Source organism: Nonomuraea sp. NPDC004354, from assembly GCF_053602555.1.
The window spans coordinates 470038-524385 of record NZ_JBSGDV010000002.1; the positions used below are offsets into that span (position 1 = coordinate 470038).

The following is a 54348-nucleotide window of genomic DNA, read 5'->3' on the forward strand; positions in this document are numbered from 1 at the left end:
CAGCGTGCGCCCGTCGACGTACTCCATCACGATGTACGGCACGGGCGTGCCGTCGGTGGCGTCCTCGCCGGTGTCGTAGACGGCGACGACGGCCGGGTGGTTCAGGGACGCCGCGGACTGGGCCTCACGGCGGAAGCGGGCCTGGAAGGTGTGGTCACGCGCGAGGTCGGCGCGGAGCGTCTTGATCGCGACGATGCGGTCCAGCCGGATGTCTCGTGCGCGATACACCTCGGCCATGCCGCCGCGCCCGACGACGCCGTCGAGCTCGTAGCGACCTCCGAGTAGCCGAGGCTGAGTCATTTCCTGCACTGTCCCTTACCGTTCATCTTGGGTACCGGCCGGCTCGCGGGCCGCCAGTGTCCATCATCGACCCCGCGACGCATCACGTCTCCTCGTTCGGCGGGATGGTTTCGCCCGGATCGGGGGAGCCAGTTGGTGTCACTGTTGGCGTCGGGGTGGGGGTGGGCGTTGGTGTGGGCGTCGGGGTCGGGGTCGGGGTCGGCTTTGGCGTCTTCGTCGTCGTCGGCCGCTGCGTGGGAGTGGCCGACGTGCTTACCGTAGCTGACCGTGAGGGTACCGGCCGAGCGGTCCTCGGCGGAACCGTGGCGGGCCGGCGTGACGGTGTCTTGGTCCTGCTCGGCTTCATGGACGGAGTGCTTTCCACAGTTTGTGTGGGTTCCGTCACGTTGGGGGTTTCGCCGAGGCCGTAATTGGCGATAGCGAACGCCCCGAGCCCGACCGCCGCGGCGCACCCCGCCGTCGCGACCAGCACCGTGGTGCGCCGCCTGCGCCGCCGCACGGGCTCGGAGATCTGCGTGTGCGCGCCCCACCGCCCCGTGTCGTCCCCGTACGGCCCGCCCCCGCCGGGGGGCACCGGCGTCGGCGTGCCGCCGTACGGCTCGGCGGGCTCGATGACCGTCTCGGGCGAGCCGCCGACCGGACCCTGGCCGGTCCGCTGGTTGACGCGGAACCCGGCCGGATCGGTCAGCATGCGCAGCTCGGTGCCGGAGTCGTCGGCGCCCAGCATCGTCTGGCGCAGCGCGAGAGCCCGGTCGGCCAGCTCCCGCGCGCTCGCGGGACGCCTCGACGGCTCCTTCGACAGCAGCTCCATGACCAGGTCGCGCACCGGCGCCGGGATCGAGGCGTCCAGCGGCGGGGGAGCCGCGCTGAGGTGCTGGAGCGCGATCGCCACCTGGCTGTCGGCGTGGAAGGGCGTGCTGCCGGCCAGGCACTCGTAGGCCACCACGCCGAGCGAGTAGAGGTCGGTCGAGGGCGTCAGCGGCAGACCCTGCGCCTGCTCGGGGCTGACGTACTGGGCCGTGCCGAGAACGGTGCCCGTCTGCGTGACGGGTGCGGCCTCCATCGCGCGGGCGATGCCGAAGTCGGTGACCTTGATCGTGCCCTCGCGGGTGACCAGCAGGTTGCCCGGCTTGATGTCGCGGTGGATGATGCCCGCCGCGTGCGCCGCCTGCAGCGCCTTGGCGGTCTGGTGGATCACGTCGAGCGCCACCTCGGGGCCGAGCGCGCCGTTGCGCGCCAGGATGGCCGACAGCGACTCTCCCGGCACCAGTTCCATCACCAGGTAGGCCAGGTCGCTCTGCTCGCCGTAGTCGAAGACCTGGGCGATGCCGGGATCGGACAGGCCCGCGGTGATCCTGGCCTCGTTGCGGAAGCGGGCGAGGAAGGACGGGTCGGCCGCCACGCCGCCCCGCATGAGCTTGACGGCGACCTCGCGGCCGAGCAGTTCGTCCTTGCCGCGCCAGACCTCGCCCATGCCGCCGACGGCGATGCGCGACACCAGGAGGTAGCGCTCGCCGAGCCGGCGACTGGGGGAGGTCACTTGGCGAGCACCGCCTCCATCACGGCCTTCGCGATGGGAGCCGCGGTCTGGCCACCGGAGGCCTCGGTGCCCGCGCTGCCGGACTCGACGATGACCGCCACCGCGACCTGCGGGTCCTGGGCGGGCGCGAAGGAGATGAACCAGGCGTGCGGCGCCTTGCCCGGCGTGGTCTGCGCGGTGCCGGTCTTGCCGCCCACCTCGACGCCCGGGATCTGGGCGCGGTTGGCGGTGCCGTTGTTGACGACGCTGACCATCATCTGCCTGAGCTTGGCCGCGGTCTCGGAGCTGACCGCCTCGGACAGCTCCTCGGGCTCGGCCTCGTCGATGGTGTCGTTCTTGGCGTCGGTGATCTTCTGCACCAGGTACGGCCGCATGACCTTGCCGTCGTTGGCGATGCCGGCGGCCACCATCGCCATCTCCAGCGGCGTCATCTGGTTGCTGCGCTGGCCGATCGAGGCCTGGGCGAGCGCGGCGGCGTCCTCCTTGGGGCCGACGTCGCTCTTGGAGACCTCCATCGGGACGGACAGCGGCTCACCGACGCCGAACTTCGCGGCCTGCTCGGCCATCCGGTCGTAGCCGAGGTCCATGCCGATCTTGCCGAACGGCGTGTTGCACGAGCGCTCCAGCGCGTACACCAGTGGCACCTGGCCGCCACCACAGGCCGCGCCGCCCGAGTTGGGCAGGTCGGCGGTGGTGTTGGGCAGGTCGAGGACCTGTGGGGCGGGCACGATGGTCTGCCCGTCGCGGCTGGAGTCGTCCTCCAGGAACGCCGCCGCCGTCACCACCTTGTAGGTGGAGCCGGGCGGGTAGGTGCGGTTGATCGCCCGGTTGACCAGCGGACCGTTGGTCTTGTCCTTGTCGAGCTTGTTGTAGGCGGCGAAGACCGTCCCCTTGTCGGTGCCCGACAGCACGTTCGGGTCGTAGGTGGGCAGCGACACCATGGCCAGGATCGCGCCGGTCTTCGGGTTGAGCGCGACGACCGCGCCCCGCTTGCCGCTGGCCGCCAGCGCCTCGTGGCCCGCCTTCTGCGCCTTCGGGTTGATCGTCACCTCGACGTTGGCGCCGCGCGTCGGCTCGCCGGTGAACAGGTCGATGCTCCTGCGCAGCAGCAGGTCGGGGTGGCTGGCGTCGAGGTAGCCATTGGTGGCGCGTTCGATCGCCGACTCGCTCTCCGGGGAGAAGTAGCCGGTGACGTGCGCGAAGACCTTCCCGTCCGGGTACTCACGGACGAAGCGGAAGTTGCCCTTCTTCTGCTCGACCGACTGCGCGAGGATCGTGCCGCCCGCGGTGATGCGGCCGCGCTGCACCTCGTAGCGCTCGAAGAAGTTGCGCTTGTTCCTGGCGTCGTCGTTCAGGCTCTCGGCCTTGAGGGCCTGCACGTAGTTGACGTTCAGCATGAGCAGCCCGAACATGACGAGACACGCCACGGCCGCGCGCTTGAGAGGCCCGTTCATCGCTGGAACACCTGCGTCAGTCCTTCGTCCTGGATCGCCTGGGGTGGGGGGCGTCGGGCGGCATCAGACATGCGTACCAGAAGGGCGATAAGGATCCAGTTAGCCAGCAGCGCCGAACCGCCCTGCGACATGAACGGCGTGACGAGACCCGTCAGCGGGATGAGGCCGGTGACGCCACCGACGATGATGAAGATCTGCCAGGCGAGGATGAACGAGAGGCCGCCGGCCAGCAGCTTGGAGAACGGGTCGCGGGCCGCGATCGCGGTGCGCAGGCCGCGCTCCACGATGAGCGCGTAGATGAGCAGCAGCGCCATCAGCCCGGTGAGGCCGAGTTCCTCGCCCACGGCGGTGAAGATGAAGTCGGAGAAGGCGAGCGGGATCTCCTTGGGGTGGCCCTGGCCGAGCCCCGTGCCCAGGATGCCGCCTGCGCCCAAGCCGTACAGCCCCTGCATGAGCTGGTAGCTGCCGCCGAACGGGCGGTCGTAGTACGCGGGGTTGGCGGGGTCCAGCCACACGTCGAACCGGTCGCCCACGTGGCTGAAGAGCTGGCCGGCGATGTAGGCGCCGCCGACGAACAGCAGCACGCCGATCAGCACCCATGAGGTGCGCTGCGTGGCGATGTAGAGCATCACGACGAAGCCGCCGAACAGCAGCAGGGAGGAGCCCAGGTCACGCTGCAGCACCAGGACGCCGATCGCGACGGCCCAGGTGATCAGGATGGGGCCGAGGTCGCGGGCGCGTGGCAGGTCGATGAACAGCAGCCGCCGCCCGGCCAGCGCGAGGACGTCGCGCTTGGCCACCAGGTAACCGGCGAAGAAGATCACCAGCGCCAGCTTGGCGAACTCGGCGGGCTGGATGCTGAAGCCGCCGACGCCGATCCAGATGCGGGCGCCGTTGATGGTCTTGCCGAGCCCCGGGGTGAGCGGGGAGATCAGCAGGACCAGGCCCACGAGGCCCGCGGTGTAGGTGAGACGTTGCAGGGCACGGTGGTCGCGCAGCACGATCAACGTCACGGTGAAGAGCACCACGCCGACGCCGGTCATGACGATCTGGTTGGTGGCGGACGCGCCCTCCTGCCCTGCCACCTCCAGCCGGTAGATCATCACCAGGCCGAGGCCGTTGACGAGGGTGACCAGGGGCAGGATGAGGGGGTCCGCCCACGGGGCGAACTTTGCCAGGACGAGGTAGGCGACCAGCATCAGGCCACCGAGGCTGAGGCCGTACGTCAGCATGCCGGCGGGGATGGCGCCGTCGACGGCCAGGCCGACGTTGGCGTAGGCCCCCATGACGATCGCCACGGCTCCGGCCAGCATGAACAGCTGGACGGCACGCCGCTTGGCGGGCATGGGGACGGGGGTCGCGACCACTTCGCTCACCTACTGGGACCTCGTCTTGGTCGGGGTTGATGACGGGGTGACCGAGGGCTTCGGCTCGGTGGCGTTGAGACTGAACGTCAGGCTGTTGATCTTCTCGAGGCCCTCGCCCTCGTCGGCGACCTTGATGCCGTCCTTCACCAGAGCCTGTTCGGTGGAGGACAGGTCGGAGACCTTGCGACCGGTGGGCTTGACCACCTCGAAGAACTGGATGGGGCCCACCTCCTGCTGCACTCCGCGATAAACGACCACCTCGTCGCCCCTTGCTCCGACGAAGTACTGGTCCTGAACCCATTGCCAGCCGAAGAAGCCGCCGACACCGGCGGCCACCCCGGCCACACCGAGCACGGAGACCAGCACGGGCCACACGCGACGGCGCCTGACGGCTCGCCCCGACGCCTCGGCGTCGTCGTAGTCGTCATCGTCGTCGGTGATCACCGGCTGGGGTGCGGTCGCCGCGCTCACTCGCCCCGCCGGCTCCCCGGGGGAACCCGCGCGAAGCCGGTTGGAGCCGGCCGCGCCGACCACCGCCGCCTCCGTGGGCACCTGTACGCCCTCGGTGAGGTCGACCACGTCGGCGAGCACGCAGGTGATGTTGTCGGGGCCGCCGCCTCTGTTGGCCAGGTCGATGAGCTGGCGCACGACCTCCTCGGGGTCGTCGATGTTGGTGAGCGTCGCGTGCAGAGTCTCGGCGCTCACCACCCCCGACAACCCGTCGGAGCAGAGCAGGTAGCGGTCGCCGAGCTGGGCCTCACGCAGGGTGAGGTCGGGATCGACCTCGCCGCTGCCGTCGAGGGCCCGCAGCAGGATCGACCGCTGCGGGTGCGTCGCCGCCTCCTCGGGGGTGATCCGCCCGTCGTCGACCAGCTGCTGGACGAGCGTGTGGTCGTGGGTGATCTGGTAGAGCTCCCCGCGTCTGAGCAGGTAGGCGCGCGAGTCGCCGACGTGCACCAGCGCGACCTGGGTGCCGTTCCAGAGCATCGCGGTGAGAGTGGTGCCCATGCCCTTGAGGCTGGGATCCCGCCCGACCATCTCGTGGAGCTTGCGGTTCGCGTCGCGTACCGCCGCCTCGATGGCGTTGAGCAGGTCACCCCCCTGTTGGCTCTCTTCCAGAGAGGCCATTGCGGCGATGGCGACGGAGCTCGCCACCTCGCCGTGTGCGTGCCCGCCCATGCCGTCGGCGACGGCGAGCAGGCGGCCGCTAGCGTACGCCGAGTCCTCGTTCCCTTCGCGGAGGAGGCCGACGTCCGAGCGGGCGGCGTAGCGGAGTGCGATGGTCATTTGCGCAATTCAATGACTGTCTTGCCGACCCGGATCGGGACACCGAGCGGCACAGGGGTCGGGCGGGTGACTTTCGAGCGGTCGAGATACGTGCCGTTGGTTGAGCCAAGATCTTCCACGATCCACTGACCGTCCTGGGGGAAGAGTCGGGCATGCCGGCTGGAAGCGTAGTCGTCGGTCACGACCAGCGTGGCGTCGTTGGCCCTGCCGATGGTGATGGGCGTCTCCGTGAGGCTGATGGTGGTGCCCTGCAGGGGGCCGCCCGTGACGACCAGCTGGCGTGGCTCCCCCTTCTTGCTCTTGGGTTTGGCGGCGGGCTTGGGGCTCGCCGCCTTGGGCCGGGGCGCGGCCGGAGCCGTACGTGAACCGAACAGGTCCGTCCGGATCACCCCGACTGCGGCAATGACGAAGAACCACAGCACCGCCAGGAAGGCGAGCCGGATCAGCAGCAGCGTGAGCTCGGACATGGACCGTTTGTCTACCTCTAATCGCGCCGGAACACCAGGGTCGTGCGCCCCAGGGTGACACGAGTGCCGTTCTGGAGCTCGATCCTGCGTACCGGCTGGCCGTTGACGAATGTGCCGTTCGTGGAGCCGAGGTCGACGAGCACGACCTGCGGACCCTCGACGCGTAGTTCCGCGTGGTGCCGGGAGACGCCTGGATCGACAAGACGAAGATCGCAGTCGGTGCCTCTCCCGAGCAAGGTCACCGGGGTGGTCAGCTCGTACGAGCGGTCGCCCTGCGGGTCGTCCTGCGTGGAGACCAGCAGTCGCGGCCGGCCGCCGAACGCCCCCGGCCGCGAGGCCGGAAGATCGCTCTTGGGCTGGCGGATCTCGTCCTGCTCGACCGTCGCTCCCCTGATGACGCCCGAGCGGATGCGGAACAGCCCGACCGCGAGGTCGGGGGCCGTCTCGAACCGGACCCGGACCGGTCCCACGAAGGAGTAGCCCTGTTCCTTGGCGTACTCCCTGGCGAGGTTGGCCAGCTCGTGGCTGATGCTGTCGGCGTAGACCTCGAGTCGCTCGGCGTCGGTCGTCGACAGCTCCACCACGAAGTCGTTGGGCACGAGCGTCCGGCCCTGAGCCACGATGGCGGCCCGCTCGTCCATCTCCCGCTGCACCGCGCTGGCGACCTCGACCGGCTGAAGGTCAGATTTGAACGCCCGCGCAAAGGCCCCCTCAACCAAGCCTTCGAGCCTTCGCTCGAAGCGCTGAAGGACTCCCACCGGGTACCTCCCCTCCTCCGTGCATATCGTCGCGGCCGCTGGGGTGCCGGTGGCTCCTGAGTCGCTCTCTTGCACCCAGCTCTTCTCTCCGCGTCTTGATGCGATCGTATCCGGGTTCGGTACCAGCGTCTGATCCGTGCTACTGTTTCTCCGCACCCACAAGGGCGGGTGGCGGAACGGCAGACGCGCACGGTTCAGGTCCGTGTGTCCGAAAGGACGTGAGGGTTCAAATCCCTCCTCGCCCACTCAGGTCCCCGATGTCATCGGTGGACCAACATTGACGAAACAGAGCCCCGGTTCGCAAGAGCCGGGGCTCGTTTTTTGGGTCACGGCCCGCGCCCGCTTGCGAAACGGTATCCGACCTCGCTTGCGAGCCACTTTCAACTCGCTTACACGACCATTTCGTGTTTTCGAATGTTTCGCTCAGAGCTGATTCGTCGGGGGGATCGGCGCGTCGCGATGCGGCCGGCGGACTTTGCCCTCTTGTGACACAACTGTGGCCTGGCTCCCCCGGCGCCCATGGGGCGCCGGGGGAATCCGGCTCACGCGGCTCTGGTGTCCAGCAGCTCGCCGAGCAGGTCGCTCAGGCTCACCATGCCGATGACCGACTGGTCGGCCGCGACGACCAGCCCCAGGTGCGCGCGCGCGTCCTGAAGGGCCGCCACGGCCTCGGGAACCTGGGTGACGCACGGCAGGCGCGGCAGCGGCCGCGCCAGCTCCCCGGCGGCGGTCTCCGGGCGCAGTACGGCGTCGCGCGCGTGCAGCACGCCCCTGACGTCGGACCGCGTGCCGACCAGCAGCCGCAGGTGGCCGCTCTTGCCCGCGACCCGCCTGACCTCGCCGGAGTCCGCGTCGGCAGGCACCATGACGACCTGGTCGATCGAGACCATGAGCCGCTCGATGCCCTCGGCCTCCAGCCGCAGCGCCCTGGTCAGCAGGTCGTGCTCGTCGCGGTCGAGCAGCCCCATCCGGCCGGACTCGCCGACCAGCATGGCGAGCTGGCGAGGCGTCCTGGTGGTGGCGAGCTCGTCACGGGCGTGCACGCCGAACACGCGCAGGATCAGGTTGGTGAAACCGTTCAGCGCCCACAGCAGCGGGCGCATCAGCCGCGTGAAGGCGCGGAAGGGCGCCGTCAGCAGCAGCGCGGCCCTCTCGGGGTGCGTGAGCGCCCACGACTTGGGCGCCGTCTCGCCGACGACCATGTGCAGGAACGTGACCAGGGCCAGCGCGATGGTCAGCGAGATCGGCACCCGCAGCCCCTCCGGCAGGCCGATCCAGGCGAAGACCGGCTCCAGATAGTGCTCGATCGCGGGCTCGGTCACCATGCCCAGGCCGAGCGTGCACAGCGTGATGCCGAGCTGCGCGCCCGCCAGCATGAGCGACAGCTGCTTGCCGGCCTCGACCGCCGACTTGGCGACGAACCTGGTCAGCTTGCCGCCGCCGGAGGCGATCTCCTCCAGGCGGTGCCTGCGCGCGGAGACGAAGGCGAACTCGGCGGCCACGAACAGCGCGTTGAAGACCAGCAGCGCCGCGCTGAGCAGGAGCAGGACGAGCGGGTTCACCGGCCCACCTCCGCGGGGTGCGGGACGGGGGCCAGCCGTACCCACTCGGGGACCCTGCGCTGCAGGGACAGCACCATGAGCTCGGCCTGCGACTCCTGGGCGTCGTCGCTGAACGGGTCGGCGTCGGCGACGAGCTCCACGGTCACCCTGTCGCCGGGCTCGGCCATCCGGCCCAGCCTGGCCAGCACCAGACCGGCCACGGTGTCGTAGTCGTCGCTCTCGGGCAGCGCGATCCCCGTGGCCCGCTCGACCTCGTCCAGCCGTAGCGTGCCGGGGACGTCCCAGACACCGCCGGGACGCTCGACCACGCCGACGGGCTCAGGGTCGTTCTCGTCGAGGAGCTCGCCGACCAGTTCCTCGGCCAGGTCTTCGACGGTCAGGACGCCGGCCAGGCCGCCGTACTCGTCGATGACGCAGGCGAGGTCGTCCTTGGCGGCGCGCATCTGCTGCAGCACGAGCGGCAGCGGCAGCGAGTCGGGCACGAGCAGCGCGGGCCGGGCGATCGCGCTGACGGGGCCGTCCTGCAGCCCCGAGGCCAGCAGCTCGCGCACGCCCGTCACGCCCACCACGTCGCCGTCGGGGCCGAGCACCGGGTAGCGCGAGTGGCCGCACTCCCTCATCGTCTCGATGAGGTCGGAGATGGTCCGGTCGCCGCGCAGCACGACCACGCGCGGCCTGGGGACCATCGCCTCCTCGGCCGTCCGGTCGCCGAACTCCAGCGCCCGCTCCAGCAGCTCCGACAGCCGCGGGGGCAGCTCACCGGCCTGGGTGGACTCGGCGATGATCCTGGACAGCTCCTCCGGGGTCGCGCCGTGCTCCACCTCCTCCACCGGCTCCACGCCGAGGCGGCGCAGCAGGCCGGTCGCCGCCGAGTCGAACAGCTTGATGAGCGGGCCCGCGACCGCCAGGTATGCCACGGTCGAGCGGGCGAGGAACTTGGCCACCGTCTCCGGCTTGGCGATGCCGAGGTTCTTCGGGACGAGCTCGCCCAGCACCATCTGGATCACGGTCGCCACGAAGACGCCGATGGCCACGGAGAAGGCCGCCGGCAGGTCGCCGAGCAGCGGCCGGACGAGCGTGGCGATGGCGGGTTCGGCGAGGAAACCGACGAGCAGGGCCGTGACGGTGATGCCCAGCTGCGCGCCGGAGAGCATGAACGACAGGCGCGAGGTGACCTGCAGCGCCCGCTCGGCGGCCGCGTCACCGCCGCTCGCCTGCTCGCGGAGCAGGCCCCTGTCGGCGGCGACGAAGGCGAATTCCTGGGCGACGAAGTAACCGGTCGCCGCGGTGAGAAGAAAGAGGGCGAGGATGCCGAGATAGGCGCTCATTTCGAGCTCGCAGAGGGTCCCGTGCGGATGCACGGGCTAGTACTCCATGGGTCCGGAGCGGACACGATCATCCTTTCGTTCGACGTCGTCCACCAACCGTAACGATCCAGGTCGCGTCAGATGTTTCCGGAGGGACTCCGGCTCTTGTCTGAGTACTTTTCCATGGGAAAACCTTGGCGAGCACTCTGCACTGGTGAGAGCCACGAAGTACCGTCGAACCATACCGAGGGGGAGAAAACGACGTGACCGAGGACGACCGCACCAGGGCCATGCGCTCGCCAGGCGACGGCCGCCCCCTGCCCAGGCGGCAGGAAGGTCAACCCCGTTCGGGCGGCGCGCCCGCGCACCGTGTCCCCGGCGCCGAGCCCACCAGGGTGAACGAGCCGCCGTCCCCGCCCCCGCCGCCCTCCTCGTCCCGCGTGTACGGCAAGGCGCGCTCGGGCACCAGCCCCGTCCGCCCCCTGGGCAAGCCGCCGAAGGAACCCAGGGAGCCGCGCGGCCCCCGCGGCCCGCTGCTGGGCGGCCGGATCAAGGGCCGGACGATCCTGATGATCCTCGCCGCCCTGATCGCCATCCTGCTGGTGCTCGGCGTGGTCGGGTTCTTCTGGATCAACGGGCGGATCCAGGGCATCGACGGCGTCCTCGACGACTACGACGGCCGTCCCGCCGACACCCCCGGCACCAACTGGCTGCTCGTCGGCTCCGACAGCCGCGAGGGCCTGTCGGCGGCCCAGCGCAGGAAGCTCGCCACCGGACGCGCGGTCGGCCGGCGCACCGACTCGATGATGCTGCTGCACATCCCCGAGGGCGGCGACCGGCCCACCCTGGTCAGCCTGCCCCGCGACTCCGCGGTCAGCATTCCCGGCCACGGGCGCAACAAGCTCAACGCGGCCTTCGCCATCGGCGGCCCCCAGCTGCTGACCCGTACGGTCGAGAACGTCACCGGCATCAGGATCGACAACTACATGGAGGTCGGCTTCGCCGGTTTCGTCGGCATCGTCGACGCGGTGGGCGGCGTCGAGATCTGCGTCAAGAACGCGATCAACGACCCCAAGGCCGGGCTCAAGCTCAAGAAGGGCTGCCAGGAGATGGACGGCGGCACCGCGCTCGGCTACGTCCGCACCAGGAAGGGCGGGGCGCTGCCCGACTTCGAGCGGACCAAGCGGCAGCGGCAGTTCCTCGGCGCGGTGGTGAAGAAGGCGGCCAGCCCCGCGGTGCTGATCAACCCGTTCACCTCGATCCCGCTGGCCATCGGCGCCACGGACGCGGTGCGGGTCGACGGCTCGACCGGAGCGTTCGACCTGCTGTCGCTCGGGCTCGCGATGGGCGGCGACCCGATCACGACGGTGGTGCCGTTCGGCGGCAACGAGAACGTCGCGGGCGGGGCCGCGGTCAAGTGGGACACCACGCGGGCCACCCAGCTGTTCGAGGCGCTGAAGGCGGACCAGCCGGTTCCCAAGGACGCGCTGGACAAGGGCTGACCCCGGGGCCGGTGCGCCCGCCGTCGTGACCACCCCGGTGGGGAGGGGCGGTACCCCTCCCCGAGCCGGGGCCTTTCCGGGCCGGTCGCGGGCCTTCGTAGGTCGGCCGGGGTCTTCCTGAGCCGGTCGCGGGCTTTCTGGGCCGGTTGGGATGGCGGGTGCCTTGCCCTGAGTCAGCCTGTGGAGCCGCCCGCTGCGGCGCCGATGGCGGCGCTGGTGGCGGCGATCATGATGGCCGCGTTGATGTCGGCGATGGTCTTGGCGACCGCCTCGCCGGCCCACTCGCCGTCGGTGATCTGCTTGATCCGTTCCTTGCTCGCCCCGGGGAAGGCCTTGCGGTCGAGCTTGCACGCGTGCATGACCGCGATCAGCACCGCCGTACGGGGCTCCGGGTCCGCGCCGGCCAGCGCGTTCGCCACCCGCTCGCGAACCTCGGCCTCCACCCCGCCGTCGGCCTCCGGCCAGCGCGTCGTGGGGAAGATGCCGAGCACCTTGCCCCGCTCCTGGGACAGCACGCCGGCGTCGGCGAGCTTGGTCAGCAGGCGGGTCTTCAGCTTGCTGGTGCCGATCTTGGAGACCCACCAGGCGGGCTTGCGCTCCTTGCCGTCCTCCGCGATACGGGTCAGCGCGGCGTCGAGGTCCGGGTCGCCGGTGCCGGTGGCGTCCTTGACGGCGACCGTCTTCTTCGACAGCTCGATCCGGTCCTGGACGGCCAGCTCGGCGAGGACGGCACCGCCCAGCGCGGCGCCCAGTTCCGCGGAGCCGATCAGCTGCCTGCCGTCCTCCTCGCTGTGGGCGAGCAACAGGACCTCTTCGGCGATGGTGACACTCATATCCTCAAATTACGCCGTAAGGGGTCCGTAAGCGTCGTCAGGCGTGGGGCGTGGTCAGGTGGACCCATGAAGAAGCTCCTCCGCCATCCGCTGACCTGGATCGCCGTGGCGGTGGTCCTCGGGGTCGCGATGTACCTGTTCCAGCCGTGGCGGCTCTTCACCACCGTCGAGGTGGACGAGCCGTTCCCGGAGGCGGCCGTCACGTCCTCGGCGCCGCCCTCGCAGGACCGGCCGTCCCCGGACCGGTCCTCCCCGGACCGGTCCTCCCCGGACCGGTCCTCCCCGGACCGGTCCTCCCCGGACCGGTCCTCCCCGGGCAGGCCGAGCCCTGGGGCGGGTGGTGTCCCGGCGGCGACGGCCGCGGCAACCACCATCCTCATGTCCGGAAATTTCGTGACCCATGAGCACAGGACGTCGGGTGTCGCGAAGGTGCTCAGGCTGCCCGACGGCAGCCGCGTACTGCGCATCGAGCGCCTGGCCACCTCCGACGGCCCCGACCTGCGCGTATGGCTGAGCGACCAGCCGGTCACCGACTCCTGGCACAACTTCGACGACGGCAGGTACGTGGAGCTCGGCCATCTCAAGGGGAACAAGGGCAACGCCAACTACGCCATCCCCGCCGACACCGACCTCGGCAGCCTGACCAGCGTGTCGATCTGGTGCAAGCGGTTCAGCGTGTCGTTCGGCGCCGCCGCTCTCACCACGGAAAACCGGTAACTTGCCGCATATGTCGATTTCTGCGGAACTGCACGCCATCGGCCGGCCCCTGCTCGACGCGCAACTCGCGCACCCCACCGTCGTGGGCATCGGCAGAGGAGACCTCGAGGAGAAGGTCTTCAGGTCGTGGCTCGAGCAGGACTGGCTGTTCCTGCACGACTACGTGCGCGTGTTCGCCCGGCTGGCGTGGCAGGCGCCCGCCGCCCACCTGGGCGACCTGGTCGACCTCGCGCACACCACGTACCACGACGAGCTCTCGCTGCACCGGTCGCTGTCGGCGTCGTTCGACGCGGACCTGGACGGCGCGCGGAAGGGCCCGGCCTGCGCCGCCTACACCGCCTTCCTGCTGGAGTCGGCGGCCGACTACGCCGAGGGCCTGGCCGCGCTGTACCCGTGCATGTGGGGATACTCCACCCTCGGCCGGATCCTCGCCGAGAACAAGCCGGAGGAGCCCCGCTACCGCGCCTGGGTCGACACCTACGCCGACCCCGGGTTCGCCGCGCTGACCGAGCGGATCGCCGGGATGATCGACGAGGCCGCGCCCGACCTCGGCAGGGCGAAGGAACTGTTCACCGAGGGCATGCGGCACGAGCTGGCCTTCTGGGACGTCCCCTGACCCCGGGCCCCGCCGTCCGGGATCGTGGGGGTCAGGAACCCGCCGCTTCCGTCGGGGAGCGGGGTCCTGGGGCATGGGATGGCCGCTTCCGGTCGAGGGCGCGGCGCGTGGGGCGGCCGCTTCCGCTCGGGGTCGCGGCGCGCGGGTCGGGCACTTCCGCTCGGGGCGCGGAGTGTGGGGCGGGCGCTTCCGCTCGGGGCACGGAGTGTGGGGCGGGCGCTTCCGCTCGGGGCGCGGCGCGAGTCGGCCGTTTCCGCTCGGGATGGTGGGCGTTGGATGGTCACTTCCGCTCGGGAGCGAGGGCGGCCGCCGAGGGGATGCGGCACGAGCTGACCTTTTCCCTGACGCGGCCCCGGCTCGTCCGAGGGCGCTCGCCGGGGGTGCGCTCTAGTCTGGAGGCATGCCGGAACTTCCCGAAGTGGAGTCGCTGGCCGGCTTCCTGCGCGAGCAGGCGGTCGGCCGCACGATCCTGGCCGTCGACGTGGTCGCCTTCCAGGCGCTCAAGACCTTCGACCCGCCCGTCACCGCGCTCGGCGGGCTGACGGTGACCGGCGTGGCGAGGCACGGCAAGTTCCTCGACCTCGACTGCGACGGCCTCCACCTGGTCACCCACCTGTCGAGGGCGGGGTGGCTGCGCTGGCGCGCCGACCTGTCGGGCGCCAAACCCGTGCGTCCGGGCAAGGGCCCGCTCGCGGTCCGGGTACGGCTGGCGCCCGACGACGACGGCCTGGCGCCCGGCTTCGAGCTCACCGAGGCAGGCACCCAGAAACGTCTGGCCGTCTACGTCGTCAAGGACCCGATGGAGGTGCCCGGCATCGCCTCGCTCGGGCCCGACCCGCTGGTCCCCGAGTTCACCGTCCAGGCGCTGAAGGAGATCGTGGGCGGCAACCGTACCCAGATCAAGGGCCTGCTGAGAGACCAGAAGATCATCGCGGGCATCGGCAACGCCTACTCCGACGAGGTGCTGCACGCGGCCCGGATGTCACCCTTCAAGATCGCGGCCACGCTGACCGACGCGCAGATCGCCGACCTGCACGAGGCGATCGTCACCACGCTGCGGGATGCGGTGGAGCGCGCCCACGGCCTGGCGGCCAAGGACCTGAAGGCGGAGAAGAAGTCGGGGCTGCGCGTCCACAACAGGACGGGGCAGCCGTGCGAGGTGTGCGGCGACACCATCCGCGAGGTGTCGTTCGCCGACTCCTCGCTGCAGTACTGCCCGACCTGTCAGACCGAGGGCAAGATCCTTGCCGACCGGCGGATGTCGAAGCTGCTCAAGTAGACGGCGTCAGGCGACGAACATCACACAGGCGACGTCTAGCGGCGGACGTCACCTGGCGGCGTCAGGCGACGGACGTCACACAGGGGCGTCCAGCGACGGACGTCACACAGGCGGTGTCGAGCGGCGGACGTCACCTGGCGGTGTCGAGCGACGGATGTCGCGTAGGTGACGTCAGGCGACGAACGGCGGCAGGCCGCTCTCGCTGACCAGGGGCTTGCCCGCCAGCTCCCACGACTGCATGCCGCCGCCGACGTTGACCGCGTCGCGGCCGATGTGGTTGAGCCACGCGGCGGCGTGCGCGGACCGACCGCCGACCCTGCACACCACGTAGACGGGGCCGGAGGGGAGTTCGTCGACGCGGGCCTGCAGCTCGCCGAGCGGAATGTGGGTGGCGTCGGGGGCGTGGCCCGCCGTCCACTCCTCGGGCTCGCGGACGTCGAGCAGGAAGGCTCCAGCGGGCACGTCGGTGACGTCGATTTCGGGAACGGTCATGTCCCCATTCTCGCGGACCCGCCCCACCACAACCTCCCGGAACTGCGAAGAAAGCGCGGGCCGATGTTTCTTCGGGGGGCCGGTGCGGGCGTGCGGTCGCGGTTGTAGGGGGCGCGGGTGGGGTCTTCCGGGATGGGCGGGGAGGTACGGGCCGGGGTTTCTCGGGACGTCGGTTCGGTGGTGTGGGCGGTGGTCGGGGTTTCTCCGGGAGGGCCGGTTCGGTGGTGTGGGCTTGCGGGAGGGACGGCGGGAGGGGTGGGGAGGCGGGGAGGGGGTGGTTGCCAAAAAGGAACGAGATGTAATAATTCGCCTCAAACCAGTAACCGCGGGAGCTCGGGCATGGCCGGGCTGAGAGGGCGACCCCCAGGCGTCGCCGACCGCATGAACCTGTCCGGGTAATGCCGGCGTAGGGAGCGTGCGATGACGCATGTCGTCGATCCGAAGCATGCCGAAGTACCGCTGACCCTCGACCAGGCCCCGCCCAGAACCCTCGGCGTCCTCGACCAGGGCGCCTTCTGGGCCAACCTCGGGGTCAGCCTCCTGGGTTTCTCCTTCGCCCTCTTCCTCATCAACCCTCTCCTCGACGACAACCCGCTGACGATGACCGCCGCGGTCACCGCCACCGTCGTGGGAAGTCTCATCGGCACCGCCATGGTGGGCCTCGCGGCCATCCCCGGCGCCCAGACGGGACAGCCGGCGATGGTGCTGCTCAGAGGCCTGTTCGGGGCGAGGCTGTCCTACGTCCCCACGGTGCTCAACATCATCCAGATGCTCGGGTGGGGTGCCTTCGAGCTGTGGGTCATCGCCATGGGCGCCCAGGCGATCGTCGGCGACGCCGTGCCGTACGCGGTCTGGGTGATCGTGGCGGGCGTGATCACCACCGGGCTGACGATCTACCCGCTCGGTGCGATCAGGCTCATCAGGCGGGTCGTCACGATCGGCGTGATCGTCTCGACCGTCTGGTTCGCGGTCGCGCTCCTGCAGCGGGCTCCAGCGCCGGCCGGCGGCTCGTGGGACGCCTTCGCCCCCGCCGTCGACTTCGTGATCGCGCTGTCGGTCTCGTGGGTACCGCTGGCCGCCGACTTCGCCCGGCACTCGCGCAGCAGCTCGGCCGCCTTCACCGGCGTGGTGGGCGGTTACACGATCGCCCAGGTGGCGTGCCTGGCCATCGGCGTCTACGCGGTCGCGATCGCCGGCCACGACGCCGTGCTGAACGACCCGACGGCGGTCTTCGGCCCGTTCGTCGCCGCGCCGCTGGGCGCGCTGTTCTTCGGCATCCTGGTGCTGCGCGAGACCGACCAGTCGTTCGCGAACGTCTACTCCACGGCCATGTCGCTGCAGAACCTCATGCCGCGCGTCGACCGGCGGGTCTTCTCGGTGGCCCTCGGCGTCGTGACGATCGGCGTGGCGCTCCTCGTCGACGTCAACTCCTACAGCGCCTTCCTCAGCATCATCGGCGCCGTCTTCGTGCCGATGCTGGGCGTGCTCGTCGTCGACTACTTCCTGCTCGGCAGCGGCAGGACCTGGAACACCAGCGAGCGCGCCCCCTCCCGCTGGATCATGACGGTCCCGTGGGCGCTCGGGTTCTGCGCGTGGTGGCTGCTGGCCGCCCCGTCCACGATCCCGTGGTGGGCCGCGATCTGGGACGGCGCCCGCGCGGCGCTCGGCTTCACCCGCCAGCCGTGGATGAGCGCGGCGCTGGGCGCCTTCCTGATCGCCGGCCTGGTCACGCTGCTGGTCGGCCGGCTCGGCGGCGCGGTACGGCGGCGCCGCTAGCCTTCGACGCGCAGCAGGCGTTCGAGCGCGGTGGGCCCGCCGGGGTAGCTCTCGCGATCGGCGACCCGGTGGCAGGGCACGATCACGCACACCGGGTTGCCGTTGAGCGCGTTGCTCACCGCGCGCAGCGCCTGCGGCCGTCCGATGCGGGCCGCCAGGTCGCCGGTGGTCGTGGCGGTGCCGTACGGCACCGCCATGGTCATCTGCAGCAGCGTGCGCGCGAACGGCGTGGCCAGCTGCAGGTCGACGGAGACGGTGAAGGCGCGCAGGCGCCTGGAGAAGTAGGCGTCGAGCTCGCGCCGCACCGGGTCGAGGCGGCGCGGGTCGGGCCCGACGAGCCCGCCGACGGCCCGCGAGATCCGCTCGAAGACGGCGTGCTCGTCGTCGAAGCTGCAGGCGACCACGCCCTTGCCGGTCACCGCGAGCACCAGCCTGCCCACGGCGCCGTCGTAGGTGCCGATGGCGACCTCCGGCGGTCGCTCGGGCCGGTAGGTGGGTGAGGTGACCCTCAACAGGGCATCGAGGTCGCCAGCCGACATAGCCCGCAGCGTATCGGACGGATCAGGCCACGGAGCGAGGCCGCCACCGGCACTATGGAAAGGTGGGTGACGAGGAGATCACCGCGGCCGTACTCTCCAGCGCCCCCAACGCGGTCGTCGTGCTCGACAGAGACCAGGCCGTGCTGGCCTGGAACCCTGCGGCGGAGCGGTTGTTCGGGTGGAGTTTCGAGGAGCTGGTCGGGCGGCGCGCGCCGATCGTTCCCGGCGAGCTGACCGCCGAGCACAACGCGGTGCTGGAGCGGGTTCGCACGGGCGGCCAGGTCTCGTTGCGCACCAGGCGCTTCCGCAAGGACGGCACGCTGCTCGACGTGCGGGTCGACACGAGCGCGCTCCTGCAGGGCAACGCGGTGATCGGCTACGTGCACGTCCACCACCCGACCGGCGACGACGTCGCCGCGCACGACCGGTCGGCGCGCAGGGCCATGCTGGTGCGCCGGCTCACCGACGTGGTCGGCGACATCAACGCCGAGCTGGAGCTGCCGGCCGTGCTGGACCGGATCGCGGCCAGCCTCACCGAGCTGACGGGAGCCGACGCGGGCGGGTTCGTGCTGATCGAGAAGGAGCGGCTGCGGCTGGTCAGCGCCTACCAGCTGCCCGAGACGCTCAGGGACGCCACCGCGGACCTGCGCAGCAGCCTGGTGGGCAAGCTGCTGCGCACCGGCAGGACCGTGATGCTGGAGTCGCAGGGGCTCGACGACCTGGTGTGGGCGGAATTACCCGGCCTGCACACGATCGCGCTCGGCCTGGCCGCCGTGGGCGGGCGCCCGTACGGGGCGCTCTACGCGTTGTTCGCCGAGCGAAAACCGGGGCCGCTCGAGCTGGAGCTGCTCGAGTTGCTGGCGGGACACGCGGGCATCGCCGTCGGCAACGCGGAGGCCTACCAGGAGGTGCTGCGGCAGCGGGCGCACGAGCGCGCGGTCTTCGACGCCAGCGCCGACGGCATCGCGGTGCTGGACGGGCAGGGGCGGGTCCTGCGGTGGAACCCCGCGGCCGGCGAGCTCACCGGCGTGGCCGCCGACGAGGCGATCGGCAGGCCGCCGCCGTTCCCGCTGCCCGAGCCGGGCCGGAAGCTGACCTTCCAGCTCGAGTCGGGCCGCTGGCTCGACGTGGTCAGCGCGAAGATCGAGGAGACGGGCGAGATGGTGATCGACTTCCGCGACATCACCGCCGCCAAGGAACTGGAGGAGGCCAAGGACCTGTTCCTGGCCACCACCAGCCACGAGCTGCGCACCCCGATCACGATCGTGCGGGGCTTCGCCAGCACGCTCGACTCCCGGTGGGACAAGCTGACCGACCCCGAACGGCGCTCCGCCGTCCACACCATCGCCGAGCGGGCCAGGTCGCTCGGCCAGCTGATGGACCACCTGCTGCTGGGCGCCCGCGCGGGAGCGGAGGAGCTCAAGGTCCGTATCGAGACCTTCAGCGTCGCCGAGCGCATCCGCGCGGCCACGCTCGGGCTGCCGGTGCTGTCCGACGCGCACAGGGTGGAGGTGGTCGTCCCCGAGGGGCTGCCCGACGTCAGGGGCGACGCCCTGGCCACCGACATCGTGCTCGGCCAGCTCCTGGAGAACGCCTTCAAGTACTCACCCGACGGCGGGCTGATCCGCGTCGCGGCGTGGGCGGAGGACGGGCGGGTGGTCGTGGTCGTCGACGACGAGGGCGTCGGCATCGCCCCCGCCGACCGTGACCGAATCTTTGAGAGGTTCGTGCAGGCCGACAGCGGTGACCGGCGCAGATTCGGCGGCGTGGGGCTCGGCCTGTACATCGTGCGAAGCCTGGCCAGGGCGCAAGGGGGCGAGGTCACGGCCCATCCGCGACCCGTCGGAGGCACCCGGATGAGGCTCGTTCTCACTATCGCGCCCGACACACCGAGGCGGTAACGAGCCGGTCACGGATGCCCTGATCTATCGTCCAATGTGTACAAGCCGTGATCGAGACGCGGTTTCTGGGACCGGGTAACGGGGCATTTCGGTCGTACCGGGGGGGTTTCCCTGGGGGGAACTGGGAGCGGGGAGGTGGGTGTGTCGAGCGTCGTGATGTTGCCGTACGCACTGTCCAGCGTCGCCGTCGCACGCCAGCGCCTCTGCACTGACCTGCAAGAGTGGGGGGTCTACGCCGCCGCGATCGATGACGCGGTCCTGGTGGTGAGCGAGCTGCTGAGCAACGCGCTACGGCACGCGCGACCGCTGACCTCCGGCATGGTCAGGGTGGCGTGGCTGTGGAGTGACGATCATGTCGAGGTGGCGGTGAGTGACGGAGGTGCCGCGACCGAGCCGCGCGCGGGCCGTCCGACGCTGTCGTCGCTCGGCGGGCGCGGGCTCGGAATCGTGGAGTACGTCGCGGAGAGCTGGGGGGTGCGACACGAGGGGGAGACGACCACGGTATGGGCCGTGCTCCCTGCCCCGAACGTCGCCAACGGTCAGGTCGCCGCGTTGAAGGAAGCCGGGTAGAGCAGCCGGCGCTCGGCCGCCGTCCAGGCCGTCGAGACCAGCAGGTAGATCCCGGTGGCCAGGGGCAGGAAGGCCGCGGCGAGCACGGTGCCGAACGGCAGCAGCTTCAGGATCCTGAACTGGCCGGCCTCCATGCGGCGGGAGGTGTACCACGCGATCAGCGCGATCAGTGCGATGATCGCCACGAAGGCCAGCGCGGGCGCGCTGACCAGGCCGTACTGCGCGACCACCGTCGCGAGGTGCTGCCCGAGCAGGTCGGTGCCGACCAGCGGGTGGGTGGCGACCTGGTACATCAGCCACAGGAACGGCAGCTGCGCGAAGGCCGGCCCGATGCCGGCGAACGCCGACGTGCCTTCCTTGGCGTACAGGGCGTTGACCTCCTTGCTGAGCCGCTCGGGGTCGCGGCCGTACCGCTCCTGCAGCTTCTTCAGCTCGGGGGCGAGTCTCTGCCGCACCTTGGCGGCCCTGGCCTGGCGCACGCTGAGCGGCAGCAGCAGCAGCCGTACGGCCAGCGTGAACAGCACGATCACCAGCGCGGTGTTACCGCCGAACCCGGTGATGAACATGACGAAAGAATCGATCACCACAACTCCTCGGAGAAAGAAAAGGTTCTTCGTTCACGAGAAGTGCGGTGACGGAGCTCTCGGCCGCGGTCTGCCCGCCGCGTCAGGGTCGCGCTGGCGAAGGAACGCCGTCCTCCTGGCGTAGGTCAGCGGGAAGCTCGGCGTGCCGCCCCGCTGGGCCAGGAGCACGCCGACGGCCCAGGCCGCCAGCAGGAGGAGGAGCAGGCCGGCGATCAGCATGAGACCGGCCGGGTCCGCCAGCGCGAGGCTGAACACCTAGCGGGCCGTCCTGCCCACCAGGGCGACGGCGACGAAGACCACGAGCGCGATCACGCCGATGATCAGCGCGAGCTTCACCAGGCCCACGAGCATGGGCAGGATGAAGGCGACGAGCACCCACAGCGCCAGCGCGACGCCGATGACGAGCATGACCAATCGACCCATACGCATACCGTACGCCCGGGACCATGCTTTCGCGCGGGAATTAGCCGTACCGTGACGGTGTGAGCACTCGCATCCTCGTGGTCGACGACGACCCGACCGTCGCCGAGGTCGTGGCCCGCTATCTCGAGCGTGACGGCCACCGGGTCGAGTGCGTCGGCGACGGCGCGGAGGCCCTGCGGCGCGCGCTCGCCGAACCGCCCGACCTCATGGTGCTCGACCTGATGCTGCCCAAGGTCGACGGCCTGCACGTGTGCAGGAAGCTGCGGGAGCGCTGGCCGGTTCCGGTGATCATGCTGACCGCGCTCGGCGAGGAGATCGACCGCGTGGTGGGCCTGGAGACCGGCGCCGACGACTACGTGACCAAGCCGTTCAGCCCGCGCGAGCTGGCGCTGCGGGTGCGGTCGGTGCTGCGCAGGGCCCAGGGCGCCGCCGTCACCGGCGGTACGGGGGTGCTGCGCGACGGCGACCTGGTCGTGGACGTGGGCGCGCACGAGGTACGGCTCGGCGGCGAGCCGGTCATGCTGACCTCGCGGGAGTTCGAGCTGCTGGCCTACCTGATGCGCAACCCGCGCCAGGCCTTCAGCAGGGCCGCGCTGCTCGACCAGGTGTGGGGGTGGTCGTTCGGCGACTCGTCGACGGTGACCGTCCATGTGCGGCGGCTGCGGGAGAAGGTCGAGCCCGACCCGACCGCTCCGCGAAGGATCGTCACCGTGTGGGGCGTCGGCTACAGATACGAGCCATTGTCATGACTTTTCTGGAAATAGTGGCTGTGACGGCCGGGCTCGGGATGGTCGTGGCGGGTGCCGGTCTCGCCCTGATGCGGTGCCTGCGCACCCGGTCCATCGGCGTCATGCTGGCCGTCGTCGCGGTGGTCGCGGTCGTGGCCACGCTCGCCGGCGTCACCGCCATCACGCTCAAGATGATCATCGACGGCTCGGCCAGGGACTTGGTGCTGTCCGTGGTGGCCGTCGGCGGCCTCGTCGGACTCGGCGTGGCCTTCGCCCTTGCACGGCAGGTGGTGGGGGCGAGCCGGCGCCTCGCCGCCGCGGTGCGGGAGCCGTCCTTCGTCGTGCCCGCGGGGCTGCCGGCCGAGCTGCGGGACATCGCCCAGGCCCTGGAGGAGTCCTACGCCAGGGAGCGCGCCCTGGAAGGGGCGCGCAGGGAACTGGTGGCGTGGGTCAGCCACGACCTCCGCACGCCGCTGGCGGGCATGCGAGCCATGGCCGAGGCGCTGGAGGACGGCGTCGGCGACCCCCACCGGTACCCGACCCAGATCAGGGTGGAGGTCGAACGGCTCTCCTCGATGGTCGACGACCTGTTCGAGCTGTCGCGCATCCACGCGGGCGCGCTCCGGCTGCACCGGACCAGGATCGGGCTCGGCGACCTGGTGGCGGACACGGTCGCCGGGGTCGAGGCACTCGCCGTGCGCAAGGGCGTGAAGGTGCGGACGGAGTGCGGGATCGTGCCCGTGAGCGCCGACGCGGCGGCGCTGGGAAGGGCGCTGCGCAACCTCGTCGAGAACGCGATCAGGCACACGCCCGCCGGTGGCGAGGTGGTGGTCGGCGCCGCGGTGGAGGAAGGGGCGGCGACGCTCACCGTCGCCGACGCGTGCGGAGGGATCCCCGAGGAGGATCTGGAGCGGGTGTTCGAGGTGGCGTTCATGGGCGAGAAGGCGCGCACCCCGACGCGGGAGGGCGGCGCGGGTCTCGGCCTGGCGATCACCCAGGGCATCGTGGCCGCGCACGACGGCCACGTGACCGTGGCGAACGAGGGGCCGGGCTGCCGCTTCGACATCCGGCTGCCGCTGTAGACCGTGCGCCGGGCTCGGGAACGCCCCCGTGCGGTTCCCGAGGTCAGCTCGCGGCGGCAAGGTCGCGGAGGGTGTGCAGCTGGCGGCGCATCATCGCCAGGTCACCCCAGGCCAGCAGGGGTCGCAGGACGGCGTGGCGCCCCAGTCCCGCGTTCGGCACGGCCAGCTTGACGACCAGCCGCGACTGCCCCGGCCGGTGTTCCCGCACCGTGTAGCTGACGGCGAGCCTGCCGTACACGGCCGCCGCCCGCGCGTCGGTCATCCGCAGGGTCAGGTGCCGGTCGGGCGCGAAGTCGACCAGCTCGAAGATCGACATGACACGCTGGCCCCGTTCCAGACGCTCGACCCCGGGAGTGAGCTTCCGGGGGCTGCGCCGTCCCGCGTTGTCCAGGATGTCGTAGCTGTAGGGCGCCACCTTCAACTGGCACAGCCAGCGGAACACCGTCGCCGCGGCGGCCTGGACGCTGACCGCGCGGAACCAGCCCTCGAACGGCTCCTCGACGAACCTGTCGCACGCGTAGGGCTCGGCCATCTCGCCGGCGCTGGCCCCCCACACCCTCGGAACTCTCATGTTTTAGAGACTAGCCTCTAAAAAGGCCGCCGGTGTGGGTTTCGGGGTGTTCGTCGAGAATGTTGCCTTTCGCCGGAGTTTCGGAAGGGGTGTCATGGCGCGGGTCACGGCTGTCGCGGTCTTCGCCGCCTTCGCCGCGGTCTACGTGGCGGCGACGCCGTACGGCGTGCTGGCCGCGTTACCCGCCTTCCTGCTGCAGCTGCCGCGCCGCCGTACCTGGTGGCTGGTGGGGGCGCAGGCGGTGGCGTGCTTCGCGGGTGTGCTCGCGCTGGGCCTGTCGGTGGGGCTGCTCGGGTTCCTGGGCGGCTCCCTGCTGCTGACCCGGCTACGGCTGCTGGCCCCGCTGGTCGTCGTGATCGCCGCCTGGGTCGGCACGCTGGACGCGACCATCAGCGCGGCGCTCATCTCGCTGGTGATCTTCGGGCTGACCCGCCTGACCGAGCGGGTCGGCGAGATGCAGGCCGCCCGGCTCGCGCTGGCCGCCGCGGCGGTGGCCGAGGAGCGGCTGCGGATCGCCGCCGAGCTGAACACCGGGCTCGGCGCAGGGCTGGCCGCGATCGCCGACGGCTGCCGCCGGGCGCTGGCGGCCCCGCAGAACGCGGGCGAACTGCTCGGCGAGGTGGTCACGACCGCCCGCACGGCCCTGGCGGACGCGCGCTCGGCGGCGGCCGGCTACCGCGCCACCTCGCTGACGCCCGAGCTCACCACGGCCAAGGCGATGCTCTCGACCGCCGGCATCCGGTTCGAGGTGCGCGCCGCCCACCCGGAACCGCTGGGCCCCGCGGGGGCGCTGCTGGCCGCGGTCCTGCGCGAGGCGGTGACCGAGGTGATCGAGACCGGGTCGGAGTGCCTGATCGAGACGATGGCCGACGGCCAGACGGTACGCCTGCGCGTGACGGGCGACGGGGCCCGCACCGCCGACGACCGTTTCCTGGGCGAGCTGCCGTCCGGCTTCGCCGACGCGGGCGGCTCGCTCACCACCGGCCTGACGCCCCAGGGCCGGCTGGTCGTGGAGGCCGCGCTCCCGCTGCCCGCCGTCCGGCCGGACACCACCGCCGGACGGCACGCCCACCGGTTCGCGGTCGCGCTGCTGGCCACCGTACTGACCGGGTTCAGCGTCAAGGCCCTGCTGCAGCTCCCGGTGGCCCAGCTGCCCGCGGCCGCCGTCCTCCTCGGCGTGATCGGGTACCTCCAGGTGCGCTCCACCCGCGGCCGCCACATGGTGGCGCTGGCCGTCATGGCCGTGCTCGCCTTCGCGCCGATCGCGTTCTTCGACATGGTCTGGCTGGGCGTCGCGGGGTTCCTCGCCGGGCCGCTGCTGCTGGCCTTCCGCTGGTCGCTCGCCTGGCCCCTGGTCGCCCTCGTCATCGGGGCCGTCGCGGCCATCGGCGTACGGCTCGGCCTGCCGGTGCCGGTGACGGTCAACTACACGGTCAGCACGCTGGTCACCGGACTGGTCGTGTACGGCCTGCTCCGCCTGGCCCAGGTGGTCAGGGAGCTGGAGGAGGCCAAGGCGGACCTGGCCCGCTCCGCGGTGGTGGAGGAGCGCCTGCGCGCCGCCCGCGACCTGCACGACCTGCTCGGCCACAGCCTGGCCGCCATCCTGCTCACCTGCGAGCTGGCCCGGCGCCTGGCCGACCCCGCCGCGCAGCTGCGGCAGATCCTGGAGATGACGGAACAGGCCGAGGCGGACCTGCGGGCGGTCTCCGGCGAGCACCGCGTCCTCTCCCTCGCCCAGGAGGCGGGCTCGGCCCGGTCGGTGCTCAAGGCGGCAGGCATCGAGGTGCACGTGGAGCTGGGGCACGACGAGCTGACCGCGGAGGCCGACACCGCGCTGAGCGCCGTCCTGCGGGAGGCGGTGACCAACGTCCTGCGGCACAGCGCGGCCCGCCAGGTCGAGATCGTGACCTCGGCGTCAGGCGACGAGGTGCTGCTCAGCGTGCGCAACGACGGGGCGCAGCGCTCCAGGACGCGGCGCGGGTCGTCGGGCATCGGCAACCTGACCACCCGGCTGGCCGTGCTCTCCGGCGCCCTGACCACCTCGGTAGAGGACGGCTGGTTCGAGCTCAGATCCAGCCTGCCTCGCTAGCGACGCGCACCGCGTCGGTCCGGTTGCGGGCGTTCAGCTTGGCGACGATCGTGGTGAGGTAGTTGCGCACCGTTCCCGCGCTCAGGAACAGCCGGGAGGCGATCTCCGTGGCCTGGGCGCCCCCGGCGAGCAGCCTGAGCACCTCCACCTCTCGCTCGGTGAGCGGGTTGTCGGCCAGGTCCCAGGCGGTCACGGCGAGCGAGGGGTCGAGCACCCGCTCCCCTGAGGCCACCTTGCGGATGGCCGCCACCAGTTCCTCGGGCGGCGCGGTCTTCAGCAGGAACCCGTCCACCTGCGCGGCCAGCGCCCGGCGCAGGTGGCCGGGCTTGCCGTACGCGGTCAGCATCAGGGCGCGGCACCCGGGCAGTTCGGCGCGCAGCTTCGCGGCGGCGGCCAGGCCGTCCAGGGTGCCGGGCATGTCGATGTCGAGGACCGCCACGTCGGGCCGGTGGACCCGGGCGGAGTCCAGGGCGGCGTCGCCGGACGCGACGGCGTCGACGATCTCCAGGTCGTCCTCCAGCGCGAGGAGGGTCGCCAGCGCGCTGCGGATGACGTGCTGATCTTCCGCGAGAAGCACTCGAATCACGAGAAATGTCTACCAGTGTCCGGATCATGATGTCGTCATGTCGAGGTCGTGACGGCGTCTCTGGTTGGCGAAGGCGCAGCTCAGCAGAGTGGAAGCCATGACGGACGTGGTGAGACTCGAGAACGTGAGCAAGGTCTACGGCAGGGGCCAGAGCGCGGTCGCCGCCCTGCGCGAGGTGACGGTGTCCATCCCGCGGGGCAGCTTCACCGCCGTGATGGGCCCCTCCGGCTCGGGCAAGAGCACCTTCCTGCACTGCGCGGCCGGGCTGGACGTGCCCAGCTCGGGTTCGGTACGGCTCGGCGGCACCGAGCTGTCGGGCATGGGGGAGAAGGAGCTGACGGAGCTGCGCAGGCAGCGGGTCGGTTTCGTGTTCCAGATGTTCAACCTGGTCTCCTCGCTGAACGTGATGGAGAACGTCACGCTGCCGCTGCGCCTGGCCGGGGTGAAGGAGGACCGCGCCTGGGTGGCCGAGATCCTGAAGCGTGTCGGGCTGGAGGGCCGCGCCAAGCACCGGCCCAGCGAGCTGTCCGGCGGCCAGCAGCAGCGGGTGGCGATCGCCCGCGCGCTGGCGACGCGGCCGGAGGTGGTCTTCGGCGACGAGCCGACCGGCGCGCTGGACACCATGACCGCCCGTGACGTGCTCCGCCTGCTGCGCGAAGTGGTCTCCACGATGGGCCAGACCGTCGTGATGGTCACTCACGACCCGGTGGCGGCCTCGTACGCCGACACCGTGCTCTTCCTCGCCGACGGCCGGATCGTCGACACCATGGCGGCGCCGACCGCCGACAAGGTCGCCGCCCGCATGACGCACCTGGGGGCGTGGGTCTGATGATGTCCTTCGCGCTGAAGTCGCTGCGGCACCGCAAGGCCGCCTTCGCCGGGGCGTTCCTGGCCCTGTTCTGCGCCGCCGCGCTGGTCTGCGCCTGCGGCATGCTGCTGGAGACCGGGCTGCGCGGGAAGGTGGCCACCGAGAGGTGGGCGGGCACCCCGCTGGTCGTCGCCGGTGACCAGTTCGTCCGCGAGACCGTCGACAAGGGCGACGGCGAGACCAAGGAGAAGGCCAAGCCGCTGGCCGACCGGCGGTGGATCCCCGCCGCCCTGGTGGCGCGGCTGGAGCGGGTCCCGGGCGTGGACAAGGTGATCGCCGAGGTGACCTTCCCGTTCCGCGGGGCCGTCGGGCACGGCTGGGAGTCGGCGGCGCTGACCCCGTTCACGATCGCGCGGGGCCAGGCGCCCTCGGGGCCGAAGGAGATCGTCGTCGACGCCCGGTCCGCGCTGGCGCCGGGCGAGCGGCTCGGCGCCTACACTGTCGTCGGCGTGACCGCGCAGGCGTTGCCCAGCCAGGACACCGTCTTCTTCGACACCGCCGAGGCACGGCGGCTGGCCGGTCACGAGGGCAAGGTCAGCGCCATCGGGGTCTTCCCCGCCGTACGGCTGCCCGCCATGAAGGACGCGCTGGCCTACACCGGCGACGAGCGCGGGCCGGTCGAGTTCCTCAACGCCGAGCAGGCCAGGGTCAAGCTGGTCTCCCTGGGCGGCGCGCTGGGCGGCACCTCGCTGCTGGTGGCGATCCTCGTCGTGGTGGGCACCTTCGCCCTGTCGATCCAGCAACGCCAGCGCGAACTGGCCCTGCTGCGGGCGGTCGCGGCCACGCCCAAGCAGGTGCGCACGCTCATCGGCGGCGAGGCACTGATGGTCAGCGCGGTGGCAGGGGCGCTGGGCGCGCTGGCCGGCGTGGGGCTGGGGTTCTGGCTGCGGGCCCAGTTCGTCCGGCTCGGCGCGATGCCTGACAACCTCCACCTGGTCGTCAGCCCGTTCCCGATCGCCGCCGCGCTCCTGGCCACCGTCGCCGCGGCATGGGCGGCGGCGCGGCTGTCGGCCCGCCGTACCGCGCGGATCCGCCCGGTCGAGGCGCTCGGCGAGGCCGCCCGGCCCATCGCGCGCCTGCCGTGGATCCGCATCGCGCTCGGCCTGGTCATGCTGGCCGGCGCGGTGACGCTGACCGCGGTCCTGTCCGGCCTCAGCGTCGAGGCCGCCTCCAGCCCGGTGACCATGCTGACCGCGCTGACCTGGGTGTTCGCGCTCAGCGTCCTCGGCCCGCTGGTGACCCGTGCCGCCGTCGCCGTCCTGGACGTCCCGCTGCGGCTGGGCCGCACGAGCGGCTACCTGGCCGCCAGGAGCCTGCGCGCCAACACCCGGCGGCTGGCCTCCGTGGTCGTGCCGATGGCCCTGATGATCGCGATGACCTGCACGATCCTGTTCGTCCAGACCACCATGGAGAACGCCGCCCAGGCGCAGGCCGAAGCGGGAACCAAAGCCCCGACCGAGATCCTGCGCACGTCGGTCCGCGTCGGGCTGGAGAAGTACAGCGCGCAGGCCGCCCAGCGGCCCACCCTGGACCTGGGCGTGGTCGCGGGCGGCCTGGACCCGGCCAAGCTGGCCGTGAGCGCCACCGCCGCCGAGCGGCTGCGGGTGCGGCCCGGCGACGAGGTGACGATGACGCTGGGCGACGGCACACCCGTCACACTGACCGTGAGCGCCGTCTACAGCCGCGGCCTGGCCTTCGGCGACCTGCACCTGCCGTACCCCCTGCTCAAGCAGCACGTCGAGCAGCAGATCGGCGCCAAGCCGGCCAACGCCGAGGTGAACTACGTGGCGATGGGCCTGATCATCGCGTTCACCATGATCGCGATGGTGAACACCCTGGCCATGTCCACCTCCGAACGCTCCCGCGAACTGGCCCTGCTGCGCCTGGTCGGCACGACCCGACGGCAGGTGCTGCGGATGCTCAAGATCGAGACGCTGGCCGCGGTACTGATCGCGGCGGTCGCCGGAACCGTGATCGCGCTGATCACCCTGTCGGCCTTCAGCCTGGGCATGACCGGCTCGGCGGTGCCGTCCATCGCGCCGGTGACCTACGCCTGCGTGATCGCGGCGGCGGCCGTCCTGGCCCTGGCGGCCACGGTCGTCCCCGCCAGGCTCGTGCTCCGCCGGCGCCCGTCGGACGCGGTGGCCTCCCGCGAGTAGCGGCGACGTCCCGGCTCACTTCCCGGCCTGGTGCTCGGGCCGGCGTCACCCGGGGCATCGGCGTCGGCGAACCAGGCGGGCACCGGTCGAGCGGTCACAGCACGTCCACGAAGACCGGGTTGGCGTAGAACCACAGGTCGTTCCAGGGGTTCTCGTTGGGACCCGTGTCGGCGGCCGGCTCAAGGCCCCCGGCCGCGCTGCGCTTGCCGTCGGTGCCGCGCAGCCGGAAGTAGAACGGCTCACGGACGTCGCGGAACCTGTAGTGGAACTCGGCGACCCGGCCTCTGCCGCGCGGCGTGAACGACTCGACGATCCGCACGTCCGGGGCGGTGAAGGTGTCGGGGTCCGCGGCGGAACCCGTGACGGCTCCCCGGATCAGATCCAGTCTGGCCAGACGGGGCACGTCGTCGTTGGCGTTGGGGCGACCCGCCAGGTCGACGGAGATGGTGACGGTGACGTCGTCGCCGCGGCGCACCGACAACCGGCCGCCGAGGGTGACCCGGGCGTTGCCCGGGGCGTGCGCGTCGACGTGCAGGCCGTCGATCAGCCCGCCCATCGACACCCAGACACGACCGGCCTTGAGCGCCTCCATGACCGCGCCGTGGCTGCGCGAGGCCGCGCCGACGACAGTCCTGCTGAACTGGCCTGGCCAGAAGTCGGCGTGCCTGATCGGGACGCCTCCGTCGATCGGGTCCGGGTACTTCCCGTGCTGGTCGTACCAGTCGCCGGGCCGCTCGGGCTCGACGGTCGTGTCGTTGTTGTAGAAGTGGCCGTCGGAGTTGGCGGTGATCCACCAGCCCTTGCCCTCGGCGAGCATCGAGTCCCACATGCCGCCCAGGATGCCGGTCATCGAGTCGAAGCCGCCGTAGGTGGGATAGTGCTCGGGCCGCCAGCCGGTCCACGAGTTCGCGTCCGCCGTGTTGTTGAAGTCACCGCGGGCCCTCGGCTCGTTCTGGGCGCCGGGCGCGCCCTCCATGCCGACCGCGACGTTCGGGGCCGCGTCGCGGAAGGCCCGCAGGTCGCGCGGCGAGAACCGGCCACGCCGCATCACGTGGTTGATCAGGAACAGGGCGGAGTCGGCCGAGCCGGTCCGCAGGGCGGTCTCGAGCCAGCCGAGCGCCTCCAGGGCCTTGGCCTCGTTGGCCGGGGTGCTCGCGCCGGTGCCGTTGATCCTGGAGTCGAAGAGCCGCTCGAACGCGCGCAGCAGCTGGATCTCGTCGCGGGCTCCGTCGAAGAACACCGTGGCGTGCTCCCCTCCGGGGACGTTCCACTCCAGCCCCTGCCACAGCAGCAGCTCCGGATGCCTGGCGCGGGAGGCGACGATGTCGGCGTAGGTGGACTCGACCGCGAACTTCTCGTGCGCGGCGTGCCCGTGGTCGGTGATGACCAGCCAGTCCACGCGGCCGTGCTTGATGGCGCCCGCGGCCTGCTGCTCGATGGTGTACATGCCGTCGTAGCTGTACTGCGTGTGCACGTGGTGGTCGCCGGCGAGCCACTGGTAGTAGCGCGAGCCCCCGGTGGAGGCGGCGGCGGGGCGCGCGGCGGCGAGCCCGCCCAGGGCGGTCACCCCCAGGGTGGCGGCGCCGAGCAGGCCGCTGTTCAGCAGGAAGCGGCGTCGGCTGAGGTCGCCGGGCGACAGCTCCTTCTCCGGCACCGACAGGTCCGCGAACGCGGCCGTGCCTTCGGGAACGTCGTGGGCATGCTCATGGGAGTGAGCGGCATTGCGGCACATGGGGGACACCTTCCTGGGGTGCTTCATTCGGACATGCTGAAAGCGCCGTTCTCGATGTGGCCCATGAGCCGGCGGAGGAGGTGGGGGTCCTCAGAGCAGGTGATCGACACGTCGTACCAGCCGTGCGCATCCTGGCAGCGGATCGTGACGGTTTCGGGCCGGTCCGGGTGAACGGTGGGTGGGTCGCCGGCGATGCGCAGGTGAACGATGGTTCTCGATAGGGGCTGTGAGCGCCTGTGAGCGCGCCGCCAGGCCGGTGTCAGCGGCGGCGGCCATGGTTCGTGGTGCGGGCCAGTCCACCCGAAGACCTCGGGGCCGGGCGGGAAAGAACGATCTGGATCATCCCGATGGCCTTCGTCGGCACCGGACCGCAGGCCGTTCTCCTCATCACCACGGCGGACTTCTTCCTGCTGCTGTGCGCGGGGATCTTCAACCCGATCTTCGCCGTCTACCGCATGGACGTCACTCCGGAGCGCCTCATGATCCGTGTCGGACCGCCTGGGGCCAGGACGGTTCAACCGCTTGCCATCGCCGTGGGCGGCGTTGTCGCGACCCTGTGGACCAGCCGCTCGTCGCTCCTGGTCGCCGGGGTGCTCTGCGCCGGCAGCGCCGTACTCCTGCCGTGGCGGGGCAAGCTTCCCCCCTCTGCGGGAAGCGGCGACGCTCCCTGACACGGCGGTTCTACGTCATGGCGTGGGCCGTCGGGCCGCCGTTCGGACGAACCAGACGACGGTGAACCCGATGGCCATGGCGGCCGCGGCCCACACGACGAGCGGGGTCGCGATCAGGTCGCTCTCCCGGGGCGGGAGCACGACCATCTGGACGGCCGCGCCGACCGGCACGGTCAGCCTCGCGAGAAGACCGGCGAGGCCGGGGCGCCGGATGCTCGCGCCCACCGCGCCCAGCGGCGTTCCGAAGAGCACGCTCGCCACCCACCACCGGACCGTCTCCGGCCAGTACCACGACAGCGGTTCGTCACGGAGGACGGAGTCGAGGCAGTAGTAGGCCGCCGTGGCCGCGATCAGGGCCAGCACCCCGGCGACCGCCCCACGAGCCACCGCACGACCGCCCGCCGTCCCTGCCCCCCGGGTCGTCGCGGGGCCGCCTGCCGTATCCGTTCCATGGGTCGTCGCGGGGTCGCCCGCCGTACGTGCCGTGGCTGCTCCACGGGTCGCCGCGCGGATGCCTGCCGTACGTGCCGTGGCCGACCAGCCTGCGGCGACCGCCAGCCCGGCCCAGGCCCAGCCGGAGTCGAGGAGCAGACTGGCGACCTCCGCGGCAGCCGCCCACCCCGTGCCCGCGATCCGGCTCCCGACCGCCGCGTAAGGGGAGGAGACGGCGTTGAGGAAGGAGATCGCCGCACCGAATCCCGACCCGAGCACGAGCGCGCCCGCCACGATGCCCCCGATCTTCACGAATCGAGGATATGCGCCTCGGCAGCTGACCCTGTGCTCGGTCACGGAGTTGGGGCCGTCCGTGGCGAACGGCCCCCTCCGCTGATCAGCGCCGCCGGTCTATCCATTTACTGAGGCTGGATACGCACGCAGCGAACGCGCTGATCCCTATCAGCACGCTGGCAGGAACGCTCCATTCGGCGGCGTACGCCAACACGCCCGCAACGCCACCTCCCCCGATGGAAGCGAGGAGGATGACCGCGCTTCGCAGGGAGACGAGAGAGTTGTCTTCAGGAGGGTCGGAGTCCTCCGGCTTGGTGGGACGCTGCGCCACTTCTTCGTCCTTTCGCGTTGGACGTCAGCCGTAACGCGGAAGTGGACGAACCCGATGGTCCCGAGTAGGAACATCGGATGGGGACCTGGGGCAAAACCCGCCAGGAGGGTGTCATACCTCTCCCGACATGGGTATTCTTCCCGACAGGTTCCGCCCCCGGCTGTAGCTGACGTGCGGACCAGATCCATTCGGGGCCCGGTTGTAGAAGACGTGACCTTCGCGGGGTTGCGCGTCGTCATAGCCGGGCCCTTTGGTCTCCCTGGACGCAACATGCCCCCCACCCTGTCTCCAGAGCGAGGGGCGACGCCCGAGGCTGTAGGCGAGTCTAGGGCATAACGGGGCTCGAGTGCGCAACACGGCATGCATGTGATGGAAGCCATTGCGCGTAGGCAATAGCCGAACTGTTTGGACAGATCGTGAAGAAGTGGTCACTCTGCGAAGGTGGGTGGCGCTTGACCTGCACGTCTGTGAGCATGCGGTTTGTCAATGGCCGCATCGGGCCGGCTCGGGCCGGAAGCCGGCGTGAACGTGTGATCGGGTTCTGTCTGACCGTCTGATCCGATCGCCCTGATGGCTGCGTACGGCTTGCGTTGACGCAATGTCCAAAAAGGTGCATCATGCGCCCCCTGCTGAGTGAGGTCGCGGGTCGCTGCGTAGGATGACGCTGCCGTGGAACGAGTGGAGGGCGGAGAGTCGTGGAGATGTCCCAATGAGTGAGACGCCGCCCGAGGAGAGCAACGAATTCTGGGATTGGTTCTCCAGGACGGCGGCAGGATTGGGTTATCGTTCGGATGCGTCTCTGGCACGTGCGCTGGATGCTAGTCCGAGCACCGTGTTGAGATGGCGAAAGGGCGCACGTCCCACCATCGCCCAATTGCTGAAGATAAGCAGTCTCTTTGGGGTCCGGCTTGAATCGCTGCTGGTATTGAGTGGTCACGTACCTGCGGAGCTTGTCCAAGATCCCAGCGTTCCGGAGCCGCCGGACCACGTGACTCCCACCGAGCGCATCATTCTCGAGGCCGAGCTCGATCAGCAGCTGGCTTCGATCATGAATACCTACTGGGCTCAGCGTATCGATGAAGAACGCCGGCGTGTGCAGAGACTTATCGATCTTTTAAAGGCTGATTTCGTGCCGCTGTCGGATGAACGATTCAGTGAGAGTCTCGCCAACATTCTCGAGACTCGGCTTTCTGCCCACGTGTCTCGGGTCATCGTCGAGTGGGCTCAGTACCGGCAGGCGGGAATCAGAGAATAGTGCGGAACCGGCACTCCTGCGCTAGGCCGGAAGCCTCCAGAAGTCGCCGTCGAAGCCGTGCTCGGAGAGGAGACGCTGGGACGCGGCGACCGGGCGCGGGCGGTAGTCCGGGTCGAGGCGGTCGCCGTACCAGGGCTGGGCGAGCGCCCAGAGGGCGCGGACCGGGACCGCCTGGCCGATCGGTCGCCGGGTACGGCCCGCCCAGTCCGCCAGGTGGTCGGGCGAGCAGAAGGTACGGATGTGGGTGCAGGTGTCCACGACATCGTCCCACCACTGGCGGGCCGGTCGCGGGATGTGCGCCACCCAGTCCTCGCCAGGCGGCCGGCCCGGGCCCACCTCGTAGCGCAGGGCCGTACCGCAGCCGGGACACCGGGTGTCGATGACGACGTCGAGCTTGAGCGCGGCGCTGATGCCGAAGGAGTCCCAGGTGCAGCCGCCCCACCAGAGCCGGTCGTCGTACGGCTCGGCCGGGGCGACCACGAACCCCATCGGGGCGGCCGAGAACGGATGGGCCATCCGGACGGCGTCGCCGTACGGCCCCAGCACGATCATGTGGCCGTCGTGCAGCCGTCGCAGGCTCGCCCGGACCCGGTCGTCCCTGATGCCGGCGTGCGCGGCGAGCTCGGCCGGAGAAGGGGCGCGCCCGGTGTCGGCCAGGGTGGTGTAGATCAGCCGCCGGACTGTCCAGTCATCGGTCATCTCCCGCTCCTTGAGCTTGTCGTGCTGTCGGGCCCGCCCTGGCACCGGCCCATGGACGGTGCCGGAAATCCGGTAGCCACCCTGGCCCACCCCGGGGACGGCGCCCGAAATCCGGTCGCCGCCCGGAGCCGGCGTCGGCACACTGGGCCCGGTGACCAACGTACGCGTACAGGTGGCCGGCCATGGACAGCACATCGACGAGGCGGCCACCATCTGGGCCGAAACGACGGCCGCCCGCGACGGCGACGACGAGGTCGCGCCGCTGAGCCTCGCCCGGCCCGTCATCCAGGCGGTGGTCGACCGCTCGCCCAGGTCGCTGCTGTTCGTCGCGCTCGGTGCCGACGACCGGATCGTGGGGTTCGCCGCGGTCGAGCCCGTGCCGGCGGACGAGTCGACCGCCGAGGTCCGCTACCTCGGCGTGCACCCCGGTAGCTGGGGCCAGGGCGTCGGCCGGCACCTGATGTCGGCGCTTCCCGACCGCCTTCCCGCCGCCGGCTTCGCCCAGGCCGAGCTGGCCGTGTACGTGGACAATCGTCGGGCCGTCAAGCTCTACGAGGGGCTCGGCTGGCTCCCGTACGGCGAGGCCACCCCGCACCCGCGCAGCGGCCGGCTCGAACAGCGGTACCGGCTCGCCCTCTGACCGCTGCCCCCCGGGTGGCCCCATCACCAGGGGACCGGCCGACAACGGGGGAGTGTCGGAGCGCGGTCAGCGGATCTCGGCGCCGTACACGTGGTCGACCGTCATCGTCATGAGCACCCGGCGGTCGGACACCATCACCGACCGGTACTCGTCCCAGTCCGGGTGTTCCCCGGCGGCGCGGCGGTAGTAGCCGACCAGCGCCTCGACCTCGGGACCGTGGGGGTCGGTGCCCGGCCCGGTGAGTGTCGCGACGCCCTCGGCGGTGGCCCATGCCCGGCCGTCCGGGCTGGTGACCTCGAGCGTGGCCCGCGGGTCCCGGCGCAGGTTGGCCGTCTTGGCGCGTCCCTCGGTCATCGACACGTAGATGACATCGGCCTGCCGGTCGTAGAAGGGCATGACAGGCGAAAGCTGGGGCCGGCCGTCCGACTTGATCGTCGCGAGGACGCCGAGCCTGCTGTCCGCGAGCAGCGTGCGTGGGTCGAACGGGCCCCGGTGGTGCTGGGTCATGAGGGCTTGCGGAACTGCTCGATCATCGCCGCGTAGCCGTCGCCGCCGTGCCCCTCGGCCACGGCCCGGTCCGCCAAGGCCTTGACGAACCTCGGCAGTTCGCCACTCACACCCACGAACTCGCTCTCGTGGACGAGGTGCTCCATCGCGGCCAGGTGCGTGTCGATGGTGGAATCAAGGGCGGGGTACCGCCCGTCGTCGATCTGCTGCGCGTACCCGGCCAGCCAGCCGTTCACGGTGTCGATCCCCTTGCTCGCGAGCGGGGCGAACGTCGTGGCGTCCACACCCGCCGCGCCGAGCAGGGCGGCGCCCTGCAGGAACCCGTTCAGGATGTTCCACATCAGGCTCAGGACGGCCACGTCGTACAGCGACGACAGGCCGTGGTCGGCGCCCAGATACGTCGTCCCCGCGCCGAGGCTGCTCAGGGCCGGCTCGTGCAGGTCGAAGGCCGGCCGCGACCCGCTGTAGAGGATGACGGCGTCCGTCGTGCCGATGGCCGCGGGGACGGTCATGATCGCGCCGTCGAGGTAGTCGCCGCCCCGCCGTACCGCCCACTCGGCGGTCTCCCGGGCCGCCTGTGACGTGCCCGAGGTCAGGTTCACCAGGACCCGGCCGGCGAAGACCTCACCCAGCGGATCGAGCAGCCCGTGCACGGCGGCGTAGTCGGAGACGCAGACCACCACGAGCGGGCTGGCGGCGACCGCGTCGCCGACCGAGTCGGCGAGCCTCGCGCCCTGGGCGACAAGCTGCTCGGCCTTCTCCGCCGTACGGTTCCACACCGTCGTGGGATACCCGTCGCGCAGGAACGCCCCGGCCAGTGCCTGGCCCATCAGACCCAGGCCGATGACCGTCACGGGCGTGCGGCCAGTGTCGAGATTCTGCATCATGTGCTCCCTCGAGTGGGTTGGCGGTGATGGCAGAATCCTCAACGTTCATACCGATATGAAGGTCAAGGGGGCGTGTGGGGTGTTGATCGGGGAGTTGAGCCGGCGGACCGGAGTCCACGCGCATCAGCTGCGTTACTACGAGGCCCAGGGTTTGCTCAAGCCTGGACGCGGCACCAGCGGCTACCGCGAGTACGCCGACGACGCCATCCTGACCGTGACCCAGATCAGGAGGCTGCTCGGAGCCGGACTGTCGACGCAGGAGATCGGGTACATGCTGCCCTGCGCCACCGGCGCGGGCCCCGACCTCGAGCCCTGCCCCGAACTCCTGGACACCCTGCGGGCACGCCTGCACGGACTGGACGAGCACATCGACACGCTCGCCCGCTCCCGCCAGGCCCTCCACGACTACATCGACGCCACCGAACGCCGCGTGTCACCGCACCACCGGCGATGCGACACCACGCTGCCGGACCAGACACCAGCCTGATCACCACCCGGCGGACATATTGAGGTGCTCATTCTCTGCGTTCCTCACCACAAATATGGATCGCCTGTTCTGCCGCTTGAAGGACGCGGCTGTGATGCTCGGCATGAGCCGTACGCCGTCTTCCGGCTGATCAAGACCAGACGGACCGCTGCACGCTGGTCGAGCGCACCGGGGGCTGGAAGGTGTGGAAATCCATCCTCAGACAGGCTGGCGTACGGGACGCCAGGTTCATGACGCCAAGCACACCGCGGCCATCCGCGATCGAGCAAGGCGTCCACGTCCACGTCGTTCAGGCGATCCCCCTCCACACGAGATGACCACGACCGAGCGCTACACCCACGTCGCCACCCCGCCGACGAAGGACGCGGGCAGGCCCTCTGGGGATAACGGCAACGCAGAAACCAGAAAGGCGAACGGGTGAGGGCCTTCTACCTGTGGGGGATCGGGGATGTGAACCCCGGATGGTGTTGCCACCGAACCGCATGAGCAGCTCCGATCTTGCCCATCCCGCGATTCAAGGCCATCGGGCGTGGCCGGTCCGTCCAGAACGGAATCGGGTGGCACTGGATTGCAACGACAAGCGCAACGGGGTAAACGTCGCCACGAGCGGCGTGGTCTCGGTGATGTACGCCGTTCCGGCGGGGTGGCCGTATCTCGTACGTGGTGATCGCAGCGTCCCGCGCTGGCTCCGGGTTCCTCGACATTGCTGCCCCCTCCGTGACGAGTACATCGAGTCACCGGTTGTCGAAGGCGATCGGAGAGCGGACTGTAGTCGCCCTTGATCTGGTAGTCGCATCCGAGACACGATGTCGGCCATGTCAATCGCATCGCAAGAGGAGCTTCCTCGCGTGCCCTCAAGCGCAACGGGCCATCGGAAGCCGCAATTGGGTCGTAAAGTGGCCTTAGTGATTGCGCCGCTTACTCTGCTGTTCGTGGTCGCCATGGCGCCGACCTGGGTCCATGACTACTATTTAGCGCGCATCATGGATCGTGTTTTAAGCTATCCGCTGCCATCAGGTGCAGAGTTCGGCTTCAGCGAACCACAGGGAGAGATCTCTGGCGAGTCGAATATGTGCGTTTACTATATTCGATTCGACGTGCATACGGATGAGTCGGCCAAGGATGTGCTGAAGTACTATCAAAAGGCGAAAACCGCTGACCTTGTTGGAAGCTACGCCTGGTTCGATGTCAACGTCTGGGTGCCATTCGATGACCCGGAAGAGGGTGCGGGCTTCTATACCACGCAGGCCGTCATCGTCGATCTGCTGGTCATGTCAAGCACTCGAAGTGCCTGGGATCTCCGCTGCAGGTAGGCCCTGGATTCTGCATCTCGGCGAGAGGTGTGACGGCCAATGTGGCGCTACTTCGGGAATACCTGATCTGTCAATGAAATACGAACTATCCGGAGTAGTGCGCTGTCGCTCGTCGCGTCCATCCGTGATCTCGAGGTCTGGGCAGGTGCTCTATTTCGACCGGCGCAGCATCACAACCGTGAGCCAGATGACGGTCGGTAGAAGGAGGGCCGTCCACACGATGATCTCGCCGAAGACAAGTTCGGGACCGCTGGGAAGGTGGATGTAGGCATCATTTCCGTCCATGACGATGACTCTATGAGGGTGATTGGGATCGCGGTGGGTGCGCCGAGCAGGCCCCTGGGCGGCCTGTGCCTAGAACTGCTCATCCCCTCTGAGTCACAAGCGCATGTGGGGATGGGTCTGTGTCCGAGGGGCGTGTTGAACCGTTCGCTACCTCGTTGAGTCGTGGAGAACCATGGATTGAGCTGCGCTAACCGGTCCGCTCGCTCCTGAACTCGTTGATCTGGAAGCTTTGGTGTGGTCAGGAGGACTGACGAGTCACATCCTGATGCTCTTACGCTGCTCGCCATGGACAACGGCGGAAGGTCACTTCAAGTAGCGGACGTCACTGGGGCGCTGGACACGGTGCTGACCACTGTGCGAGTTGCAGGTGCTGACATCACTTACCGCCTGGGGGGCACGAGCGCAGCTGCTCTCCAGGGTGTTCACCTTCCTGTCGGAGACATCGACCTCCTGGCGGCGCGGCGAGAGGATGTGGACACGTTCGCTGCCGCGCTTGCCTCGTTCCCCTGCCTTCATGCTGCCTCGTGGCTTCCAGCGTCCTCGCAGTACTTCGCCAGCTTCGAGGCGCACGGGGTCAAGGTGGAGATGAGTACCGTCGAGAGGCAGGTTGACTCTGACGCGATGGAATGCGTTGGACGCGGCCCGTGGCAGCACTACGTGTGGATCGCATGTGGCTCGCATCAGGTTCCTGCGGTTCGTTTGGAACTACGGCTGGCAACGGAACTCTTACGGGACAGGGCCGATCGTTACGAACCCCTCCTCGACCATTTGAGCGCGCAGGGGTGCGATTTCGACCTGTTGCATCGGGCCATGCGGGACCAGAGCCTGTCGGCGGAACGCTGGCGCCTGGTCTGGGACCGCCTCGGCTGCTCTGCTCCTGTTCCCTGATCATCTCGTCTTCCGCGAACGCAAGGGGGCGTGCGAGACGCCCGTGTCCGCGACGCCTGCCACACCGCCGCCGTACTGCCTGATCGAGCAGGGCGTGAACATCCGCGTCGTCCAAGAGATCCTCGGCCACACCAGGGTCACCCAGCACCGAGCGGTACACCCATGTCGCAACCCTGCGGATGAAGGACGCGAGCGGCCGGATGGACTCGGCTCTCTGGGGCAACTGCCACCCGGACACCAGACCGGACACCAGAAAGGACCTCCCCGTCGAAACGGGGAAGTCCTCTTCATCACGGAGTAGACGAAGTCCTGAACGTGACGATCAGAGATCGGCCTTCGAGGCCGGCTTCCAGTCCTGGACGAGGAGCCCGAGCAGCACCTGGTCCAGGAACTCGCCCATCACCCAGGCCGAAGAACGCAGCACGCCCTCGCGGACGAAACCGTTGCGCTCGGCGGAGCGCAGCATCGCGGCGTTGTCCGACAGCGTCTCGATCTGCAGTCGCTGCAGGCCACGCACGACGAAACCGTAGTGGCACAGCACCGCGACCACGTCGGTGCCGTAGCCCTGGCCGCGGGCCGACGGCAGCAGCCCCAGCCCGATGTGCGCGGACCGGTTGTGGTTGTCGATGCCCCACAGCGTCGCGGTGCCGATCAGCGTGCCGCCGTCCAGCTCCACGACCGAGAACGGCACATGGCCTTGCTCCGTGTCGTCCACCACGAGCCGCGGATCCTTCGTGCCGGGTGTGATCGGCCGCCACGGCCGACCTTCGGCCCGCGAGCCGTTGACCACGTCGTCGTAGAGCTCGGTCCGCAGGATCGGAATGTCGTCCTCGTACCGGGCCCTGAGCCCGACCTTGTTACCTTTTAGCACGCAAGTTTCCTATATGACCGCGCTGTCCGGCGGCAAACCAAGCCCATCCCGACCGGCGCTCTCGACTGAGCCGCTGACCCGTGAGGAGGATGATCAGGCTTCCACCTCAGCCGTCTACGGCCCCCAGGAACGCTCGGTGGTCGTCCCGGAGCCGGAGCGCCCCGCCGGAGGCATGGTTTCCAGCAGGACGAGCCATTACCGTCGGTGCCGTGACTAAGGATCTCTCAGCGCTCGATCGACTAACCGCGCTCGTGCCCCCGCCGGCTCAACCGGTGTTCGGTACTCGCACCTGGGATGATCTCTTCGACACCATCGGCTTTCGGCTTCCGGCTGATTGCATCGCCTTCACCGAACGTTACGGGTCCTGCGAGTTTGCCGAGTGGCTCTACATCTCAGACCCTCGGAGCGTTACCGATCTCCAGCTGGCTCACATGCCGGAGTGGATGGACTACTACCGGGATCTCAGGGAGGACTCTCCGGAAGACTTCAAGCTCGCGATGTGGCCTGAACCAGGTGGTTTCCTTCAATGGGGCAGCACTATCGATGGCGATGCCATGGGCTGGATGACGGTGGGCAAACCCGAAGAGTGGCCAGTCATGGTCGTTCCTCGCCACTACGACGAGGACTCACCCATCCCGGAGACGATGACCGAATGGCTGCTGGAGTGGGCGTCCGGCAATCGGTTCGGCAGTTGGATAGTCGGAGGACCCGACTCTGTTCCCTTGACCTGCACGCCTTCGGTCTAGAGCGGCTACAGCATGTCCGTGGCCCGAGCGGCGGACGGCTCAAGAGCGTGGCCTCCCGGCTGACCGTCAAGGACCTGGCCGCACTGCTCGCCTCGGGCCAAGCCCGCCCGGCACCGGCCGAGCCCGCCCGGCACCGGCCGAGCCCGCCGGCGAACCGCCGATCGAGGCGAGCGCCGTCGAGGTGGACCGGCAGGTCAGCTCGACCGGCACGATCAGCCTGGCCAGCCGGGCCTTGTGCATCGGCGCCCATCTGGCCGGCCGGCGCGTCATCGTCCGCCTGGACGGCATCACCGCCCGCGTCATGGACGAGCAGCGCCTGCTCCTTCGCGCTGTGCCCTGCCCGCTGCCACTCGCCGAGTGCCTCGCCCTGCGCGACGCCCGCCCCGCCGGACCACCGCCGACCTGTCACATCACCGTGCACGACAACGGCGAACCGATCCGTGTCGTGCCCCGAACCCGGGCACACGGCTGATCGAGCAAGGCGTCCACATCCGCGTCGTTCAGGAGGTCCTCGGCCGCACCAGGGTCACCACCGCCGAGCGGTACACACGTGGCCACCCTCCAGATGAAGGACGCGAGCGGTCGCATGGACTCGGCCCTCTGGGGATAACTGCAACCCGGACGCCAGAAAGGCCCTCCCCGTCGAAACGGGGAGGGCCTCTTTGCCGCGGAGAATTGGGGATTTGAATCCCGGATGGTGTTGCCACCAAACCGCATTAGCAGCTCGGATCTCGCCCGTCCTGATCGGTTCAATCTGGACCATCTGGCTCTGCTAGTGCCCTTGGGACGGCTCTGTACGTCCTCGGATTGCAACTAGCGCTGCAACTAGAACGGTCCCAGCGTCATGTTGAGATGGGCTCTTCAGCGTTCGGGCGGCATTCCGCTACGTGATCGTTCCGGCCCGAGTCTCCTCAGTCGAGCTGAGGACGTTGGCCGAAGGGATCCCATTCGATAGTGACGAGTCCGCCATATTGCTTGGCCAGCCTGCGGCGCAGGCCCTGGTCGAAGGCATTGGTTTCGAGGACGATCCGGTTGAGCTCCGGGTCGATTCCCATGCCGAACACTTCGGGTTCGTCGATCGGCCTGCGTTCCTTCTCCATCAATGCGGTCAGTTCGGCTTGGCTGTTCTTCGCCAGCCGGACCTGGGGCACGATCGTGTACGGGATGGGTTTCCCGTCCGACCAGTTCACTCCGGAGATCGGCGGGATGGCCAGCTCGCGTCCTCGCGCGGTGACGTAGGGGGCGACCAGCCGGTACGGCTTGTGCAGGATGTACGGTGGGGCAAGATCGTGCGGGTGGGCCTTGGCCCGTCGCTGGGCGGCTTCCTGAGCGCGCTGGAAGGGTCCGATGCCCTCGTACGATCTGAGCATCACGGGGGACACAGGTTGGTAGTAGACCTCGACCGCGTCATCCGTCGCGGGTTGCACGATCACCCGCCACGCGCCCGGCAGGAACTCGGGTGCTGCCGTGATGGCGTAGAGAGCGACCAGAGTGAAGATCGTCTTCAGTCGCATGCGCGATGAGTGTAGGGCATCTCTCCGCAACATGATCAGTTACAGGACGGTTCGAGGCGACGCCAGGAAAGTCGACCCCGCGACTTCTTGCTTGCAAACCGATCGCGTCCAATCAGCGAAGAGGCAGCTCACAGCACCGATTGCGTTCCCCGTGGTGCACCGCTGTTCCCCCTTGTTTCCTGCCCCATCGGGCACGCGACGGGCACGGCGGTACCCTCGATGGGATGGCCTTCGGCATTGCGCCGCGCCTCCCCGCATGGGTACAGCTTGGTGCGCCAAGCCGTAGGCGATCGGGCACGACGCCGGGGATGCTGGATAGCACCGGAGGCCGTCACCACTCTCTATGACGGGGAAGCAGTCGACCTGGGAACCTGCGGATTACAAGATCCAGTTTGAGCCGTTCCGGATCGTTCAATGCGGGTCAGTGGCTGTGTGCGGTCTTCCTGAACGCTCCTGGACGGCATGGAACTGCAACGGAAACTGCAACTGGCGACGGCCTACCCTTCGTCGACCATGAACACCTATACGCATGTGCTTCCCGACATCGATCGGGCGGCTGTGGTCACCGTCACCAAGAATTCGGATGACCCGAGCACGAGTACGGCTGTGAACGGATATGGCACTGGTTGGGGTGGGATCGCGATGTAAGCATGCATCTATGGATCATCGGCCTGGATTACGTGTTGTCCGCCGTGGAGGCTGCTGATCGGCATCGTGATGGTGAGTGTGCTGGTCGTGGCGGTCGGCGTGCTGTGTGAGACTCTCCTGACGGCTGGCACCGGATGGCCAAGACAGAGGCCGAGGTCACCCAGAAGGTCAGTGAGCTCGAAGGCAAGAGAGAGTCCGGCAAGGTCACCAAGGCTGGCAGGATGCCTACGGTCGCCGAGTGGATGACCGAGTATCTCGACGTCATCTGTGAGCGCCTGGTCGCGTCCGGCAAGATGGCGCCGCGAACGCTGTCGGACTACCGCTCGAAGACCCTGCACTGGATCACCCCGCTGCTCGGCCGGCACCGGCCCAACCGCCTCGCGCCCGAACACCTCGACGCGGCGTACACCGTGATGCTGGACAAGGGCCTGTCCACAAGCACAGTGCTCAAAGTGCATCGAATCCTGTCGCGAGCCCTGAAGATCGCGGTACGGCGCGGCAAGATCTCACGGAACGTGGCAGAACTGGTCGAAGCATCAACCGCGGCCTCGACCGAGATCGAACCGCTGACTCGAGAGGAGGCTCGCCGGATTCTCTCCGCGGCCAAGACGAAGCGGAACGCTGCTCGCTGGTCCGTCGCTCTCGCTCTCGGGATCCGGCAAGGGGAAGCGCTCGGTCTCCGCTGGCAGTACGTCGACTTCGAGACGGGTGAGATCCGGGCGTGGTTCCAGGCGCAGCGCCAGGAGCGGAAGCACCAGTGCGACGATCCACATGCCTGTGGGCAGAAGTGGCACCGCTGGCCCTGTAAGAAGCGGTGCCCTATTCACAGCCACCGCTCGACCTGCAAGCCGGAGTGCGAAAAAGCCCGGACACACCTGCTACAAGCGACCGTGCCGGAAAGACTGCACCGGTCACGCGGACAAGTGCCCCAAGCGGACGGGTGGCGGGATCGTCTTCCGTAAACGCAAGGGCAAGGCCAAGCTCACCCTCCAATGCCCGCCCGACCTCCTGGGCCAACTCAAGGCTCATCGCGATCTCCAGGATGCGGAGAAGCAACGAGCGGGGGAGCGCTGGGAAGAGCATGACCTCGTCTTCGCGACTCGGCACGGTAGCCCCATCGAGCGCACGGATGACTGGAAGACCTGGAAGGCCATCCTCCGGCAGGTGGGCGTGCGAGATGCCCGCGTTCACGACGCTCGCCACACCGCTGCCACGCTGCTGATCGAGCAGGGTGTGAACATCCGGGTGGTTCAGGAGGTCCTCGGCCACACGCGGGTCACCACCACCGAGCGGTACACACACGTGTCCACACCGCTCATGCGCGACGCCGGCGAACGGCTCGCCTCCGCGCTGTGGGACTAGGTCGTTGCAACTAGGTCTGCAACTACGACAGCCCCGGACACCAGGAAGGCCCTCCCCGTCGAAACGAGGAGGGCCTCTTTACCGCGGAGGATCGGGGATTTGAACCCCGGATGGTGTTGCCACCAAACCGCATTAGCAGTGCGGCGCCATAGACCTGACTAGGCGAATCCTCCCGACAGCCACCTGGCTCAGGACAGAGTACCGGCCTTCTGGCGGTGCGGCAAAGTGATTGCCCCGAGGGTCGTCACCAAGGTTATCCACCGCCTGTGGGTAACGTGCTCGATCCTGTGGATGACAGGCTCATCCAGGTCGCAATGGCCTGTGGACAAGGGGGGTCAGGCGGCGGGGTTCGCCTCGCCCTCCACCTCGATCTTGATCTTCTTGCCCACCAGCACGCCGCCGGTCTCCAGTGCGGCGTTCCAGGTCAGGCCGAACGCCTCGCGGTCGATCTCGGTGGCGATGGAGAAGCCCCACACCTGCTGGCCCCACGGGTTGGTGCCGACGCCGCCGTACTCGACGGTGAGCTCGACCTCGCGGGTGACGCCGCGGATGGTGAGGTCGCCCAGCACGGTGAACTCGTCGCCCTTGTGGTTGACGACGCGGGTGCTCTTGAAGGTGAGCTGCGGGTGCGTCTCGGCGTCCAGGAAGTCGCCGCTGCGCAGGTGGTTGTCGCGGTCGGCGGCGTTGGTGCTGATGCTGGAGGCGTCGATGGTGAGCTCGGCCGACGACTCGAGCGGGTTGTCGGCGATCGTGATGGAGCCGTTGAACTTCTCGAACGTACCGCGGACCTTGCTGACCATCATGTGCTTGGCGACGAACCCGATGGTGGTGTGGTTCACGTCGATGGCGTAGGTGCCGGCGGCGGGGATGGAGAGGCCTTCCCAGGTACGCGTGCTCATGGCTGTCGTTCTCCCTCGTAGAGATCCTTGCGCTGCGGACGTTTGCTTCAACAGATGTCTACATGAGGAATATTCCGCGCGTCAACTATCGTCGTCTACGATATGAACGTGATCCCCTTTGACGATCCCCGGCTGACCGCGTTCGGCCTGCTGGCGGAGGTGCACGCGGGCCTGGTGGCGAGGATGACCCCTGCCCTCACCGCGGCCGGGCTGTCGGACGTCGACTTCGGAACGCTGATCAGGCTGGCCCGCTCGCCGCAGCAGAGCCTGCGGATGGGCGATCTCGCCGCGCAGACCGGGCTGTCCACGAGCGGCGTGACACGCGTGGTCGACCGGCTGGAGCGTGACGGCCTCGTGGTGCGCCAGGCGTGTGCCACCGACCGCCGCGCCTCCTACGCGGCCCTGACCGAGAAAGGCGAGCAGAAGCTTCAGGAGATCCTGCCCCAGCACCTCGCCGACATCGAGGAGTCGTTCACCGGGGTGCTCGACGAGGAGCGGCTCGACCAGTTCCTGGCCACCCTGCGCATCATCAGGGACGTCGTCCATCCCTGCGCTACCGCGGGGGCGGTTGAGCCGGGACAGATAGTTCGCCCCTGAGCTTGGCCACGGCCCGCGAGACGGTGCTCTTGACCGTGCCGACGCTGATGCCGAGCGTTCTGGCGATCTCCGGTTCGGTCATGTCCTCGTAGTAGCGCAGCACGACCGCGGCGCGCATGCGGTCGGGCAGCGCTCTCACCGCCTCCTCGAGCGACTCCTCCCATTCGCAGGGGGCCTCGAACGCCACGGGGATGTCGGGAAGGTCCTCGGCGGGAAACTCGTCCAGTTTGCGCCTGCGCCACTGCGAAATGTTGATATTGACCATCGCCCGGCGGACATATCCGTCCAACGCGGCGTGATCTTTGATGCGATCCCAGGCCAGATAGGTCTTGGTGAGTGCGGTCTGCAGCAGGTCCTCGGCGTCACAGGGATGGCCGGTCAGCTGGCGGGCGGCGCGCAGGAGAGCCGGCCCGCGAGACCTGACGTACTCGCGGAACTCCTCTTCCAGCTCGGCAATCTGCATCGTGGTCAGAATCGCAGCCTGAGCCCCTATTGCGGCTGAACCAGAATCCAGGATTCGCCTAGCCAACAGCAAAGGGCAGTCAAGGTCTGCTACACACCGGTTGTCCATGCGTTCCACCGAGGATGCGTATTTTGCTCTCATCTGCAGGGAAGGGCCGGGAGTTATGTGACGCTAGGGGAGTGAACAGCACGGAACGCCGCCGGATCCTCGCGGCGGCGGCGCTCGGCCGCGACACACGGCATCCGGGGCCCGACCCGGAAGGCGGTGAGCCCCTCCGCGCGGTCAGCGGGCAGATCATCGACGTCAGCCCGCATCTGATCATCGTCGACACCGAGCAGGGCGTGGAGGAGCGGCTGGTCATCGCGCCGTGGGCGACGGCGTGGCACGGCGTCGACGTGGCGCCGGCCGATCTCCCGCTCGGTGCCGCCGTCACCATCCGGGCGCTGCGAGACGGGAAGGTCGCCGAACGGATCTGGGCCGACATCACCCGCATGACCGGCGCGATCCTGTCCGTCGAAGGCCGCCGGGACCTCCACGTGGAGCTCGACTGCGGCCCCCACCGGGGGCGCCGCGCTGTGATGATCCCCTACCGGGCCACCGGGCGTATCCGTGTCCGCTATCCCCAGCTCGAGCCGGGCTACCTCTTCGACGCCATCGGCGTCCGTGACGAGGGGGTGGGCCAAGCGCTGCTGCCCGCGACGTCGCAGCCCGGCCATCCCGCGCGTGCCGTACCGACCCCTCCCCCCGCGTACGGCGGAGCGCAGCAACGCATCAACGGAACCGCCACCTGGTCCGACGCCTTCGACTGCGACGAACGCGGAACGGCCTATCCCATGGTGGAGCGTTCTGACGCGGCGTGTCCCGACGCGGAGGTGTCGTGCGTCGGCCTGCCGTACCTGGCAATTGGTTCGTTACTGCATATCCGTAATGTCTGCACGGAAAGGGCGGCGAACGTGCCGATCGTGGCGTGCGGCTGCATGGCCGGACGGTTCTGCGACCGGTGCGTCGAGTGTGGCACCTCACCGAGAGGGCGCCTCGCCGAGCTGTCGCCGTCGTCGTTCGTGGAACTGGGTGGGGAACTGACCAAGGGGTGCTTCAACGCCCGGGTCGGATGGGGATGACACGCATGCTCGAATCGCAACTGCCGATCCTGATCGTGCTGCTGGTGCTCGGCACGGTCGCCAAGCTGGCCACCGTGCACACCGACGCCGAACCCGGCGCGCTGACCAGGCTCGGGCCCGCCGTGCTGGTGCCGGGGCCGCTGCGCAAGCCGGCGCTGGTCTGCTGCGCCGCCGGCGAGCTGGTGCTGGCCACCGGACTGCTCGTCACGACCTATCCGCTGTTCCGGTGGGGGACCGTCGCCTTCTTCGCGCTGTCGACCTACGTGCTGCTCGAACTGCGCAGGCGCCGGCCCGACGCGGGCTGTGGCTGCTTCGGCGAGGTCAGCTCGGCACCGGTCGGGGTGCGCTCGATCAGCCGCACGGTCGTGCTGACCGGGATGGCCCTCATGTCCGTCTGGGCGCCGGTGCCGGGCATGTCGGGCATCTCGTGGTGGACGCTGGCCGGCGTGGCCGTGCTGGCCGTCCTGTCGCCCGAGCTCGACGAGGCCGTCGCCCGGATCCGCCACCGGGCGCCGTGCGAGCAGCGCCCCGCCCCCGAGAGCGCGGGCCTGGCCAAGCTGAAGGCGAGCGCGACCTGGCGATCGCATGCCGATGGGCTCCTCTCCGCCGAGCCGTACGACAGCTGGCGCGAGCTGTGCTGGCGGTTCTTCGTCTTCCGCGACCACGCCGGGGACGACGTGGTGTTCGCCGTCTACCTCACGGGACGGCACCCCGTTGTGCGCATGGCGGTGGTCGGCAGGGACGACACGGACTCCATGCCGGAATATACGGCCGTATCGGCCTGACGCTAGAGAGCGCTATACAAAGCGATATGTGCCTCTCTAGCCGTGCCTAGCTTCCCCTCTAGACACGGCTAGAGAGAGTCAGATGGGCTGAGCGCGCAGGAACCTCCCGAAGTGTGGCACCGTGAACGCGATCAGGCCGCGCTCGGCGGAGAAGATGAGCCCCTTCTTGATGAGGCTGTCGCGGGCGGGCGACAGGCTCGACGGCTTGCGGCCGAGCGCGTCGGCCACGTCGGAGGTCGCCACCGGTTCGTCGCCGATGGCGGCCATGGCGTGCATGTAGTCGCGCTCGGCGGGGGTGGCCCGCTCGTAACGGCTGCCGAAGAAGCCGACCGCCAGCTCCTCCTCCGCCTCGGGCGCGGACACCTTGACGTCGTCGAGCGTGATGGGCGTGCGCGGCGCGTAGTCCCACGCGACCTTGCCGTACGCCTGCACGAAGTAGGGGTAGCCGTCGGCCGCCTCGTAGAGCGCGTCGAGCGCGTCCTGGGTGAACTCCACGCCCTCCTCCCTGGCCGGGACGAGGAGCGCCATATCGGCCGCGTCGCGGTCGAGCTTGTCGAGGCGCGCGTAGCGGAACAGCCGCTCGGAGTAGCTCTTGCTGGCCGACAGCACGCTCGGCAGGTGGGGCAGGCCGGCGCCGACGACGATCAGCGGCCCACCCGTCTGGGACAGCTCGTGGCAGGCCGCGCAGAGCGCGGAGATGTCGCCGGCCTGCACGTCCTGCATCTCGTCGATGAACAGCGCCACGCCCACCCCGAGGTCGGTGGCCACGCCCGCCGCGTCGACGAACAGCTCGGTCAGGTCGATCTCCAGGTCACCGGAGTCGGCCCGGCCCCTGCTGGCCGGCACGTCGATGCCCGGCGACCAGTGCGAGGTGCCCTTGGCCGCGGAGGGGTCGCGCATCGCGAAGGCCTTGAGCACGCCGAGGAACTCCTCGATGCGCTCGGGCGCGCGGTGCCTCGGCGCCAGCTCGCGCACCGCCATGTGGAGCGCGGCGGCGACCGGCCGGCGGATCGACTGGTCGGGCCTGGCCTCGATCTTGCCGGTGCCCCACAGCCGCTGCATGGCCATGGACTTGAACGTGTTGAGCAGCACCGTCTTGCCGACGCCGCGCAGACCGGTGACGACCATGCTGCGCTCGGGACGGCCACGGGCCACCCGCTCCAGCACGACCTCGAACTGCTGCAGCTCGCGATCACGCCCGGCGAGCTCGGGCGGGCGCTGTCCGGCGCCGGGGGCGTAGGGATTGCGCACAGGGTCCACGCTCTCGGACTTTATAGCCGGGTATAGCGGCCGACTTAGAGTTGGGAAGAAACACCTACGGCGTGTCTGGACGAGCATGGCACCCCCCCTCCCACCTGGCCGAACCTCTGTTCGAGTGCTTGCCCAGAACTGTAGCGCGCGGTCGAACACGTGCGCGAGTGATTCGAGTAAAGATCTTTGCAACAGCTCGAGCGCCCCGTGCGTCCCCGGTACGTGGAGTTCGACGAATTCGTCCGCGCCAGGGGGCAGGCCCTGCTGCGGTACGGCTACGTGCTCACCGGCAATGCCGAGGACGCGGCCGACCTGGTGCAGGAGGCCCTGCTCAAGCTCGGCGACACCTGGACCCGCGTGCGCAACAAGGACAACCCCGAGGGGTACGTGCGCACGATCATGGCGCGCCAGCACATCAGCTGGTGGCGCAGGCGCCGCAGAGAGCACCTCACGGACGACCTTCCTGAGGGCTCCTACCACGACAGCCACTCCTTCGGTGAGCTGTGGAACGAGGTGCGCGCGCTGCCCCGCAGGCAGCGCGTCGTGATCGTGCTGCGCTACTACGAGGACCTGTCCGACCAGGAGATCGCCGACATCCTCGGCGTCTCACGGGGCACCGTGCGCAGCCAGGCCGCACGCGCGCTGGAGAAACTCCGCGTCCGCCCTGGCGTGCTCGAAAAGGGGAAAGCGTGATGAGGACTGAGGAGGACCTGGTCCGTGCGTTGCGGCAGGCGGCCGAGCGGGCGCCGCAGCACGACCTGTCGGCCGCGATCTCGGTACGGCGGCGCCGCCGTACCAGGCAGAGGTGGATGGGCGCGGCGCTGGCCGTCGCGGCCGTGATCGGCGTGGCGGGGGCCGGGACCCTGATCGCCAGAGGCATCTTCACCAGCGGGGGCGAAGGCGGCGTGGCGTCACCTGTCTCGGGAAGCCCCGGCGAGGCCGTGGCGAGCGTCGAAGCACCTCCGCGGGACGTCAGGACCGCGGCGCCGACGCCGGGCGGCGGGATCGAGGACGTCTGGCCGAAGGCGTTCTTCACGATGCCCGCGAAGAACGCCGAAGGCTGGCGATACCGCCCCATCACCGGCATCAGCCCCACCGAGGTGTTGCTCAACGCGGAGTCGTCGTTCGAGAAGGCCGGCCGGATCGAGATCTACGACAGCGAGACCGGAACGTTCCGCACGGTCGCGGACGTGCCGGCCACGCCGGGGCTGAAGCGGTACTTCCCGCAGAGCGCGGCCGTCGACGGGCAGAGCGTCGTCTGGTGGGCGGTGGCAGGGCAGGTGCGCGAGATCTGGACGGCCCCGCTGGCAGGCGGCGAGGCGCGCATGGTCGCCACCTTCACCGGCGAGCACCTGGACATCGAGGCGATCGCGGTCAAGGGCGAGCACATCTACTGGTCCGAGCAGAACGGCACGGTCTGGCGCCTGCTCCAGACCGGCGGCGACCCCGAGAAGATCGCGGACGGCCTGCACCTGATCAGCTGGCCCTGGGCGAGCGACGTGGGCGAGCGCGACCTCGGGAAGAACCAGACCAAGGTGGTCAACCTGGAGACGGGAGAGACCCGCCAGGTCACAGCCGCGCCGAACGCCAAGGAACTGCGCTGCGGCCCCGTCTGGTGCCTCGGCGCCGGCCTCGGCCAGCGGCTGGACGGGTCCGACGTCAGGACGTTCGACGGGTTCGTCGGCGGCCTGTCGCCGTACCCGATCCTGGACAGGTACGTGTTCCTCTACCACTCGGTCGTCGACCTGGAGGCCGGCACCATCCTCGACCTGCCGGACAACCCCGACAACTGGAGCGGCGTCGGCACCTCCTCGGCACCCAGCACGATCAAATACTGGGGAGCCGCCAAGGGAGACAAGCCGGACGCGTTCCGAATGGTCAACCTCGCGGCCGCGCACTAGGGTTCGACCCATGCGGAGCTTTGCGAACGTGCAGGAGTTGAAGGCGGCCGCCGGCGAGACGATCGGCCCGACCGAGTGGCGCACCGTCACTCAGGAGCAGGTCAACCTGTTCGCCGACGCCACCGACGACCACCAGTGGATCCACGTCGACCCCGAGCGGGCCAAGGAGACCCCCTTCGGCGGGACCATCGCCCACGGGTTCCTGACGCTGTCGCTGCTCCCCTCCTTCCTGACCGAGCTGATGACCGTCGGCCAGATCGAGATGGCCGTCAACTTCGGCCTCAACAAGGTCCGCTTCCCCAAGCCCGTGCCCGTCGGATCGCGGGTGCGGGCCAGCGGCGAACTGCTCGACATCAAGAACAGCCCGGCCGGCCAGCTCGCCACCATCAAGGTGTCGGTCGAGCTGGAAGGCGAGCGCCGCCCCGTCTGCGTCGCGGAAGCGCTCCTGCTCTACGTCCCCGCCGCCGCCCAGTAACCCCCGGGCCGCCGTCAGCTCCCCTCGGAGTAGTAGATGGCGGCCTGGACGCGGCTCCTCAGCCCCAGCTTGCCGAGGACCCTGCTGACGTGCGTCTTGGTCGTCGCCTCCGCCATGTCGAGCTCCTTGGCGATCTCCGCGTTGGACAGGCCCCTCGCCACGCAGGCGAGCACCTGACGCTCCCGTGGCGTGAGCAGGTCGCCGGGCGGCTCCCGCCGTACCGGCTGCTCGGCGAAGGCGGCGATCAACCGGCGGGTCACCGCCGGAGAGATCAGCCCGTCACCCCTCGCCACCAGGCGCACCGCGTCGACCAGCGCCTCCGCGTCGGTGTTCTTCAGCAGGAATCCCGCCGCGCCGGCGCGCAGCGCGCCGAAGACGTACTCGTCGACGTCGAACGTCGTCAGGATCAGCACGTCGGTCACGCCCGCCAGCTCCCTGGTGGCCGTGATGCCGTCCTTCTTCGGCATCCTGACGTCCATCAGCACGACGTCCGGCCGCTTCTCGCGCGCCATGGCGACGGCCTCCTCGCCGTCGCCCGCCTCGCCCACCACCTCGACGTCGCCGGCGCCGCCGAGAATCAGCACGATCCCCGCCCTGACCGCCGCGTGGTCGTCGGCGACCAACACCCTGATCGTCACGGCTCCTCCTCCGTCGGCAGCGCCGCCCGCATCCTGATCGCCAAGGCTCACGGCTCCTCCAGGGTCGGCAGCGTCACCGGCACCTTGATCGTCACGGCTCCTCCACGGTCGGCAGCGTCGCGCGCATCCTGATCGTCACGATTCCTCCTGGGTCGGCGGCGTCGCGCGCACCTTGATCGTCACGGCTCCTCCACGGTCGGCAGCGTCGCGCGCATCCTGATCGTCACGGCTCCCCCTGCGTCGGCAGCGTCGCGCGCACCCGCCAGTGTTTCTCGTCGTACGGCCCGGCCTCGAACCGGCCGCCCACCAGCCCCGCCCGCTCCCGCATCCCGACCAGCCCGGCGCCCGACCCCGGCAGCGCCGACCCGCCGCCGGCCAGCGGATTGTCGACCACCACGCTGACGTGATCGGGCGCGAAGGTGATCGTGACCGTCGCCCGGTCGTCGCCGTGTTTCATCGCGTTCGTCAGCGCCTCCTGCACGATCCGGTACCCGGCGAGATCCACCGACACCGGCAGCTCCCTCGGAGTCCCCTCCACCGTCATGCCAGCGTCGACCCCTGCCTGCCGCGCCCGCTCCACCAGGTCGGCGACGTCCTGGAGCCGCGGCCTGGTCGACGCGTCGGTGTCTTCGCCGTCCTCGCGCAGCAACCCGATCATGGTGCGCATCTCGGCCAGGCCCTGCACGCTGTTCTCCCTGATCGACGCCATGATCTGCTGGACGGCTCCCGCGTCGAGATCCTTGCGCGACAGCACGGCCGTGGACTGGATCGCGATCGCGCTGAAGTGATTGGCGATGATGTCGTGCAGCTCCCTGGCCATCCTGGTGCGCTCGGCGACGATCACGGCGTTGCGGTCGAGCTCGGCCAGATGCGCCACCTGCTCGGCCCTGGCCCGCTCCGCCGCCGCCTGGTCGCGGTGCTGCCGCAACACCATCGCCGTCGTGACCGGCACCACGAGCACCAGCCCCGCCTGCACACCGAACACCGAGATCTTCAACAGGTCCCGCTCGACGAAACCGAACACGCAACCGATGATCACCGCGCCGGCCCCCGTGACGCCGAGCAGCCACCTGCTCAACCTCGGCGGGCCGTACAGGGCGGCGGCGTAGAGGTTGTCGGTGAAGATGACGATGGTCGGCAGCGAAGGGCCGGCGAAGGCGATGTCGAGACCCACCCCCGACACGCCGAGCGCGAGAGCCGCCAGCGGAGCGCTCCGCCGTACGGCGACACCCGCGCAGGTGAGCGCCAACGGGACGACCGGCAGCCACACGGGCACGCCGGCCCGGGGGTAGAAGGAAC

58 protein-coding genes, 2 tRNA genes and 1 riboswitch (2 of these 61 cut by a window edge) are annotated in these 54348 nt (G+C 69.7%); of the genes, 29 read left to right on the forward strand and 31 right to left on the reverse strand.

Features of this window, described 5'->3' with window-relative positions; genetic code table 11:
• The 7 genes from pknB to ACWENQ_RS07955 all read right to left on the reverse strand — a co-directional run.
• Positions 1 to 300, reverse strand: partial view of a Stk1 family PASTA domain-containing Ser/Thr kinase gene (gene pknB / locus ACWENQ_RS07925; protein ID WP_452413219.1) — the start only. Its footprint begins 1542 nt before the window's first position; 300 of the gene's 1842 nt are visible here — the first part of the coding sequence; it begins with the start codon at positions 298 to 300; its stop codon lies beyond the left edge, outside the window.
• Between the two features lie 82 nt (positions 301 to 382).
• The gene (locus tag ACWENQ_RS07930; RefSeq protein ID WP_449930063.1) at positions 383 to 1840 is read right to left on the reverse strand and encodes a serine/threonine-protein kinase; all 1458 of its coding nucleotides are present in this window, start codon (positions 1838 to 1840) and stop codon (positions 383 to 385) included.
• Positions 1837 to 3294, reverse strand: a complete 1458-nt coding sequence (locus ACWENQ_RS07935; RefSeq protein ID WP_449930061.1) for a peptidoglycan D,D-transpeptidase FtsI family protein — start codon at positions 3292 to 3294, stop codon at positions 1837 to 1839. Before ACWENQ_RS07935 ends, ACWENQ_RS07930 begins: the two co-directional genes overlap by 4 nt.
• Positions 3291 to 4640 (reverse strand): FtsW/RodA/SpoVE family cell cycle protein, encoded by a 1350-nt coding sequence (locus ACWENQ_RS07940; RefSeq protein WP_354917108.1) that lies wholly within the window; start codon positions 4638 to 4640, stop codon positions 3291 to 3293. Before ACWENQ_RS07940 ends, ACWENQ_RS07935 begins: the two co-directional genes overlap by 4 nt.
• A gap of 30 nt (positions 4641 to 4670) precedes the next feature.
• On the reverse strand, positions 4671 to 5948 hold the full coding sequence (locus ACWENQ_RS07945) for a Stp1/IreP family PP2C-type Ser/Thr phosphatase (protein WP_449930059.1): 1278 nt from the start codon (positions 5946 to 5948) through the stop codon (positions 4671 to 4673).
• A complete protein-coding gene (locus ACWENQ_RS07950) occupies positions 5945 to 6415 on the reverse strand; it encodes an FHA domain-containing protein FhaB/FipA (protein WP_354916989.1) in 471 nt (156 codons plus the stop codon). Before ACWENQ_RS07950 ends, ACWENQ_RS07945 begins: the two co-directional genes overlap by 4 nt.
• 17 nt (positions 6416 to 6432) lie before the next feature.
• Entirely contained in the window at positions 6433 to 7173 is a 741-nt protein-coding gene (locus ACWENQ_RS07955; RefSeq protein ID WP_354916992.1) for a DUF3662 and FHA domain-containing protein, read from the reverse strand.
• A 162-nt stretch (positions 7174 to 7335) separates the two neighbouring features.
• Between ACWENQ_RS07955 and ACWENQ_RS07960 the strand changes: the two genes are divergently transcribed.
• A tRNA-Leu gene (locus ACWENQ_RS07960) sits at positions 7336 to 7418 on the forward strand.
• Between the two features lie 297 nt (positions 7419 to 7715).
• Here the strand turns inward: ACWENQ_RS07960 and ACWENQ_RS07965 are convergent.
• Both ACWENQ_RS07965 and ACWENQ_RS07970 read right to left on the reverse strand, forming a co-directional pair.
• Positions 7716 to 8735: a hemolysin family protein gene (locus ACWENQ_RS07965; protein WP_452413220.1), complete on the reverse strand. Its 1020-nt coding sequence runs from the start codon at positions 8733 to 8735 to the stop codon at positions 7716 to 7718.
• Entirely contained in the window at positions 8732 to 10063 is a 1332-nt protein-coding gene (locus ACWENQ_RS07970; RefSeq protein WP_449930054.1) for a hemolysin family protein, read from the reverse strand. The genes ACWENQ_RS07965 and ACWENQ_RS07970 overlap by 4 nt, the downstream gene beginning before the upstream one ends.
• A 242-nt stretch (positions 10064 to 10305) precedes the next feature.
• Here ACWENQ_RS07970 and ACWENQ_RS07975 point away from each other — a divergent pair, with 242 nt between their 5' ends.
• The gene (locus ACWENQ_RS07975) at positions 10306 to 11544 is read left to right on the forward strand and encodes an LCP family protein (RefSeq protein WP_449930052.1); all 1239 of its coding nucleotides are present in this window, start codon (positions 10306 to 10308) and stop codon (positions 11542 to 11544) included.
• 173 nt (positions 11545 to 11717) lie between these two features.
• Here ACWENQ_RS07975 and ACWENQ_RS07980 read toward each other — a convergent pair whose 3' ends face one another.
• Complete coding sequence (locus tag ACWENQ_RS07980) at positions 11718 to 12377, reverse strand: GOLPH3/VPS74 family protein (protein WP_449930050.1); 660 nt, start codon at positions 12375 to 12377, stop codon at positions 11718 to 11720.
• 66 nt (positions 12378 to 12443) lie between these two features.
• Between ACWENQ_RS07980 and ACWENQ_RS07985 the strand changes: the two genes are divergently transcribed.
• The 3 genes from ACWENQ_RS07985 (at position 12444) to ACWENQ_RS07995 (ending at position 14989) form a co-directional block, all read left to right on the forward strand.
• Positions 12444 to 13094, forward strand: coding sequence for a DM13 domain-containing protein (locus ACWENQ_RS07985; RefSeq protein ID WP_452413221.1), 651 nt, complete (start codon positions 12444 to 12446; stop codon positions 13092 to 13094).
• 10 nt (positions 13095 to 13104) lie between these two features.
• Complete coding sequence (locus tag ACWENQ_RS07990; protein ID WP_449930046.1) at positions 13105 to 13710, forward strand: TenA family protein; 606 nt, start codon at positions 13105 to 13107, stop codon at positions 13708 to 13710.
• A gap of 400 nt (positions 13711 to 14110) precedes the next feature.
• Positions 14111 to 14989, forward strand: a complete 879-nt coding sequence (locus tag ACWENQ_RS07995; protein ID WP_449930044.1) for an Fpg/Nei family DNA glycosylase — start codon at positions 14111 to 14113, stop codon at positions 14987 to 14989.
• 171 nt (positions 14990 to 15160) lie between these two features.
• Here the strand turns inward: ACWENQ_RS07995 and ACWENQ_RS08000 are convergent, their stop codons facing one another.
• Positions 15161 to 15481, reverse strand: coding sequence for a rhodanese-like domain-containing protein (locus ACWENQ_RS08000; protein WP_452413222.1), 321 nt, complete (start codon positions 15479 to 15481; stop codon positions 15161 to 15163).
• 315 nt (positions 15482 to 15796) lie between these two features.
• Positions 15797 to 15911: riboswitch (TPP riboswitch) on the forward strand.
• Between ACWENQ_RS08000 and ACWENQ_RS08005 the strand changes: the two genes are divergently transcribed.
• On the forward strand, positions 15902 to 17257 hold the full coding sequence (locus ACWENQ_RS08005) for a purine-cytosine permease family protein (RefSeq protein WP_452413223.1): 1356 nt from the start codon (positions 15902 to 15904) through the stop codon (positions 17255 to 17257). It overlaps the preceding riboswitch by 10 nt.
• Here the strand turns inward: ACWENQ_RS08005 and ACWENQ_RS08010 are convergent.
• Positions 17254 to 17796 carry a methylated-DNA--[protein]-cysteine S-methyltransferase gene (locus ACWENQ_RS08010; RefSeq protein WP_354917021.1) on the reverse strand — a complete coding sequence of 181 codons (543 nt, stop codon included), beginning with the start codon at positions 17794 to 17796 and terminating at the stop codon, positions 17254 to 17256. The two genes, ACWENQ_RS08005 and ACWENQ_RS08010, sit on opposite strands and share 4 nt — an antisense overlap.
• A 62-nt stretch (positions 17797 to 17858) precedes the next feature.
• Here ACWENQ_RS08010 and ACWENQ_RS08015 point away from each other — a divergent pair, with 62 nt between their 5' ends.
• Both ACWENQ_RS08015 and ACWENQ_RS08020 read left to right on the forward strand, forming a co-directional pair.
• The gene (locus ACWENQ_RS08015) at positions 17859 to 19697 is read left to right on the forward strand and encodes a PAS domain S-box protein (RefSeq protein ID WP_449930039.1); all 1839 of its coding nucleotides are present in this window, start codon (positions 17859 to 17861) and stop codon (positions 19695 to 19697) included.
• Between the two features lie 141 nt (positions 19698 to 19838).
• The gene (locus ACWENQ_RS08020) at positions 19839 to 20267 is read left to right on the forward strand and encodes an ATP-binding protein (RefSeq protein ID WP_354917027.1); all 429 of its coding nucleotides are present in this window, start codon (positions 19839 to 19841) and stop codon (positions 20265 to 20267) included.
• Here the strand turns inward: ACWENQ_RS08020 and ACWENQ_RS08025 are convergent.
• The 3 genes from ACWENQ_RS08025 to ACWENQ_RS08035 are packed head-to-tail and all read right to left on the reverse strand — an operon-like array spanning position 20237 to position 21274.
• Positions 20237 to 20851 carry a YidC/Oxa1 family membrane protein insertase gene (locus ACWENQ_RS08025; protein ID WP_354917031.1) on the reverse strand — a complete coding sequence of 205 codons (615 nt, stop codon included), beginning with the start codon at positions 20849 to 20851 and terminating at the stop codon, positions 20237 to 20239. The genes ACWENQ_RS08020 and ACWENQ_RS08025 overlap by 31 nt on opposite strands.
• A gap of 33 nt (positions 20852 to 20884) precedes the next feature.
• The gene (locus tag ACWENQ_RS08030; RefSeq protein ID WP_354917034.1) at positions 20885 to 21106 is read right to left on the reverse strand and encodes a DUF6412 domain-containing protein; all 222 of its coding nucleotides are present in this window, start codon (positions 21104 to 21106) and stop codon (positions 20885 to 20887) included.
• A complete protein-coding gene (locus tag ACWENQ_RS08035; protein WP_452413224.1) occupies positions 21107 to 21274 on the reverse strand; it encodes a hypothetical protein in 168 nt (55 codons plus the stop codon).
• Between the two features lie 59 nt (positions 21275 to 21333).
• Here ACWENQ_RS08035 and ACWENQ_RS08040 point away from each other — a divergent pair, with 59 nt between their 5' ends.
• Both ACWENQ_RS08040 and ACWENQ_RS08045 read left to right on the forward strand, forming a co-directional pair.
• On the forward strand, positions 21334 to 22023 hold the full coding sequence (locus ACWENQ_RS08040) for a response regulator transcription factor (RefSeq protein ID WP_354917040.1): 690 nt from the start codon (positions 21334 to 21336) through the stop codon (positions 22021 to 22023).
• Complete coding sequence (locus ACWENQ_RS08045; RefSeq protein WP_354917043.1) at positions 22020 to 23084, forward strand: sensor histidine kinase; 1065 nt, start codon at positions 22020 to 22022, stop codon at positions 23082 to 23084. Before ACWENQ_RS08040 ends, ACWENQ_RS08045 begins: the two co-directional genes overlap by 4 nt.
• A gap of 43 nt (positions 23085 to 23127) precedes the next feature.
• Here the strand turns inward: ACWENQ_RS08045 and ACWENQ_RS08050 are convergent, their stop codons facing one another.
• Positions 23128 to 23655 carry a hypothetical protein gene (locus ACWENQ_RS08050; RefSeq protein ID WP_449930035.1) on the reverse strand — a complete coding sequence of 176 codons (528 nt, stop codon included), beginning with the start codon at positions 23653 to 23655 and terminating at the stop codon, positions 23128 to 23130.
• Between the two features lie 94 nt (positions 23656 to 23749).
• Between ACWENQ_RS08050 and ACWENQ_RS08055 the strand changes: the two genes are divergently transcribed.
• Positions 23750 to 25744: a histidine kinase gene (locus ACWENQ_RS08055; protein ID WP_452413225.1), complete on the forward strand. Its 1995-nt coding sequence runs from the start codon at positions 23750 to 23752 to the stop codon at positions 25742 to 25744.
• On the opposite strand, the gene ACWENQ_RS08060 is transcribed toward ACWENQ_RS08055, so the two are convergent.
• Entirely contained in the window at positions 25722 to 26330 is a 609-nt protein-coding gene (locus ACWENQ_RS08060; RefSeq protein ID WP_354917050.1) for a response regulator transcription factor, read from the reverse strand. The two genes, ACWENQ_RS08055 and ACWENQ_RS08060, sit on opposite strands and share 23 nt — an antisense overlap.
• Before the next feature lie 97 nt (positions 26331 to 26427).
• Here ACWENQ_RS08060 and ACWENQ_RS08065 point away from each other — a divergent pair, with 97 nt between their 5' ends.
• Together ACWENQ_RS08065 and ACWENQ_RS08070 are read left to right on the forward strand one after the other, a co-directional pair.
• Complete coding sequence (locus ACWENQ_RS08065) at positions 26428 to 27159, forward strand: ABC transporter ATP-binding protein (protein WP_449930030.1); 732 nt, start codon at positions 26428 to 26430, stop codon at positions 27157 to 27159.
• Positions 27159 to 29357, forward strand: a complete 2199-nt coding sequence (locus ACWENQ_RS08070; protein WP_452413799.1) for an FtsX-like permease family protein — start codon at positions 27159 to 27161, stop codon at positions 29355 to 29357. The genes ACWENQ_RS08065 and ACWENQ_RS08070 overlap by 1 nt, the downstream gene beginning before the upstream one ends.
• Before the next feature lie 94 nt (positions 29358 to 29451).
• Here ACWENQ_RS08070 and ACWENQ_RS08075 read toward each other — a convergent pair whose 3' ends face one another.
• Entirely contained in the window at positions 29452 to 31089 is a 1638-nt protein-coding gene (locus tag ACWENQ_RS08075; RefSeq protein ID WP_452413226.1) for a PHP domain-containing protein, read from the reverse strand.
• 347 nt (positions 31090 to 31436) lie between these two features.
• Here ACWENQ_RS08075 and ACWENQ_RS08080 point away from each other — a divergent pair, with 347 nt between their 5' ends.
• The gene (locus tag ACWENQ_RS08080) at positions 31437 to 31760 is read left to right on the forward strand and encodes a hypothetical protein (protein WP_452413227.1); all 324 of its coding nucleotides are present in this window, start codon (positions 31437 to 31439) and stop codon (positions 31758 to 31760) included.
• Positions 31761 to 31775: 15 nt separating this feature from the next.
• Here ACWENQ_RS08080 and ACWENQ_RS08085 read toward each other — a convergent pair whose 3' ends face one another.
• Positions 31776 to 32504, reverse strand: a complete 729-nt coding sequence (locus ACWENQ_RS08085; protein ID WP_452413228.1) for a hypothetical protein — start codon at positions 32502 to 32504, stop codon at positions 31776 to 31778.
• Positions 32505 to 33526: 1022 nt separating this feature from the next.
• Here ACWENQ_RS08085 and ACWENQ_RS08090 point away from each other — a divergent pair.
• Positions 33527 to 34072, forward strand: a complete 546-nt coding sequence (locus tag ACWENQ_RS08090) for a helix-turn-helix domain-containing protein (RefSeq protein WP_449930022.1) — start codon at positions 33527 to 33529, stop codon at positions 34070 to 34072.
• A 21-nt stretch (positions 34073 to 34093) separates the two neighbouring features.
• Here the strand turns inward: ACWENQ_RS08090 and ACWENQ_RS08095 are convergent, their stop codons facing one another.
• Positions 34094 to 34771, reverse strand: coding sequence for an alkylmercury lyase family protein (locus ACWENQ_RS08095; protein ID WP_452413229.1), 678 nt, complete (start codon positions 34769 to 34771; stop codon positions 34094 to 34096).
• Between the two features lie 151 nt (positions 34772 to 34922).
• Here ACWENQ_RS08095 and ACWENQ_RS08100 point away from each other — a divergent pair, with 151 nt between their 5' ends.
• Positions 34923 to 35411 carry an N-acetyltransferase family protein gene (locus tag ACWENQ_RS08100; protein ID WP_452413230.1) on the forward strand — a complete coding sequence of 163 codons (489 nt, stop codon included), beginning with the start codon at positions 34923 to 34925 and terminating at the stop codon, positions 35409 to 35411.
• Positions 35412 to 35477: 66 nt separating this feature from the next.
• Here the strand turns inward: ACWENQ_RS08100 and ACWENQ_RS08105 are convergent, their stop codons facing one another.
• Complete coding sequence (locus ACWENQ_RS08105) at positions 35478 to 35918, reverse strand: PPOX class F420-dependent oxidoreductase (RefSeq protein ID WP_449930016.1); 441 nt, start codon at positions 35916 to 35918, stop codon at positions 35478 to 35480.
• Positions 35915 to 36805, reverse strand: coding sequence for an NAD(P)-dependent oxidoreductase (locus ACWENQ_RS08110; protein ID WP_452413231.1), 891 nt, complete (start codon positions 36803 to 36805; stop codon positions 35915 to 35917). The genes ACWENQ_RS08105 and ACWENQ_RS08110 overlap by 4 nt, the downstream gene beginning before the upstream one ends.
• Before the next feature lie 94 nt (positions 36806 to 36899).
• Here ACWENQ_RS08110 and ACWENQ_RS08115 point away from each other — a divergent pair, with 94 nt between their 5' ends.
• Both ACWENQ_RS08115 and ACWENQ_RS08120 read left to right on the forward strand, forming a co-directional pair.
• Positions 36900 to 37292, forward strand: a complete 393-nt coding sequence (locus ACWENQ_RS08115) for a MerR family transcriptional regulator (protein WP_452413232.1) — start codon at positions 36900 to 36902, stop codon at positions 37290 to 37292.
• Positions 37293 to 38107: 815 nt separating this feature from the next.
• Complete coding sequence (locus ACWENQ_RS08120) at positions 38108 to 38605, forward strand: hypothetical protein (protein ID WP_452413233.1); 498 nt, start codon at positions 38108 to 38110, stop codon at positions 38603 to 38605.
• 150 nt (positions 38606 to 38755) lie between these two features.
• Here the strand turns inward: ACWENQ_RS08120 and ACWENQ_RS08125 are convergent, their stop codons facing one another.
• Positions 38756 to 38890, reverse strand: a complete 135-nt coding sequence (locus ACWENQ_RS08125; protein WP_452413234.1) for a hypothetical protein — start codon at positions 38888 to 38890, stop codon at positions 38756 to 38758.
• A 285-nt stretch (positions 38891 to 39175) separates the two neighbouring features.
• On the opposite strand from ACWENQ_RS08125, the gene ACWENQ_RS08130 reads away from it, so the two are divergent.
• Entirely contained in the window at positions 39176 to 39778 is a 603-nt protein-coding gene (locus ACWENQ_RS08130; RefSeq protein ID WP_452413235.1) for a hypothetical protein, read from the forward strand.
• A gap of 322 nt (positions 39779 to 40100) precedes the next feature.
• Here the strand turns inward: ACWENQ_RS08130 and ACWENQ_RS08135 are convergent, their stop codons facing one another.
• Positions 40101 to 40649 carry a GNAT family N-acetyltransferase gene (locus ACWENQ_RS08135; protein ID WP_452413236.1) on the reverse strand — a complete coding sequence of 183 codons (549 nt, stop codon included), beginning with the start codon at positions 40647 to 40649 and terminating at the stop codon, positions 40101 to 40103.
• A 209-nt stretch (positions 40650 to 40858) separates the two neighbouring features.
• On the opposite strand from ACWENQ_RS08135, the gene ACWENQ_RS08140 reads away from it, so the two are divergent.
• Together ACWENQ_RS08140 and ACWENQ_RS08145 are read left to right on the forward strand one after the other, a co-directional pair.
• Entirely contained in the window at positions 40859 to 41395 is a 537-nt protein-coding gene (locus ACWENQ_RS08140) for a hypothetical protein (protein ID WP_452413237.1), read from the forward strand.
• Between the two features lie 181 nt (positions 41396 to 41576).
• Entirely contained in the window at positions 41577 to 41867 is a 291-nt protein-coding gene (locus ACWENQ_RS08145; protein ID WP_452413238.1) for a hypothetical protein, read from the forward strand.
• Between the two features lie 439 nt (positions 41868 to 42306).
• Here ACWENQ_RS08145 and ACWENQ_RS08150 read toward each other — a convergent pair whose 3' ends face one another.
• Positions 42307 to 42909, reverse strand: a complete 603-nt coding sequence (locus ACWENQ_RS08150; protein ID WP_452413239.1) for a hypothetical protein — start codon at positions 42907 to 42909, stop codon at positions 42307 to 42309.
• Positions 42910 to 43691: 782 nt separating this feature from the next.
• Here ACWENQ_RS08150 and ACWENQ_RS08155 point away from each other — a divergent pair.
• Together ACWENQ_RS08155 and ACWENQ_RS08160 are read left to right on the forward strand one after the other, a co-directional pair.
• Complete coding sequence (locus tag ACWENQ_RS08155) at positions 43692 to 44519, forward strand: tyrosine-type recombinase/integrase (protein WP_452413814.1); 828 nt, start codon at positions 43692 to 43694, stop codon at positions 44517 to 44519.
• 46 nt (positions 44520 to 44565) lie between these two features.
• On the forward strand, positions 44566 to 44919 hold the full coding sequence (locus ACWENQ_RS08160; protein WP_452413800.1) for a tyrosine-type recombinase/integrase: 354 nt from the start codon (positions 44566 to 44568) through the stop codon (positions 44917 to 44919).
• Between the two features lie 84 nt (positions 44920 to 45003).
• Here ACWENQ_RS08160 and ACWENQ_RS08165 read toward each other — a convergent pair.
• Both ACWENQ_RS08165 and ACWENQ_RS08170 read right to left on the reverse strand, forming a co-directional pair.
• Positions 45004 to 45092 (reverse strand) — tRNA-Ser (locus ACWENQ_RS08165).
• 162 nt (positions 45093 to 45254) lie between these two features.
• Positions 45255 to 45818, reverse strand: a complete 564-nt coding sequence (locus ACWENQ_RS08170) for a YceI family protein (RefSeq protein ID WP_449930006.1) — start codon at positions 45816 to 45818, stop codon at positions 45255 to 45257.
• Positions 45819 to 45920: 102 nt separating this feature from the next.
• Here ACWENQ_RS08170 and ACWENQ_RS08175 point away from each other — a divergent pair, with 102 nt between their 5' ends.
• On the forward strand, positions 45921 to 46415 hold the full coding sequence (locus ACWENQ_RS08175) for a MarR family winged helix-turn-helix transcriptional regulator (RefSeq protein ID WP_449930004.1): 495 nt from the start codon (positions 45921 to 45923) through the stop codon (positions 46413 to 46415).
• Here ACWENQ_RS08175 and ACWENQ_RS08180 read toward each other — a convergent pair.
• A complete protein-coding gene (locus ACWENQ_RS08180) occupies positions 46372 to 46878 on the reverse strand; it encodes a SigE family RNA polymerase sigma factor (RefSeq protein ID WP_449930002.1) in 507 nt (168 codons plus the stop codon). The genes ACWENQ_RS08175 and ACWENQ_RS08180 overlap by 44 nt on opposite strands.
• Before the next feature lie 179 nt (positions 46879 to 47057).
• On the opposite strand from ACWENQ_RS08180, the gene ACWENQ_RS08185 reads away from it, so the two are divergent.
• Both ACWENQ_RS08185 and ACWENQ_RS08190 read left to right on the forward strand, forming a co-directional pair.
• On the forward strand, positions 47058 to 47999 hold the full coding sequence (locus ACWENQ_RS08185; RefSeq protein ID WP_452413240.1) for a hypothetical protein: 942 nt from the start codon (positions 47058 to 47060) through the stop codon (positions 47997 to 47999).
• A gap of 5 nt (positions 48000 to 48004) precedes the next feature.
• Entirely contained in the window at positions 48005 to 48784 is a 780-nt protein-coding gene (locus ACWENQ_RS08190) for a MauE/DoxX family redox-associated membrane protein (protein ID WP_452413241.1), read from the forward strand.
• 78 nt (positions 48785 to 48862) lie between these two features.
• Here ACWENQ_RS08190 and ACWENQ_RS08195 read toward each other — a convergent pair whose 3' ends face one another.
• A complete protein-coding gene (locus ACWENQ_RS08195) occupies positions 48863 to 50044 on the reverse strand; it encodes an ATP-binding protein (RefSeq protein ID WP_354917099.1) in 1182 nt (393 codons plus the stop codon).
• Between the two features lie 198 nt (positions 50045 to 50242).
• Between ACWENQ_RS08195 and ACWENQ_RS08200 the strand changes: the two genes are divergently transcribed.
• Genes ACWENQ_RS08200 through ACWENQ_RS08210 form a run of 3 tightly spaced genes read left to right on the forward strand, consistent with a single transcriptional unit; the run spans position 50243 to position 52411 of the window.
• Entirely contained in the window at positions 50243 to 50728 is a 486-nt protein-coding gene (locus tag ACWENQ_RS08200) for a SigE family RNA polymerase sigma factor (protein WP_452413242.1), read from the forward strand.
• Positions 50728 to 51936 (forward strand): TolB family protein, encoded by a 1209-nt coding sequence (locus ACWENQ_RS08205; RefSeq protein ID WP_452413243.1) that lies wholly within the window; start codon positions 50728 to 50730, stop codon positions 51934 to 51936. The genes ACWENQ_RS08200 and ACWENQ_RS08205 overlap by 1 nt, the downstream gene beginning before the upstream one ends.
• Positions 51937 to 51946: 10 nt before the next feature.
• On the forward strand, positions 51947 to 52411 hold the full coding sequence (locus ACWENQ_RS08210) for a MaoC family dehydratase (RefSeq protein WP_354908899.1): 465 nt from the start codon (positions 51947 to 51949) through the stop codon (positions 52409 to 52411).
• A 14-nt stretch (positions 52412 to 52425) separates the two neighbouring features.
• Here the strand turns inward: ACWENQ_RS08210 and ACWENQ_RS08215 are convergent, their stop codons facing one another.
• Positions 52426 to 53049: a response regulator gene (locus tag ACWENQ_RS08215; protein WP_449929990.1), complete on the reverse strand. Its 624-nt coding sequence runs from the start codon at positions 53047 to 53049 to the stop codon at positions 52426 to 52428.
• A gap of 223 nt (positions 53050 to 53272) precedes the next feature.
• Positions 53273 to 54348, reverse strand: partial view of a sensor histidine kinase gene (locus tag ACWENQ_RS08220; protein WP_452413245.1) — the 3' portion only. The gene runs 64 nt beyond the window's last position; only the last 1076 of its 1140 coding nucleotides appear in the window; its start codon lies beyond the right edge, outside the window; the stop codon is at positions 53273 to 53275.

Coding starts and splice junctions, on each gene's coding strand:
- ACWENQ_RS07935 (WP_449930061.1), bottom strand. CDS start 3,294: ATGAACGGGCCTCTCAAGCGCGCGGCCGTGGCGTGTCTCGTCATGTTC.
- ACWENQ_RS07940 (WP_354917108.1), bottom strand. CDS start 4,640: ATGCCCGCCAAGCGGCGTGCCGTCCAGCTGTTCATGCTGGCCGGAGCC.
- ACWENQ_RS07945 (WP_449930059.1), bottom strand. CDS start 5,948: ATGACCATCGCACTCCGCTACGCCGCCCGCTCGGACGTCGGCCTCCTC.
- ACWENQ_RS07950 (WP_354916989.1), bottom strand. CDS start 6,415: ATGTCCGAGCTCACGCTGCTGCTGATCCGGCTCGCCTTCCTGGCGGTG.
- ACWENQ_RS07970 (WP_449930054.1), bottom strand. CDS start 10,063: ATGAGCGCCTATCTCGGCATCCTCGCCCTCTTTCTTCTCACCGCGGCG.
- ACWENQ_RS07980 (WP_449930050.1), bottom strand. CDS start 12,377: ATGAGTGTCACCATCGCCGAAGAGGTCCTGTTGCTCGCCCACAGCGAG.
- ACWENQ_RS07985 (WP_452413221.1), top strand. CDS start 12,444: ATGAAGAAGCTCCTCCGCCATCCGCTGACCTGGATCGCCGTGGCGGTG.
- ACWENQ_RS07990 (WP_449930046.1), top strand. CDS start 13,105: ATGTCGATTTCTGCGGAACTGCACGCCATCGGCCGGCCCCTGCTCGAC.
- ACWENQ_RS07995 (WP_449930044.1), top strand. CDS start 14,111: ATGCCGGAACTTCCCGAAGTGGAGTCGCTGGCCGGCTTCCTGCGCGAG.
- ACWENQ_RS08000 (WP_452413222.1), bottom strand. CDS start 15,481: ATGACCGTTCCCGAAATCGACGTCACCGACGTGCCCGCTGGAGCCTTC.
- ACWENQ_RS08005 (WP_452413223.1), top strand. CDS start 15,902: ATGACGCATGTCGTCGATCCGAAGCATGCCGAAGTACCGCTGACCCTC.
- ACWENQ_RS08010 (WP_354917021.1), bottom strand. CDS start 17,796: ATGTCGGCTGGCGACCTCGATGCCCTGTTGAGGGTCACCTCACCCACC.
- ACWENQ_RS08035 (WP_452413224.1), bottom strand. CDS start 21,274: ATGGGTCGATTGGTCATGCTCGTCATCGGCGTCGCGCTGGCGCTGTGG.
- ACWENQ_RS08045 (WP_354917043.1), top strand. CDS start 22,020: ATGACTTTTCTGGAAATAGTGGCTGTGACGGCCGGGCTCGGGATGGTC.
- ACWENQ_RS08050 (WP_449930035.1), bottom strand. CDS start 23,655: ATGAGAGTTCCGAGGGTGTGGGGGGCCAGCGCCGGCGAGATGGCCGAG.
- ACWENQ_RS08055 (WP_452413225.1), top strand. CDS start 23,750: ATGGCGCGGGTCACGGCTGTCGCGGTCTTCGCCGCCTTCGCCGCGGTC.
- ACWENQ_RS08065 (WP_449930030.1), top strand. CDS start 26,428: ATGACGGACGTGGTGAGACTCGAGAACGTGAGCAAGGTCTACGGCAGG.
- ACWENQ_RS08070 (WP_452413799.1), top strand. CDS start 27,159: ATGATGTCCTTCGCGCTGAAGTCGCTGCGGCACCGCAAGGCCGCCTTC.
- ACWENQ_RS08075 (WP_452413226.1), bottom strand. CDS start 31,089: ATGTGCCGCAATGCCGCTCACTCCCATGAGCATGCCCACGACGTTCCC.
- ACWENQ_RS08080 (WP_452413227.1), top strand. CDS start 31,437: ATGGCCTTCGTCGGCACCGGACCGCAGGCCGTTCTCCTCATCACCACG.
- ACWENQ_RS08090 (WP_449930022.1), top strand. CDS start 33,527: ATGAGTGAGACGCCGCCCGAGGAGAGCAACGAATTCTGGGATTGGTTC.
- ACWENQ_RS08095 (WP_452413229.1), bottom strand. CDS start 34,771: ATGACCGATGACTGGACAGTCCGGCGGCTGATCTACACCACCCTGGCC.
- ACWENQ_RS08105 (WP_449930016.1), bottom strand. CDS start 35,918: ATGACCCAGCACCACCGGGGCCCGTTCGACCCACGCACGCTGCTCGCG.
- ACWENQ_RS08110 (WP_452413231.1), bottom strand. CDS start 36,805: ATGATGCAGAATCTCGACACTGGCCGCACGCCCGTGACGGTCATCGGC.
- ACWENQ_RS08120 (WP_452413233.1), top strand. CDS start 38,108: ATGTCAATCGCATCGCAAGAGGAGCTTCCTCGCGTGCCCTCAAGCGCA.
- ACWENQ_RS08125 (WP_452413234.1), bottom strand. CDS start 38,890: ATGGACGGAAATGATGCCTACATCCACCTTCCCAGCGGTCCCGAACTT.
- ACWENQ_RS08130 (WP_452413235.1), top strand. CDS start 39,176: ATGGACAACGGCGGAAGGTCACTTCAAGTAGCGGACGTCACTGGGGCG.
- ACWENQ_RS08150 (WP_452413239.1), bottom strand. CDS start 42,909: ATGCGACTGAAGACGATCTTCACTCTGGTCGCTCTCTACGCCATCACG.
- ACWENQ_RS08155 (WP_452413814.1), top strand. CDS start 43,692: ATGGCCAAGACAGAGGCCGAGGTCACCCAGAAGGTCAGTGAGCTCGAA.
- ACWENQ_RS08170 (WP_449930006.1), bottom strand. CDS start 45,818: ATGAGCACGCGTACCTGGGAAGGCCTCTCCATCCCCGCCGCCGGCACC.
- ACWENQ_RS08175 (WP_449930004.1), top strand. CDS start 45,921: ATGAACGTGATCCCCTTTGACGATCCCCGGCTGACCGCGTTCGGCCTG.
- ACWENQ_RS08180 (WP_449930002.1), bottom strand. CDS start 46,878: ATGCAGATTGCCGAGCTGGAAGAGGAGTTCCGCGAGTACGTCAGGTCT.
- ACWENQ_RS08190 (WP_452413241.1), top strand. CDS start 48,005: ATGCTCGAATCGCAACTGCCGATCCTGATCGTGCTGCTGGTGCTCGGC.
- ACWENQ_RS08205 (WP_452413243.1), top strand. CDS start 50,728: ATGAGGACTGAGGAGGACCTGGTCCGTGCGTTGCGGCAGGCGGCCGAG.
- ACWENQ_RS08210 (WP_354908899.1), top strand. CDS start 51,947: ATGCGGAGCTTTGCGAACGTGCAGGAGTTGAAGGCGGCCGCCGGCGAG.